Source organism: Brucella sp. MAB-22 (assembly GCF_025908475.1).
Classification (GTDB): Bacteria; Pseudomonadota; Alphaproteobacteria; order Rhizobiales; family Rhizobiaceae; genus Brucella; species Brucella anthropi.
The window spans coordinates 1,373,860-1,430,549 of record NZ_CP109782.1 but is presented as its reverse complement, the minus strand read 5'-3'; the positions used below and the strand labels follow the sequence as shown (position 1 = coordinate 1,430,549).

Below are 56,690 nucleotides of genomic sequence, written 5' to 3'. Positions count from 1 at the left end.
ATGCATGAATGGCAGATAGAAGAACTGGCGTTGTTCGGGCGATAGTTTGCGGTCGAAATCGTGGTCGAGCGCCTGTGCCGCCACATCGCGGGCCAGCCCGTCACTTTCAAAAGAACGCGGTGAACCACGGAACATATTGCGCGGAAACTGGTCGAACAGAATGGTGAGCGCAAGCGCGCTTTCTGGCTGCTGTTTCCAGTCTTCAAGCTTGTCGGCGCGCGCATCTTCGTAAGCCGTCAGAAATTTCTCACGAATTTCCGCGTCGATCTCATCACTTTTGCTGAACCAGTTCTCTCGCATCTTCGGCGAGAACCAGAAATCGAGAACGTCCTTGGGTTCGATAGCCATGACAGGCCTCCTTTCTGGTTTTACTGTGCCTTCTGGTTTGTAGCTTCCGGCTGCGGGCAGGGCGGTTCGCCCTTGAAATTGCGCGACATGCAGGCGAATCGATCAAAACTCTTGCCTGTATCCATGGCCGCCTTACCAGCTCCCCCGCATCCGGCAAGAACGGCCAGAGAAATCAGAATAGCGAAGTTTTTCATGGGGGTCCTTTCAGGGGCCATGTGGTCTGCTTCTATAATAGGGATCGTGATCTTCAGTCGCAACAGCGACTCCGATCAACTAGAGCGGTTCCAGTTAAAACGGGTTCACTGGAACCGCTCGCTCTCTTTGTTTTCTCGCATTATCCTACGCAAAACTGCTTCGCACTTTTGCTGGAAATGCTCTAGCCTCTACCACGATAGTTAGGCACGCCTTGTTCCGGTATCCAGACGTTCTGCGGCGCCGCTCCGGTCTGAAAGAAAACGTCTATGGGAATACCGCCACGTGGATACCAGTAGCCGCCGATCCTGAGCCATTCCGGCTCCAGCAGCTCGACGAGGCGCTTGCCGATGGTTACCGTGCAATCCTCGTGAAATGCACCATGATTGCGGAAGGAAAACAGGAACAGTTTCAGAGATTTGCTTTCCACCAGCCACTGGCCGGGAACATAGTCGATGACCAGATGTGCAAAATCCGGCTGTCCCGTCATTGGGCATAGCGAGGTGAATTCAGGTGCGGTGAAGCGCACACAGTAAGGCGTTCCCGCTTGCGGATTTGCGACCCTTTCAAGGATGGCATCTTCCGGATTTTGTGGGATCGAAGCGTTGGAGCCGAGCTGCTTGAGATCGGAATATATTGTCTTTTCAGACATTTGCGTGCCTTTGTTTCAAGCCACGTCGCAGTCTTGCAGCGCTTGATTGCGCTCATCCTTGTTTTGACCGGGTAGGCTGCGACCGGTGGCAAACTGCCAATGACCGGGAGCTAGCAGACCACAACCGTCTCGTAAAGAGCGCAAACAAAAGCCCGCGCATTGAGCGCGGGCACAAGTATCAGGCTGTTCTTGCTGTTCAGCGGCGATCAGAAATGGCGCACCCGATGGCAACACCGATGAGAATGCCGATAATTCCGGCAGTTCCGAAAAGGGTTGTGGCTGTGCCTGGGTTTTCGCGAACCGTTTCGGCAACGACCTGACCGCGTTCACGCACGGCCTGCGCGGCATGACGGAAACGACCGGACGCATCATCCATGACGTCCTCCGCGCGTTCTCTCAGCTCGCCAGAATGTGACGCCAGCGACTTTGAAAGGCGCTTCAGTTCAGTGCGCATATCGGCAATCTGCTTTTCGAGAGCCTGCTGGATTTCGTTCGTGATCTTTTCGTCGGCCATTTGAAGTCTCCGTTGAATTGATGACGATAAAACGAGTGAAAACGCGTTCGGTTCCATGCTGCGACAATGCGGTTAACAAACATGGTAAACCGCTCGTAAACCATTTTAATTTATCATTTTCGAATACAAGAACGATCTGGAGCGGGGCCAGAATGTATATCGAAAAAGATACGTTTGTCGGTGGCTGCGAGCCGGTAGCTGCGCGCGTTGTCCGAGCTGCTCAGTTGGCCCGGCAATGTATTGACCAGCTTCAGTCTGATCATGCTCGTGCACATGCAGAAGCCGCATTGACGCTTTTGCTTGATGATCCTTCCCCGAAAGTTCGCATGGCTATTGCAGATGTGCTTTCGACCAGCGTGCATTCGCCTTTGCATATCGTAACGGCGCTTGCAGCCGATCAACCGGAGGTGGCGGGATATATCCTTGCACGCTCAAAGCTTCTTAGCGACGCTGATCTGATTGATCGTGTGGCCTATAGCGCTCCATCGATGCAGGTTTTGATTGCCGCGCGCCCGCATGTTTCATTCGCAGTCGCGGCGGCAATCGCCGAAGTCGGGAATAATGAAGCTGTTGCTGAAATGCTCTTCAACCGCTGCGCCCGTATCGCCCCCGTTTCGTTTCGGCGCATCAGCGAGCGCTGCGGACATGATGCTGTCGTACGGGAAGCCTTGCTGGCCCATCCGCATCTTCCGGCTGAATGCCGTCATCTACTCGCAGTGAGAGTCGGAGAGGTTCTCCAATCTCTTCCACTGGTGAAATTGCTTCTGGGTCAACGCCGCGCCGATAAGGTTGTAGGCGATGCGACTGCTCGTGCTTCAATGCAACTGGCGGAAAACTGTTCACAAGAAGAACTCCCGGCGCTGGTCGAACATCTGCGTCTGCGCGGTGAAATCACGACCAGTTTTGTTATCCGTGCCGTTGCCGGAGGCCGTATAGATTTCTTCGCCAGCTTGCTGGGCGCGCTTTCCGATCTCGATGATAGGCGGATTTGTGCGATTATTTCGGGCGGACGTCCTGCTGCCCTTGCTGCGCTTCTTCGCTCTTCCGGATTGAGCGATGCCACGCATGCGCCCTTGATTGTTGCCATCGAGGCCTGGCGGGCGGTTGCTGCCGGGCGAAAGCGTATGGGCGCTGCGGAAATATCAGCACTCATGTGCGAGGCTGTCGGGGGCGGCCGATTTGCTGCTGCCAATGACGATCTGGCCGCATTGCTACGTTCGATCCATCTGGAATTCATGCGTGAAACGGCAGGCGACAGACTGAAGGCTATTCCCGCTGCTTGATCAGCCTTCTTGCCGGAAAGGGCGCATAAGGCTGAGGCCATAGCCAACAGCAATGCCAAATATGGCTCCGGCCGCCTTGAAAACAAAGTCTATGAACTCGCCGTGACGCCCAGGTGCCAAACGTTGCATCAGTTCGAAAAGTGCGGCGCAGCCGACTGTCAGCAGAAGAACACCCATCCAGTGGCGAGGGTAGGCGAGGGCGAACAAGGCTCCGACCAGAAAGAAAGCCGCAAACCGCTCTAGATCGACGGGCTCACCTGTCACTGGGCGGAATTTAATCGGGCTGATCGTAACTGCAAGGATGGCCAGAAGTATCATCCAGGCGCCAATGCGCAAAAATCGCTTCATGAAGAGCGCCTTTATTCATCCGTATGATCGCCGGGTGGTTCATCTTGCTTCGGATCGCCACAACGTTGGTACATTCGGTCGGTTATTGACTTTTTCAATGCGTTACCGAATGGCAACTCATAATGGGAAATGACATCGACGCCCATACACCATTTAACGTCGTGAGGCGACAGCGCATAATTGGTTTCGAGAAAACCAAGCGCGTAATTCATGCCTTCGTCGCATTGCTCTGTCTGACAGAAATTACCGTCTCTGGCGAGCTGACGAATCGAACCTTCTCCGATCTTCACGACAATTGGTTCGACGGCAAATGGGGCTGCGCCTATCACAGCGATGACGACAAGTCCGATCAAGGTAAATTTTATAGAGCGCCGCATGAATCGCCATTTGTAACTGGTTTCCGCAAGTTCATAACGCATGAGCGGCAATATGATGGCAAGTCGCAATCCATGGGAAATCAGCGGAAATTAAGGGGTTTCAGCTGAATATCCTTTGGAAAAGCCTTCACCGTTTCTGGCGGTAGGTGAAATTGATTATTCCGGTTTTCGGCCAAATTGTAGCTAAATGTATTTTAGTTCGCATCGGTTTAATGTTGACTTTTACGTAAATGGGGGAGCACAACTTAGCCTCTGAACTCAATTCGGTTTAGAGGCTGGTCCGCTTGATATAAGGCAGGAATGTTGTGGTGCGCGAATATTATACGATCACAGAGTTGACGCGCGAGTTCGGTATTTCAACCCGTACTTTGCGCTTCTACGAAGATGAAGGCCTGATCGCTCCTGTGAGACGTGGCCGCACACGACTGTTCCGTCCCGCCGACCGTCATCTTCTGAAGCAGATTCTGCGTGGCAAGCGGCTTGGTTTTTCGATCGCCGAAATCCACGAAATCATCCAGATGTATCGTGAGCCGCCCGGCGAGACGGGGCAGCTGAAGCTGCTCATGAAGCGCGTTGAGGAAAAACGCGCCGATCTTCGCCAGAAGCGACGCGACATTGAGGAGACACTCGGCGAACTCGACCAGATCGAGGAATCCTGCATCGAGCGTCTTGCCGAACTGGGCGTCAATACCTGATCTGTTTTACTGGGTATCGGGCACCGGTGAGCACATTTGTGCAATATCCTGGACCGTGCTGTTGTTCTCCTGATCGATCTTGCCGCTGAAGACATCATCGAACAGTTTCGCTTTATCCAGTTCCGTCACGACGCAGCCGCAGAACTGCTGGCATAGCTGTTCGCTTCCGTTTTGCAGGCATGCAGCCACACAGGATTGCGTAAACGCTTCTCGCGGTGTTGGCTGCGCCGGAGGCATCAGTTGCGAGAAGACATAAACTAGTGCGATCAGAACTGGTTGATGAATAAGATAAAAAGCCAGACTATGCCTGCCGATGAATGTCAGCGGCTTTTCAAGAAACTGGGGTTTGATCCCGCCAGCCAAGAGCTGAAGCCATCCAAAACGCTGAAACATGCGCGCCGCCGCCATGCCGATAAGGACAGCTCCGAACCAAGGAAACAGCGGCACATAATCGTTCGAACGCGGCGCGACGGTCGAAAGGCCGACCCAGCTGAGCGCGGGATTATTGAAAATATCGGCGCTTGCGTAAAGCGGGGCGCTGATGACCAACGCTGCAATGATCAATATTGCAAAGGCGGGCAGGCGCAGGAAAAGAAGACCGAGCACACTTGCCAGAGCGATCTGGTGAAGGATGCCGAAGAAGATGAAACTGTCCGGCGACATATACCATGTGACTGCTGAAATCGCGGCCGCAGCGATAACGATCTGTGCCAGACGTTTCGCCATTGATTTCCAGCGAATCCCGTTGCCATGCGCCAGAACGAGGCTGAAGCCGACCAGAAACAGGAAGCTTGAAGCAATACAGCGGGCGAAAAGCTTCCAGCCCCCATGGGCAGTTGTGGCAGGTGCCATATAGCCGAAAAACTCAAGATCCCAGCCAAAGTGGTAGATCGCCATGGCGATCAGCGCGATCCCACGCGCAATATCGATGCGACCGAGACGAATCCGGGACGAAGGTGCAATATCCTGGGGCGTGATGTTAGACATGGTTCCTTCCGGCTGGATAGCGCTATCCGGCGTTTTTCGATTCCCGGCAAATCTCTAACACAGGCTTTTGCAACACTATAGTATGCGGTCGCACACGGATTCGTGCTGGCATGGGCACGGACAGAGGGCTGGATATTGGAGAGCTTGATTGTTTTTTAGTCTGTCGAAGATTTTCTGGCTGTTTTTCCAACCTGTTACGATAATTCTCGTTCTTGTCCTGATTGCTTTTCTGGCCATGTGGCGAGGTTCTCGACGGCTCAGTATGAGTGTGCTGGGGTTGTCTATCGCCATTCTGTTTTTTGCGGCTTTCACCACACTGGGTTCTGTTCTGCTTGCCCCGCTGGAGGATCGTTTCGCGAAGCCGGATGCAATGCCACAACATGTGGATGGGATCGTTGTTCTTGGCGGCTATATGAATGGTGACATCAATGCCGGGCGCAAAGGTTTCGAGTTGAATAGCGCGGCCGACCGCATTTTCGAAGCGATGCGGCTGGCGAGATTATATCCAGACGCCAGGGTTATTGTTTCCGGAGGTGATGGAGCCTTTTTCGAAGAATCCGTCAAAGAGGCAGATAGCACGCGGCAGATGCTGGTAGATCTCGGCTTTTCCGGCGAACGTTACATCTATGAAAACAAGTCTCGGAACACGGTTGAGAATGCAATTTTCTCGAAAGAACTGGCCCAGCCCAAACCCGGCGAAACGTGGCTTCTGGTGACTTCTGCATATCATATGCCGCGATCCGTTGGCTGCTTTCGCAAGGCGGATTTCGATGTTGTCGCCTGGCCGGTAGACTACAAGACGCGCGCCAGCGAGCGTTTTGCCCTTTATCTCGAATCCCCGAATGAAGCGCTTTCGCGGTTCAGCGTGGCCATGCGTGAGTGGGTAGGACTTGCCGCTTACTGGTTGGCGGGTAAGACAGATATGCTTCTACCTCAACCCTGATGCCGCATTTCTGCCGTCACTTTAAAGCTTTTGTTAAGGTTATCTATTGGTAACTGATTGATAAAGAAAGCTTTCATGAGGTGGATGTTCAATCCAGAAAATTTATCGCCACAATTCAGTCGCTTTTCGCCGTTGCGTTCCGTTGTTCACGAAGCTATATGATCGGTAACAGCGTTGTGAAGGACGCTGTGTAAAAGAGTTGCACAACAAGGTTGCCAAAATCTCCATGGACGAAACCGTTCAAAAATCCTGCTGGGGCGTTACGCTCTGGGCAGTCGTTGGTCTCGCTGCTGTCATCCTCATGGCCTATCTGTTCTCCGTCTAGAGCATGTCTCCCGAAAGTGGGAACCGGTTTCGGGATAAAGACATGCGTGAAAACAAACGGATAGAGCATTTCCAATGAATCAAACAAAACAGGAAATGCTCTAGAAGTCAGGCGGCGTTACGTATTCCGGAAATTTGATGCCGCATTTCAGCATTCCGTTTGCGTTGATCCTTTCCTACACTATCTGATAGAGATACGCGGTTTCTGCGTTAGCGACTTTTTGCCGATTTTTGTCTAGAATGGACGATCAGGCAAATCGCGGGCGACGCTGCGATCAGGAATCAATCAGCCTTATGACGGCTGCAGAAGGTGTGGAATGTTTCTGTCGGTTTTCGATCTTTACAAGATTGGCATTGGGCCTTCCAGTTCGCATACGATGGGCCCGATGACGGCTGCGCGCATGTTTCTCAATGAAATTATAGGCGGAAACTGGCCACGGCCTGCGCATTCGAAAATCCACCGGTTGAAAGCGAGCCTGCACGGCTCTCTTGCTTATACCGGCGTCGGGCATGCGACGGATCGTGCCGTCATTCTGGGGCTCTGCGGTCATCTGCCGGATACGATTGATCCCGACATTATGGACGTTGAAGTTGAGAAGGTGTTCGCCGAGAAGAAGGTGAAACCCGATGGGCATCCGGCCTATCATTTCGATCCGAAGGTCGATCTCGTACTGGATCGGAAGACTCCTTTGCCGGGGCACGCCAACGGCATGGCTTTCTCAGCATTCGATGCCGATGACAATCTTCTCTTGCGTCGGGCATACTTTTCCATCGGTGGCGGTTTTGTCGTGACGGAAGAAGAGCTGAGCCGCGTTCAGCGCAGCGGTGCAAAGCAGGACGACAGGGCTGATGTGCCGTTTCCATTCCGTAGTGCCGCTGAGATGCTTGAGATGGCCCATGACAGCGGGCTGTCGATCGCCGAAATGAAGCGGGCTAATGAAGAAAAGCATATGGCACGCGGTGATCTGGATAATGGTCTCGATCGTATTTGGGGGGCCATGCGTGGCTGTATCGAGCGTGGACTGAGCCGGGACGGTGTCATGCCGGGCGGCCTGAATGTCCGTCGTCGTGCGCGACAGCTTCATGATAAGCTTCAGGATGACTGGCGCAACAATCGCAGCAACCCGCTTCTGGCAAATGACTGGCTTTCGGTTTACGCGATGGCGGTCAATGAAGAAAACGCGTCCGGCGGCCGGGTAGTCACCGCACCGACAAATGGTGCTGCAGGCGTTGTACCGGCGGTTCTGCGCTATTACTTGCATTTTCATGATGATGCCGATGAGAAAGGCATTCGCGATTTTCTCCTGACGTCTGCCGCGATCGGCGGTGTCATCAAGCACAACGCATCGATTTCTGGCGCGGAAGTTGGTTGTCAGGGCGAAGTAGGATCAGCATCGGCAATGGCGGCAGCGGGTCTTGCCGCTGTGCTTGGCGGATCGCCTGAGCAAATTGAAAATGCTGCTGAAATTGCGCTCGAGCACCATCTTGGCATGACCTGCGACCCGGTTGCCGGGCTTGTGCAGGTGCCGTGCATTGAACGTAATGCGCTTGGTGCGGTGAAGGCGGTGACCGCAGCGTCACTTGCTGTAAAGGGCGACGGCAAGCATTTTGTACCTCTCGACGCTTGTATCGAGACAATGCGCCAGACCGGTCACGATATGAGCGAGCGTTACAAGGAAACCAGTCAGGGCGGTCTCGCCGTCAACGTGGTCGCCTGTTGATTCGCAATTCTGGGCGGAATGCGATGCTTCAGGCTTGAAGCGCGCATTCGTCTTGGCTAAATCACCCCTATGGCTCTCAATCTCGTCAAACTTTGTGTCGGCTGCGACAGTATCGAAGATCTCGCGGCTTGGATCGATTTCCGTCTCGCTGAACAGCGTGCGGCCGGTTTGGTGCCGGAACAGTTTCACACAACGAGAATGGTTCCGAAACGGATCGATGAGCTGCTGGAAGGTGGCTCGCTCTACTGGGTTATCAAGGGCAACGTCCAATGCCGTCAGCGCCTGCTGGATGTTCGTCCATTTACAGATGAGCAGGGTATCAATCGCTGTCACCTTGTTCTCGAACCCAAGGTCATTCCGACAGAGTGGCAGCCACGCCGCGCTTTTCAGGGTTGGCGCTATCTGGTTGAAAATGAAGTCCCGCATGATGAAGCCGCGGGTAAAGCGGGCAGGGCTGCCTTGCCGGCAGAATTGCGCCAGGAGCTGGCGGCTCTGGGATTGCTTTGAAGATTGATACACTCATGAAAAAGGGCCTGCCGGTTAACCGGCAGGCCCTTTTTCATTTCATCTGGTGTTCATTCAGTTTTCTATCGTCAGGCGCACAGAAACTCGGTCGAAATTCACCGGCAGGGTCATCCGCATGGAAGCCCGTGGTTGAACCAACCGCTTGTTACGTGCTGCATGACAGACGAGCAGCCCGACCAGATCTTTGGTCTGAAAGCCGGTGCCTCGCCTTACATCGGCAATTCGCAGGGCAGCCTGCTTGAGGCCTTGCACCGAGAACAATGCACCGAAGGCTGAAGTCTTGCCTTCATCCTGTGTCCAGTCGGCCGTTTTGAACGGCGGCTGGCCGAAAGTTTCTCTCATATTTGACATCTCGAAACCCTCTACGCACTACAAATTCGGGTTTGAAGCTGGCAACGAGGGGGCAGAACCCCTCGCAATCGATTAGTTCGCGACTGCATAGCAGCCGAAGTTTTTCTTCTTCAGCGAGGCGCAGGCATCCCAAGCAGCCTGCTTGGAGGAGAAGCCAACAAAGCGCGCGCGGTAGAAAGTTGCGCTACCCTTGTTGAAGGTCTCGGTATAGGGCGACGCCGCACGCAGCGTGCCACCTGCTGTGGCAGAAGCCTTGGCAAGCATGTCCCGCGCCTGACCTTCGCTCGGGAGGGAGCCGATCTGGATTGCCCAGCCACCGGCAGCAGGAGCTGAGGCGGTTGTGACCGGATCGACTTCCTGAGCCTGTGCAGACGGGACGGCGGCCTTTGGTGTGGGGCGGATCGCAGCCTGTGCGGCCAGCGCAGCAGGACGCGCGGTCGGTGCTGCAAGTGCCAGAACCTGAGGCTGGTCGCTATCGCCTTCACCGCTTTCGTTGTTGATGATGTCGTCCACGGCTGCAACCTGACGGGTTACAGGAACAGGGGCATTCTTGGCCTTGGGAAGATCGATCGAAGCAACGACCTGCGGTGCATCGTTGCGCATGGCGACGAGCGGTGCAGCGTTACGGCTACGCGTTGCCATAGGAAGATATTTGCGGATGAGCTGAGTCATATGGGCGTCGCGGCTAGCACCGGTATTGCCGCCCATGACCACCGCTACGAGCCTGCGGCCATCCAGGCTGACTGAAGAAGCCAGATTGTAACCGGATGCATTGGTGTAGCCGGTCTTGATGCCGTCCACGCCCTCAACGCGACCGAGCAAACGGTTGTGACCGTTGATGGTCTGTCCGCGGAAAACGAAGCTGCGGCGGGAGAAATAGGAGAATTCGTTCGGGAAATGCTGGCGAAGTGCGATGCTGAGGATCGCCATGTCGCGTGCAGTCGTATGCTGCGCCATGTTCGGCAGACCCGATGCGTTACGGAAGGTCGTGTTACGCATGCCAAGACGACGAGCCTTTGCTGTCATCATCTGCGCAAACCGCTCTTCGGAGCCGCCGATATATTCGCCGACGGCAGTTGCCACGTCGTTGGCTGACTTTGTGATCATGGCCAGCGCTGCATCTTCAGCACGAATGCTTTGCCCCGAACGGAAGCCGATTTTTGTAGGCGGGCGCGCAGCTGCATAGGCGGACACCGGGATACGCGTGTCCTTGTTCATGCGCCCTGCCTGCATTGCCTCGAAAAGCATATACAGAGTCATCATTTTGGTGAGGGAAGCTGGATAGCGCTGTGCATCCGCATTCGAGGCAAACAGCGTTTTGCCGGTGTTCGCATCGATCACGATCGCTGCATATCTATCGCTAGCCGCTATCGCCGGTATCGTTGTCGAAGCTGTCGAACACCCCGTTACAACTGCAAGAAGAAGGGTGGCTTGCGCCGCTCTTTTCAAGGCATATGCGACTTTACTAAATGCGGTACGCACGATGATGACCTACCTGTATCCCGGATTTTTTGAACTGCGACACAAAAGGCACACAGCGTCTAATTCGGTGATCCTACTGCCATCAGCGTTACCAATCCGTTTATGGTAACCGTGTTGTTCATAAATTTCGGAAAAATTTTGAGGAAGCCGTAACGCTGACAGTCCGTTCAGACCCGATGCGTTAAGAACGTTCACGCAGATGTGTCAATGAAATGCGCTGTTCGTATCAGGGGAAGGCAGTGGTGTCACAACACAAAAAAAACCCGCTTGCGCGAGTTTAGTTTTGCTGCTGCCTTGTTTGGGTGGAAGGGGAGAGGCAGCCTCTAGAAATGAGCGGGTTTTAAAAAGTATGTTCTGTTAGTAGCCCTAATGCATTCATTAATGTTTTGATTATGTGAGAAAATTAGTACTTTTTTCGTATTCGTGAAACCGCAATTTGTGTTCCGCTTTTTATAGGGTCGAGTTTATTAGGTTCAATTATTAGTACCTATATTATTTGGCAGCGAAGTGCTCCGGCTATTTTACATAGAGCTGTTTTGTCATGACCTATCGTTCGGACGACGCCATATAACTGTGTCAAGCCTCGTTATTGCAATAAGTCCCGGTTGCAAGTGCCAATGAAGGGCTTAAAATCACCACATGACGACCTACATAATAGGGCAAGTTGGGTCAGGCAGATGGGCATCCGGGTAATAGGTTTCATGAGGCATCTCGATATAGTCATGCAAAGCAAGACTGACGGCGGAAATGGTCCGGAAAACGGCACCGTTGTAGTTACGCGTACACAGCCGAAAACCAAGAAGCCCAGCCTCTATCGTGTCCTGCTCCTCAATGACGACTACACACCCATGGAGTTCGTCGTTCATGTCCTGCAGCGGTTTTTCCAGAAGAACCAGGATGATGCCACGCGCATCATGCTGCATGTTCACAATCACGGGGTCGGCGAGTGCGGCGTATTTACATACGAAGTCGCCGAAACCAAAGTTAGCCAGGTCATGGATTTCGCCCGCCAAAACCAGCATCCGCTGCAATGCGTGATGGAGAAAAAGTGAGGTCATATGCCATCGTTCTCCCCAAGCCTTGAAAGGGCCCTGCATCAAGCCCTCACAATTGCAAACGAGCGGCATCACGAATATGCGACGCTCGAACATCTTTTGCTTGCCTTGATCGACGATCAGGATGCGGGCGCAGTGATGCGTGCCTGCAGCGTCGACCTTGAGCATCTCAAACGTATCGTTACCGACTATATTGATCGCGAACTTGATAATCTCGTCACGGGTTATGACGAAGATTCCAAGCCAACTGCCGCTTTCCAGCGCGTCATTCAGCGCGCGGTCATTCATGTACAGTCCTCGAACCGCGAGGAAGTAACCGGTGCCAACGTGCTGGTTGCCATTTTTGCGGAACGGGAAAGTCATGCTGCCTATTTCCTCCAGGAGCAGCAGATGACACGTTATGATGCCGTGAACTATATTTCGCATGGCATCTCCAAGCGCCCGCAGAACAGCGAAACTCGCCCGCCGCGCGGCGCAGAGAGCGCAAGTGAAGAACGCACTAGCACAGAACAGGAAGAAAGCGCCAAGAAGAAGCAGGACGCCCTGTCTGCCTATTGCGTCAATCTGAATGAGAAGGCCAAGGCCGGGCGTATCGATCCGCTGATCGGTCGTGACAGCGAAATCAGCCGCACCATTCAGGTGCTCTGCCGTCGTTCGAAGAACAACCCGCTTTATGTGGGTGATCCCGGCGTCGGCAAGACTGCGATTGCCGAAGGTCTTGCCAAGCGGATCGTTGAAGGACAGGTGCCTGAAGCGCTTGCCGATGCGACGATATTCTCGCTCGACATGGGCACACTTCTGGCTGGCACCCGCTATCGCGGTGACTTCGAAGAGCGTCTGAAGCAGGTCGTCAAGGAGCTCGAAGAGTATCCGGGTGCGGTTCTGTTCATCGACGAGATTCATACAGTCATCGGGGCTGGCGCCACTTCGGGCGGCGCGATGGATGCATCGAACCTGTTGAAACCGGCGCTTTCATCGGGTGCTATCCGCTGCATCGGATCGACGACCTATAAGGAATATCGTCAGTTCTTCGAGAAAGACCGTGCCTTGGTGCGTCGCTTCCAGAAGATAGATGTCAATGAGCCTTCGATCCCGGATGCGATTGAAATCATGAAGGGGCTGAAGCCCTATTTCGAGGATTTCCATAAGGTCAAGTACACGGTCGATGCCATCAAGACGGCAGTGGAACTTTCTGCGCGTTATATTTCGGATCGCAAATTGCCAGACAAGGCAATTGATGTGATTGACGAAACAGGTGCCAGCCAGATGCTATTGCCTGAGAACAAGCGCAAGAAGACCATCGGCGTGAAGGAAATCGAAGCGACAATCGCAACGATGGCCCGTATTCCGCCGAAGTCGGTATCGAAGGATGATGAGCAGGTTCTCTCGCATCTGGATGCTGAACTGAAGCGTGTCGTTTACGGTCAGGATTTGGCCATCGAAGCGCTGTCAGCGTCGATCAAGCTCGCCCGTGCGGGATTGCGCGAACCGGACAAGCCAATCGGCTCGTACCTGTTCTCCGGCCCGACCGGCGTCGGCAAGACGGAAGTCGCCAAACAGCTGGCAAGTTCGTTGGGCGTGGAACTCCTGCGTTTCGATATGTCGGAATATATGGAGCGTCACACCGTATCGCGGCTCATCGGTGCGCCTCCCGGCTATGTTGGCTTCGATCAGGGCGGACTCCTGACCGATGGCGTCGATCAGCATCCGCATTGCGTGCTGCTGCTTGATGAGATCGAGAAGGCACACCCCGATCTGTTCAACATATTGTTGCAGGTAATGGATCATGGCTCGCTGACCGATCACAACGGCAAGAAGATCGACTTCCGCAATGTGATCCTGATCATGACCACCAATGCCGGTGCGTCGGATATGGCGAAGGCAGCAATCGGCTTCGGTTCCACGCGTCGCGAAGGCGATGACATGGAAGCGATCAACCGCTTGTTCACGCCTGAGTTCCGTAACCGACTGGATGCGATCATTCCGTTCGGTCCGTTGCCGGTTCCCGTCATTCATCAGGTTGTGCAGAAGTTTGTGCTTCAGCTTGAAGCTCAACTTGCTGAGCGCGGCGTGACCTTCGAACTGACCGAAGGCGCAATCGCTTGGCTTGCTGACAAGGGTTACGACGAGCGCATGGGTGCACGTCCGCTTGCCCGGGTTATCCAGGAACACATCAAGAAGCCATTGGCTGATGAAGTGCTCTTCGGGAAACTCAAGCATGGTGGCACGGTCCGGGTGGATGTCGTGACGAAACCGGACGGTAAGACCGATCTTTCGCTGGAAAGCGTGGCTGATAAGCCGGTAAGTCCGAAGAAGGATATTCCGGCTGAGAAGAAGCAGCTGCAACGCAAGAAGGCTGCGCCGAAGAAGGCAGAGAAGGAGAAGGTGCTGGCGGGCAAGGACGAACCGGCGCCGAAATCTTCCTCGAAGTCCTCGGCGGCCAAATCGTCGGTGCCGAAAGTGCCACGTAAGAAGTAACAAGCAAGCGGAACGGCCCTCTCTGAGGGCCGTTTTGTTTTGAGGATGAGGCTGGTGTGAAGGAAAACTGAGGTTTTCCGATCTGAGCGGTAAAAACCAGGTGCAACTTGCTCGGACCTTGCTCTAACGTGACTCTATGCCACCGATTCATTCCGATTATCCTGAGCAAAATTCAGAAGACCATCGTCACCTGCGATGGTTCTTGCGCGGTTGTACACGCATTTGCAGTATTCCTGCTCTATTGTTGATGAGTTCGTTTATCGGTTTTGCGGGACTGGCAATTGAAAGCGGCATCACCGTTGTTCAAGCCGTCTTTATGACGCTGACCATCTGGGCGCTTCCGGCAAAGGTCGTTCTGATCGGAGCGATCAGTGCAGGTGTGGCTTTGCCTACCGCGGCTCTTGCGGTGGGACTTTCGTCCGTGCGTTTGATGCCGATGGTGGTCGCGCTGCTTCCCGAGTTGCAGGGATCGAAAACGCGAAAACTGACGCTCGCTGCTCTGTGTCATTTCGTTGCCGTCACCGCCTGGGTCATGGCCATGGAGGAGCTGCGCAAGATCCCGCGTGATATGCGGACGAGCTATTTTGCGGGGATCGGTATGGTTCTGGTGGGAACCAATGCGATTGTCGTTGCTATCGTCTATTCGTTATCGACGTCTTTTCCGCCAATTGTTTTCGCGGCACTTTTCATGCTGACGCCGATGTATTTTCTGACGTCGCTCTGGCGTTCAGCCAGAGAAAGGGCAGGGCAGGTCGCAATGATTTCCGGGATCGTTCTGTTCCCCATATTTCATCATTTGGCTCCTGGATATGACCTGCTGATCACGGGTGTTCTCGGTGGGCTGATAGCGTTCGGTTTTCACTGGATGCGTCGCGTATCGGTGGGGGCAACTGAATGAACTGGGACAGCTTTTCGACCTGGTGGTGGCCGTTTCTGTTTATCCTGCTGGCTGGAGCGCTTCCAACCTATCTGTTCCGCCTGATGGGAGTGCTGGTTGGTGGGCGCGTGCGGGAGGATTCAGAAGCTCTCGTTTTCGTGCGCTGCGTCGCGACTGCACTGGTTGCAGGCGTTATCGCGCAGCTTATTCTCTATCCTAATGGAGAACTGGCCAATTCGCCGCTCTGGCTCCGCGCTGGTTCCGCCGCGGCAGGATTTGCCGCCTTTCTCATTACCGGTAAGCGATTGCTCGTCGGTGTACTCGTTGCGGAAATCCTGCTGGTAATCGGCCTGCTTACACTTTGAAAGTGTGAGTCTTATCAGAGCGCTGCACGAATCTTTTCAGCGTTTGCGGAAAGAACTGCCGCGTCTTCCATCTGTCCGGTATGGGGCTTGAGCGCCACGCCTTCAAAGCGCGGGATCACATGAAAGTGCAGATGATAGACGGTCTGGCCGGATGCCGGTTCGTTGAACTGCATGACGGTTACGCCATCGGCATTGAATGCCCTCTTCACGGCCTGCGCGATTTTCTGCACCACTTGAACAACATTCGCGAGGGTTTCCGGCTTGGCATCGAGCAGATTGCGGGAAGCAGTCTTTGGCACAACCAGCGTGTGGCCCGTGCCTTGCGGCATCACATCCATGAAAGCAACGACGTCATCGGTTTCGTAAACACGGGTGGACGGGATTTCGCCGCGCAGAATTTTGGCGAAGATATTGTTGTCGTCATAGGTGGCGGACATGCGATTCTCTCCAATGCGAAAATGTTTGACAGGATCAGACCGTATCAAGTCGCGTTAGGCAAGGTGGATAGAGCGAGCGCATCCCGAAAGGTGTGAAGCGGCTTTCGGATGAGATGCGCGTCAAAACAAGCAGTCAGAGCGCATCCCTGAATGGCGAGTGTTCTTCCAGGGCGTCCTGAATCTGTTCGACTTCGCGACGTTCATGATCGAGATAGTCGCGTACGGCTTTCCGAAAGCCTTCATGAACAATGTAATGCGCTGAATGGGTGGTTACCGGCACATAACCGCGGGCAATTTTGTGCTCGCCCTGTGCTCCGGCTTCCACGACGCTCAGCTTTCGATCAATCGCAAAATCGATTGCCTGATGATAGCAAACCTCGAAATGCAGGTATGGGTGATCTTCGATGCAGCCCCAATGACGGCCGAAAAGTGTATCACCACCGATGAAGTTGATCGCACCGGCAATGTAATGTCCGTTGCGTTTGGCCATGACGAGCAGAATGTCTCCCGCCATGGTTTCGCCGATCCGCGAAAAGAACTGCCTGTTCAGATAGGGCCGTCCCCATTTGCGGCTACCGGTATCCGTATAAAACGCGAAGAAGTCGTCCCAGACGGATTCCGTGAGGTCGCTGCCGGTCAACCAGTCGATTTCGATACCATCCGACAAGGCTTCACGTCGTTCTTTCTTTAACGCCTTGCGTTTCCGAGATACCAGCTCATTCAGAAAATCATCGTAGCTTTTAAAGCCATTGTTTTTAAAATGAAACTGTTGATCCGTGCGATGAAGAAATCCTGCGCGCTCGAGCGCGGTGATCTCATCTGGCAGTGCAAATGTGACATGCGCTGATGAGACGCCGGATTGATCAGCCAGTTCCCGCAGTCCGCCAGCCAGCGCCAGTCGAACGGTTTCGCTTTCATAGGCGATGTGATTGAGGAGGCGCGGACCGGTGGCCGGTGTGAAAGGCACTGCGGCCTGAAATTTTGGATAGTATCGACCACCGGTGCGCTCGAAAGCATCAGCCCATCCATGGTCGAAGACATATTCTCCCTGACTATGCCCCTTGAGATAGTTCGGCACGGCTCCGATGAGGTGGCCCTGATCATCTTCAAGACGTAAATGGCGCGGAAGCCAGCCCGTTTTTCGTGAAACCGAGCCTGATTCTTCCAGAGCCAGCAGGAAGTTGCGGGTAATGAAGGGATTGTAATGCGCGTCCTGCCGGGATGCTCCGACAAGACTGTTCCATTCGTCTGCCGTGAACTCGCTGATATTCTCAACGACACGGAGAACGAAGCTTTGCTCATTCTGCGGATCTTCGTCGTTCACCGCTATTCCTTTGCCGTTATCGCACATATTTTGCGGTGTTCGGCGTGTTGTCGTCAAGCTACGAGGGCGCGTGGATCAAAGCCTTCGAACGTGATCTGGTCGACATTGAGATCGCTATGTTTCTGCATTTCCCGATCCCGCACTGTCCAGCTGATCACCGGCATTTGTAACTTCTCGCGAACAAAGGTGACGAACGGGTTGGGCAGGTGATGCACATTATAGGAGACGAAGGAGATGCCATGCGCCAGCATGGAGAAATGTCTTTCGAAGTCCTCCCTGCGTGTACCTTCGGCTGTCAGACCGCCAGGAATTCCCGGTGCATCTGCCGCAAAACGGCGGATCAGGTGGTGATCGAAAGACATGATCGCGGCTTCGCCCTTATAGGATGCCAGTTCTTTGGCAACGGTGGCAACCAGACCGTCATCTTTACCTTCGATACCCTTCAGCTCGATAACGAGGGGAACGCGACCATCGACCAGATCAAGCATTTGACGAAGCGTCGGCACATGATCGGCGGTGCCGCCAATCTTCAGTGCGGTGGCTTCCTTCAGTGTCAGATCGCTGATGTAGCCTTCACGACCGGCGAGACGTTTCAGTTCATCGTCATGAAAGACCACAACGCCGCCGTCAATTGTGAGATGCACATCGCATTCGATAGCGAAACCCGCCTTTACTGCTGCCTCGAACGCTGAAAGAGTGTTTTCCCAGCGCTCTTTATTGAGATCGTGCAATCCGCGATGAGCAACAGGACGCTTCTTGATCCAGTCGATGGAAGTCATGTCAGGCAACCTCGATGATCGCTTCTATTTCAACAGGTGCATTGAGGGGTAGGCTCGCAACACCAACAGCCGAGCGGGCATGTTTGCCAGCGTCGCCGAGAACCGCCACGAGGAGATCGGAGGCGCCATTGGCCACAAGGTGCTGTTCCACGAAATCAGGCGTGGAAGCCACGAAGGCAGTAATCTTCACAATCCGCTTGATGCGGCCAAGGTCACCAAGAGCAGCCTTTGCCTGGGCAAGGATGTTGACAGCACAGGCGCGTGCAGCAGCTTGTCCGTGCGCAACCGTCAGCTCATCACCAATCTGCCCCGTGTGCACAAGCTTGCCGCCTTCCAGCGGAAGCTGGCCAGATGTGAGAAGCAAAGAACCGCTTTGTGCAAAAGGAACGTAGTTTGCGGCGGGTGCTGCGGCCTCTGGGATGGATATACCCAGATTTTTGAGGCGGCTGTCGATCGTGTCGGTCATTGTATTAATCCTTGCTTGCAAAGGTACTTCGCGATCTACCTATAGGCAGAATCGGTGAAGCTTTTGGGAAGGGTGCGTTTTTTGCCTCGCTTCCGCCACGAGTTTTTTTATCATGCTCGTCAACTCATCGGGAGATTGATGTATGCGTTTTTTCAAGAGTGCGGTTGCGGCGAGTGGGACGGCTGCTTGTGTATGGGCCGGATTCGCTGGCGTCGCTCATGCGGCCTCGACGGTAACGTTGGTTCCACATCGCGCAGTCTATGATCTGACCCTGGATCGCGCCGACGAAAAATCGGGGATCAGCGGTTTGACCGGTCGCATGGTCTACGAGTTCAACGGATCTGCGTGTGAAGGCTACACCACCAATTTCCGTTTCGTGACTCGGATCGATATGGAAGAACAGCCGCAGCGTGTGACCGACCAGCAGACGACGACTTTCGAAGGTGCAGACGGAAAGAATTTCCGTTTCGTCAACAAGACCTTCGTGGACAAGGAACTGGTCAAGGAAGTGCGTGGTGACGCGAAACTCGAGGGCGGCAAGACAGTCGTTGAACTGAACAAGCCGAAGGAAAACAAGCTTGACCTCAAGGGAACGCAATTTCCGACCGGACATATGGAAGAGCTGATCGGCAAGGCGGAAGCCGGGCAGAAATTTTACCAGACGTCGCTTTTCGACGCGTCCGAAGATGCCGACCGGGTGGTTGCTACCACCGTTGTCGTCGGCAAGGAGCAGTCTCTGCCGGATGACGAGACCAAGGTCATGGGTAAATTTTCCAAGGATCAGGTCTGGCCGGTGACGATTGCCTATTTCGATGACAAGGAAAAGCAGGACGGCCTGCCGATCTACCGCATTAATTTCAAGCTCTATCGCAATGGCATCACCCGCGACCTCACTATGGACTATGGAGATTTCTCCATGCGCGGGAAGCTTGTGAAGCTTGATGTCTATGACGCGGCAAAACAGACCGCGACCTGCAAATAAGCACGCCGATTGGCGTGTTTGTTCGCCTGTTCAATGCTATATTGTGTAGACGACTTGCAATTTACGGCGTGATCAGTTAACAGCGCGCCTATTCCACACACGGGATTGGGCTTTTGTCGGGAGAAATCCGGCAAAAACCTCCGGTGGCGAGAAATCGCCTCAGCCCGTGGAGGTTAAACCGGAAAAGGAAAATAAAGATGGCATTGCCTGATTTCAGCATGCGCCAGCTTCTGGAAGCTGGTGTTCACTTCGGCCACCAGACCCATCGCTGGAACCCGAAAATGGCACCATACATCTATGGTGACCGTAACAACATCCACATTCTCGATCTGTCCCAGACCGTTCCTCTGCTGCACAATGCGCTGAAGATCGTTTCGGACACGGTTGCTCGCGGCGGTCGCGTTCTGTTCGTCGGCACGAAGCGTCAGGCTTCGGACATCATTGCCGATGCTGCCAACCGTTCGGCACAGTATTACGTCAATGCACGCTGGCTCGGCGGCATGATGACCAACTGGAAGACGATCTCCAACTCGATCCAGCGTCTGCGCAAGCTCGACGAACTTCTGGCTGGCGAAGCTCAGGGCTTCACCAAGAAGGAACGCCTGAACCTTGAGCGTGAGCGTGAAAAGCTCGACCGCGCCCTCGGTGGTATCAAGGACATGGGTTCAGTTCCGGACCTGATGTTCATCATCGACACCAACAAGGAAGCGATTGCTATTCAGGAAGCCAAGCGTCTTGGTATCCCGGTTGTCGCAGTGATCGACTCGAACTGCGATCCAGACCAGATCGACTACCCGATTCCGGGTAACGACGACGCTGCACGCGCTATCGCTCTTTATTGTGATCTGATTGCTCGCGCTGCTCTCGACGGTATTGCCCGTCAGCAGGGCGCAATGGGCATCGACGTCGGTGCGCAGGCTGAAGCTCCGGTTGAGCCAGCCCTCGAAGCTCCGGCTGAAGGCGCTTAATCAGCGTATGATTTCATCCATCCGTCATATCTGCGATAGGGCGGGTGGATAATCTCGTTTCATCCCGGCGCGGGATTGTGATTCCTGAAGTGCAATGCTCAGGGTGATCGCGATCCAGAAACCAAGCGCCGGTTAAAAGTTGGCACACCCATCCGGTGTGCCTTCGCTTTCATGAAAGGCGATATCATGAGCATTTCCGCATCTCTCGTCAAAGAACTCCGCGACCTCACCGGCGCCGGCATGATGGACTGCAAGACAGCACTTGCTGAAACCAATGGCGATATCGAAGCTGCCGTTGACTGGCTGCGTGCCAAGGGTATTGCAAAGGCTGACAAGAAGGCTGGCCGTACGGCGGCCGAAGGTCTGGTTGGCGTTGCAGCTTCCGGCAACAAGGCTGTTGTGGTTGAAGTCAATTCCGAGACCGACTTCGTTGCCCGCAACGATGCTTTCCAGGATCTGGTCCGCAAGATTGCTCAGGCTGCTCTGTCGACCGACGGTTCGACCGAAGCTGTGGCCAACGCCAACGTTGACGGCAAGACCGTTACCGAAACGGCAAAGGACGCTGTTGCCACCATCGGTGAAAACATTGGCTTCCGCCGTTCGGCTGCGCTGACCGTCCCGCAGGGCGTTGTCGCGACCTACATTCACAACGGCGTTGCTGATGGCCTCGGCAAGCTCGGCGTTCTCGTAGCAATCGAAACCGCTGGCGATGCAGAAGCTGCAAACGCATTTGGTCGTCAGGTTGCCATGCACGTTGCTGCAATCAACCCGCTGGCTCTCACTGCCGAGGACGTTGACCCGGCTGCTGCCGAGCGCGAAAAGGCGATTTTCATCGAGCAGGCCCGTGAATCCGGCAAGCCGGACAACATCATCGAAAAGATGATCGAAGGCCGTATGCGCAAGTTCTACGAAGAAGTTGTTCTTCTTTCGCAGGCTTTCGTCATCAATCCTGACCTGACGGTTGCAGCTGCCCTCAAGGAAGCTGAAAAGACCATCGGTGCACCGGCCAAGATCACCGGCTTTGTCCGTGTTGCTCTCGGCGAAGGCATCGAGAAGGAAGAAACCGACTTTGCTGCTGAAGTAGCTGCTGCTGCCAAGGGCTAAGTGGCTCCGTTTTTTCAGCGCATTTTGTTCCGAAAACCGGTTTCCACTTTTCGGAATGCGCTGATTGCCTGAAAAGGCTTTTGATTATGAAGGGCATCGCGTGACAACGCGGTGCCCTTCGTGTATCGGAACCCGAACACAACCACTTGATCACAATCTGCGGAGAGCATCCAATGTCCGGTAAGCCCGCCTACAAACGCGTCCTTTTGAAAGCCTCGGGCGAGGCATTGATGGGCAGTCAGGGCTTTGGCATCGATGTTTCCGTTGCAGACCGTATTGCAAACGACATCAAGCAGGCACGGTCGCTTGGTGTTGAAGTTGGCGTCGTGATCGGCGGTGGCAATATTTTTCGCGGTGTCGCTGTGGCCTCCAAGGGCGGAGACCGCGTCACAGGCGATCACATGGGTATGTTGGCCACGGTCATCAATTCGCTGGCGCTGCGTACTTCCCTGCACAAGATTGGCGTCGATTCTGTCGTGCTCTCGGCCATAGCCATGCCTGAAATCTGTGAGAGCTTCTCGCAGAGACAGGCTACGGCTTACATGGATGAGGGCAAGGTCGTGATCTTTGCTGGTGGCACCGGAAATCCTTTCTTCACGACGGATTCGGCAGCAGCTCTTCGTGCTGCGGAAATTGAAGCGGATGCGCTTTTGAAGGGCACGCAGGTTGACGGAATCTATTCTGCCGACCCGAAGAAGGATCCGAACGCGACGCGTTTTGACAGTTTGACCCACAAAGAAGTTCTCGATCGCGGGCTTGCAGTCATGGATACAGCTGCTGTTGCCCTTGCGCGTGAGAACAACATTCCGATAATAGTCTATTCCATCCATGAAAACGGCGGCTTGGCCGAAATTCTGCAAGGCAAGGGACGCTGCACGATCGTTTCCGATAATTGATCGACCTTTGCTGCGTATCGAAGGAGAAAATGCATGAGTGATGCTTTCGACATCAACGACCTGAAACGCCGCATGGAAGGCGCTATCAATTCTTTGAAGCACGACCTTAACGGTCTGCGCACGGGCCGCGCTTCAGCAAGCTTGCTGGAGCCGATCGTGATCGAGGCCTATGGCTCGACCATGCCGATCAATCAGGTTGCCAATATCACTGTTCCCGAATCGCGTATGCTTTCGGTTTCCGTCTGGGACAAGAGCATGGTGGGCGCTGTGGAACGCGCAATTCGCGATTCCGGCCTCGGTCTCAATCCCATCACCGATGGCACGACGCTGCGCATTCCGCTGCCGGAATTGAACGAACAGCGCCGCAAGGAACTGGTCAAGATCGCGCACCAGTATGCTGAGCAGGGTCGTATCGCTGCCCGTCATGTTCGTCGTGACGGTATGGACACGCTGAAAAAGCTGGAGAAGGACAGCCTCATCAGTCAGGATGATGGCCGCGTTCTGTCTGAAAAAGTGCAGAAGCTGACGGACGAAACCATCGCTGAGATGGATAAGGTCGTTGCAGTGAAAGAAGGGGAGATCATGCAGGTCTAGTACCTGCATGGTTTTCATTGAGGGAGAGCTTCGCCATGTCCGATCCGCGCCACATCGCCATTATCATGGATGGCAATGGCCGTTGGGCGAAGGCGCGCAATTTGCCGCGCAGCGCCGGGCACCGGGCAGGCGTGGAAGCTCTTCGTGAGATTGTGCGGGCGGCCGGGGATCGTGGTCTCGGCTACCTTACATTGTTTGCGTTCTCTTCAGAGAACTGGTCCCGCCCCAGCGGCGAGGTGAACGATCTTCTGGGGTTGCTGAAGATTTTCATCCGACGCGATCTTGCTGAGCTGCACCGCAATAATGTGCGTGTCAGTATTATCGGCGAGCGCGAGGAACTTGCCGCCGATATACGTGCGCTATTAGTCGAAGCGGAAACGCTTACGCGTCGCAATACAGGCCTCAACCTGATCATAGCTTTCAATTACGGTTCCCGCGACGAGATCGTCCGTGCCGTTCGAAGTCTGGCGCGTGATGTCGCTGCCGGACTGCTTGATCCTGCTTCCATTTCCAGTGAACTGGTTTCCGCAAATCTCGATACAGCCGGGATACCCGATCCCGATCTTATCATCCGTACGAGCGGGGAAATGCGCCTGTCGAATTTCCTGCTCTGGCAAGCGGCGTATTCCGAGTTTCTATTCCTGCCCATTCATTGGCCTGATTTCCGCGCGTCTGATCTTGATGCAGCCTATGAGGCTTTTCGCCAGCGCGAGCGTCGGTTTGGCGGCGTTGAAGTGCGCGCCGGACTGGAAGACCGTGAAGAAGAAATCGCATGCCCTTCGACCAAGGGGGCGGCAGTCTAAGGTGGTTCCCGAGAGTTGGGACGACTGAAAATGCTCTAATATGGCGTAAGCCAGTCTGTCGAAAGGTCTCAATGTCCAATCTGCAAACCCGCATCATTACTGCCATTGTCCTCGGTGCAGCCGCCTTGTGGCTGACGTGGGTCGGCGGTTTGGGTTTCACACTGTTTTCGATTGCAATCGGATTGGCCATGTTCCACGAGTGGACGAGCCTGACCGCACCGAAGCAGACAGTGTTCTCACGTGTGTTCGGCTGGGCATGGCTGGTGCTCACAAGCGTTCTGCTTGTTATGGACCGGAGCGCTTTGCTGACGATTGGCGTTCTGTTGGTGGGCACCCTCATTCTTCTGGCCACGCAATGGCGGACAGGGCGCGGCTGGCCAGCGGCGGGGCTTTTCTATGCAGGTTTCTCCGCCGTTTCGCTTTCACTCCTGCGCGGCGATGAGCCCTTTGGCTTTACTGCGATTGTTTTCCTTTTCGCAGTTGTCTGGTCCACGGATATCGCGGCCTACTTCAATGGCCGGGCACTGGGCGGGCCGAAACTGGCACCGCGCTTTTCACCGAACAAGACATGGTCAGGCGCCATCGGTGGCGCCGCGGCTGCGGTAGCCGGTGGCATTCTGGTTGCCTCACTGGTGGCTGCTCCCGGAAGCTGGCTGGTACCGCTACTCGCATTGCTGCTGTCTGTCGTTTCGCAGATTGGCGACCTTGCAGAATCATGGGTGAAGCGCCAGTTCGGCGCAAAGGACTCTGGCCGTCTTTTGCCGGGGCATGGCGGTGTTCTGGATCGCGTGGACGGGCTTGTCGCTGCTGCCGCACTTTTGTACCTGTTTGGTGCAATTTTTGCAGAACCAGACGTGCCGTCCGCTATATTCTTCAGTTTCTAAGGGTGCGACGGATGAGTTTGTGGGATTGCTCAAAACGCATTCGGTTCTTCGGAAGCCCACTAGCGTTGTGTAAGGAGTAGTGATTTGCAGGAGGCGTTGGCCTTTTTTCTGGGTGGCGAAAGTCTGCTTGTCGGGACCATCATTCCATTCCTCTTTGTTTTGACCGTTGTGGTCTTTGTCCATGAAATGGGCCACTATCTGGTTGCGCGCTGGTGCGGCATTGGCTCACAGGCATTTTCTATCGGCTTCGGACCTGAGCTGATCGGTTTCACGGACAAGCACGGCACGCGGTGGAAGATTTCTGCCATTCCGCTTGGTGGCTATGTCAAATTCATCGGTGACGAGAGCGCCACAAGCTCTCCAGTTGACGTCGATAATGCAAGCCTGAGCGCAGATGAGCAGCGAAGGGCATTCCATACCCAGCCTGTGTGGAAGCGGGCGGCGACCGTCTTTGCCGGTCCTGCTTTCAATATCATTCTGACGATCGTTATCTTCAGTGTCTTCTTCGCGCTCTATGGGCGTCAGATTTCCGATCCGCTCATAGCTGGCGTCCAGCCTGGCAGTCCTGCTGCTGAAGCAGGGTTTGAAGCCGGGGATCGCTTTATCAGCGTTGAGGGCGAAAAGATCACAACTTTTTCCGATGTGCAGCGCATCGTATCCGGACGGGCCGGGGACAAGCTGAACTTCACTGTCGAGCGTGATGGCAAGATGGTGGATTTGCAGGCCGTTCCGGCAATCGTCGAGCGTACGGATCCGCTTGGAAACAAGATCAAGCTTGGCGCCATCGGCGTGGAAACCACTGAAGCTGTCGGTAATTTCCGCCGGATTGAATATGGCCCCCTCGAATCAGTGGGACAAGCTGTCATGGAAACGGGCTACATTATCAGCCGGACAGGAGAGTTCTTTCAGCGTTTTGCGGTTGGGCGTGAGGACAAATGTCAGCTCGGTGGTCCGGTGAAAATCGCCAATATGGCTGGTAAGGCTGCGAGTCAGGGTTTTGACTGGCTCATCCAGCTAATGGCAATGTTGTCGGTTGGTATCGGGCTTTTGAACCTGTTTCCATTGCCTCCATTGGATGGCGGCCATCTGGTTTTCTATGCGGTGGAGGCCATAAAGGGTAGCCCGGTATCTGTTGCGGCGCAGGAAATTTTCTATCGTGTTGGGTTCCTACTTGTTATGGGATTCATGGGGTTCGTACTTTTCAACGACCTGTTTGCCTGCTAGATGACTCTCCGGCTGGCTCAGGTGGTGATCTTGGGGATCGGTGCAGGCTGGAGGGTTCCAGTCAGCTAACCGCTATGATGCGCATCTTCTCTGGCGAGGATCGGGGAAGGTGTTAAACAGAAGTGAAAATTGGGAGTGACTGCTCGAAAAGCTAAGCGATTTGTTTACCATAACGCTCAAATCGCGTGGCGCGGATGCCACGCTGGTTGCTTAAGTAAACAGAATTTAACCGTGACGCTTGCTTGTATGGAAAAACCGGGTATGACGGTTGTATCTGTACGTGCTTTTCTGGGTTAATCGCCCCGGGGACAGAAAGAAACGAAGGTTCGGAAAGCCTATGACGGCAAGTTCTAAATTCTTTGGCGCCGCTTCTGCGCTCGCCATGTCAGTGGCTCTTGTGGCTTCGGGTACTGCTGCACTCTCGCTGGCTTCGGTCAATGTTGCCGAGGCTGCTGTCGTTAGCCGTATCGAGGTACGCGGTAATACACGCGTCGACGCACAGTCCATCCGTGACAATATCGACATTCGTCCGGGCAAGGCCTTCACCAGCGCTGATATTGATGCTGCGGTGAAGCGTCTGTTTGCGATGGGTCTGTTCTCGGATGTTCGTATCAATCAGTCCGGCAGCACGCTCGTCGTGAATGTTTCTGAGCGTTCCGTCGTCAACAACGTCCTTTTCCAGGGCAACAAGAAGATCAAGGATCCTGATCTTACTCGTGCTGTTCAGCTCAAGCCACGTTCGCCTTATGACGCTGCGACGATGGAAGCTGACGTTGAAGCGATCAAGGGAGCCTATGCGCATATCGGGCGCAGCGATGCGACCGTGAATGCACGTACTGTTGATCTTGGTCAGGGGCGTGTGAACGTCGTTTATGAAATCAACGAAGGTTCGCGCACGAAAATCGCAAATGTCGATTTCGTTGGCAATCAGGCATTCGGCTCTCGTCGTTTGCGCGACGTGATTTCGACCAAACGTTCGAATCCGCTTTCGTGGCTGACGCGTAATGACGTATATGACGAAGGGCGTCTTCAGGCTGACGAGGAAACGCTCCGTCGTTTCTATTACAATCGCGGCTATGCGGATTTCCGCGTTATTTCATCGAATGCAGTTCTCGATCCGTCGACAAACGAATACACGATCACCATCACGGTTGATGAAGGTCAGCGCTATACATTCGGCAATGTAAGCGTCGAGAGCAACGTTGATGGCGTTGACGGGCAGGCCCTGGATCATCTGGTCAAGACTCGTTCGGGTAAGCCTTACAGCGCCAAGGAAATCGAAGATTCGGTTCTCGCAGTTACCGAAAATGTTGCCGGTAGTGGTTATGCTTTCGCCAAGGTTGAACCGCGTGGCGATCGTGATTTCGAGAACCATACGATTTCGGTCGTCTATAGCGTTGACGAAGGTCCGCGCGCTTACATTCAGCGCATTGAAATTCGCGGTAACGACAAGACGCGTGACTTCGTGATTCGTCGCGAATTCGACATGAACGAAGGCGATGCCTTCAATCAGGTCATGGTACAGCGCGCGAAGCGTCGTCTTGAAGCGCTGGACTTCTTCCAGACAGTCAATATCTCGACGGCGCCTGGCTCTGAGCCGGATCAGGTTATTCTTGTCGTTGATGTCGTTGAAAAATCGACCGGCGAATTCTCGATCGGTGGCGGTTATACGACAGGCGGCGAATCGCCGGGTGCACAGGTCGAAGCTGCTATTACCGAGCGTAACTTCCTCGGACGCGGCCAGTACATCCGTATCAGCGCCGGTGCCGGTCAGGATGATATGCGCAATTATGGCCTGTCGTTTACGGAGCCATATTTCCTCGGATACCGTCTCTCGGCTGGTTTCGATGTATTCCGTCGTACGTATCGCGTAAACGATGATTACGATGTCGAGCAGACCGGTGGTACGATCCGCTTCGGTCTTCCGATCACGGACAATTTCTCGGCAGGTCTCGCGTATAACCTCGTTCAGGAAAAGTATGACCTGTTCCGTGCGGATGCTGACAACTATTATGCGCCTGCCTTGCTAGAGGCTGCTGAGCATAGTCCGTGGCTGCGTTCGTCGATCAGCTATTCGCTGACCTACAACTCCATCGACGACATGAAGAATCCGCATGACGGTCTTTATGGCAAGTTCACACAGGAGTTCGCAGGTCTTGGCGGCGATGCCAAGTACATCAAGACCACGTTCAAGGGTAACTACTACAAGACGCTTTCTCAGGAAGCCGATATCGTCGGCATGCTGGGCATTGGCGGTGGTTATATCCATGAATTCGGTGATGATGGCGTCCGCATCTTTGATCTGTTCAAGAACAATTCGGACATCATCCGCGGCTTCAAGTTCAATGGTATCGGTCCATATCAGGATGCCGCGAACGGCAAACGCTACTGGATGGGCGGAACGACCTATATCAACGGTACGGCTGAAGTTCAGTTCCCGATGCCGCTCGTTCCTGAAAGCTTGGGTATCCGTGGCGCCTTGTTTGCTGATGCCGCAACACTTTATGGTAATGACTCTTCGCAGGGCGGTTCGCCAATCTATGGCGACGACAAGAAGCTTCGCGCTTCGGCAGGTATAAGCTTGATGTGGGCTTCGCCGTTCGGTCCTCTGCGTTTTGACTATGCGTTCCCGATCGCGAAGGCTGATACCGACAAGGTTCAGAACTTCAACTTCGGTGTTTCGACCAAGTTCTAATAGATTTGCCTTTTCCCGGGGTATAACAACCCCGGGGAAGAAAGTGTTTTGATGGCAGATCCTGTTTTTTTCGCGCCTTCGCGTGAACTCACGATTGGCGATATCGCAGATTTTACCGGTGCAAGACTTCGTGACCAGAAGCTTGCACCGCGTTCTGTTGCGCGTCTTTCTTCGCTTAAAGATGCTGTTGAGGGTTCTCTTGTCTTCGTCGAAGGCAAGAAGAATGCCGACGGTCTCTCCTCGATCAATGCTGCTGGTGTTCTCTGTAGCGAAGCTGTGGTGGACAGTGTGCCGTCGCACATAGCTGCACTCATAACCCGCAATCCACAACGCGACTTTGCTTCTGTTGGTCGAATGCTGTTTCCGGCATCCGTTAGACCGGTCAGCTGGTTTGGAGAAACTGGTGTTTCTTCAGCTGCAATTATTCATCCCACAGCACATATCGAGGCCGGTGCTACGATCGAGGCCGGTGCAGTTATCGGCAAGGGTGTAAGTGTCGGCAGCGGTACGCTGATCTCTTCAACAGCGGTGATCGGTGAAGGCAGCCAGATAGGTCGCAACAGCTATATTGCTCCCGGTGTAACCGTTCAGTGTGCTTTCATCGGCAATCAAGTGTCTCTTCATCCAGGTGTTCGGATTGGGCAGGACGGTTTCGGCTGCGTCCCAGGTCCCGCCGGCTTGGAAAAGGTTCCCCAGCTTGGCAGAGTCATCATTCAGGACAATGTCGAGATTGGCGCCAATACGACGATTGACCGTGGTTCATTGAACGACACCGTCATTGGCGAAGGTACAAAGATCGATAACCTCGTACAGATCGCCCATAATGTTCGGATCGGCCGTTTTTGTATTGTTGCGGCTCATTGCGGCATTTCCGGCAGCTGTGTCATCGGTGACCAGACGATGCTGGGTGGTCGTGTGGGACTTGCCGACCATTTGATTATCGGTTCGCGCGTGCAGATTGCCGCAGCGAGCGGCGTTATGAATGACATACCCGATGGCGAGCGCTGGGGCGGTATTCCCGCTCGGCCTATCAAGCAGTGGTTCCGAGATATCGCGAACATACGTAGCATCGGGCAATCGAGAAAGGAGCAATCCTCTGATGAGTGATGCAAATCAGACCAAGCTGGAAGCAGCAGATATCCAGGATCTTCTGGCAGTGCTGCCGCATCGCTATCCATTTTTGCTGATCGACCGGATTGTTGACATTGACGGCGACGTCTCCGCAACCGGCATCAAGAATGTGACGATCAACGAGCCGCATTTCACCGGACATTTCCCTGAAAAGCCGATTATGCCGGGCGTATTGATTGTCGAAGCCATGGCACAGACGGCGGGCGCTATTTCTCTGCTTCAGCGCAAAACCGGGCGCCCTGGCGTGGTCTATTTCATGACTATAGATAATGCCAAATTCCGTCGCCCGGTCATACCGGGAGATCGACTTTTGCTTCACGTAAAGAAGATCAAGCAACGCGCAAATATCTCGAAATACGAATGCATTGCCGAAGTCGATGGTGTAAAGGTTGCGGAAGCTGAAGTCGCTGCCATGATCAGTACAGCTGAAGAAAGCCAGTGAGCATATCAATGAAAGAAACATTTATTCACCCCACCGCTCTTGTTGAGCAGGGTGTGGAACTGGGGCAGGGTGTGTCTGTCGGCCCCTTCTGTCACATTCAGTCTGGCGCCGTCATAGGCGACAATTCGGAATTGATGAGTCATGTAGTGGTGACTGGTGCAACGACAATTGGCACAGGTGGAAAGGTTTATCCGCATGCTGTTCTGGGTTGCGACCCGCAGAACAACAAGCATAAGGGCGGCCCAACGAAGCTGAACATTGGCGCAAATTGCCTGATCCGCGAAGGCGTGACCATGCACAAGGGGTCAGACAGCGCACGTGGTTACACTTCGGTTGGCGACAACTGTTCGTTCCTGGCTTACGCGCATGTGGCACATGATTGTGACATTGGCGACTACGTCACCTTCTCCAACAATGTGATGATTGGTGGCCACACGACAATCGGACATCACGCTATTCTGGGTGGTGGTGCCGCTATTCATCAGTTTGTGCGCGTTGGGCATCACGCTTTCGTTGGCGGCATGGCTGCGGTTGTAAGCGATCTTATCCCGTACGGCATGGCGATTGGCGTGCACGCTCATCTCGGTGGATTGAATATCGTCGGCATGAAGCGTTCCGGTATGGAACGCAAAGAGATTCATAATCTCCGTCATGCAGTTCGGATGCTGTTCGATCGCACAAAGCCCATTCGGGACCGTGCAAAGGACGTCCTGACTGCGATACCGGATTCTCCGGCTGTCATCGATATGATCGACTTCATCAATGTCGATACCAAACGTGCCTACTGTACACCTCCGCTCGATGCGGTCCATGGTGGGGCCGGGCATGACAGCGGCGAAGATTGAGCAAATACCGCGTCTTGCAGATGATGCGGGACGCGTTGCAATTATCGCCGGTAATGGCCTGCTGCCGATCAGTGTGGCGGAGGCCCTTGAGGCTGCGGAGAAGAAGCCATTCCTCGTACCGTTGCGAGGGGAGGCTGATCCGGTACTCTACAAGTACGAGCATCAGGAAATCTCCATCGTAGAGTTTGCAAAGCTCGTGCGGTCCATGAAGGCTGCCGGTGTGGATCGCGTTGTCCTCGCTGGTGGCGTGACAAGCAGGCCCCATGTCAGTGATCTGAAGTTTGACTGGCCTACTCTGCGCGCAGTGCCTTACGTTTTACGTGCGCTGGGACAAGGCGATGATGCTCTTTTACGTGCATTTATCGGTCTGCTGGAGTCCTTCGGTTTCAAAGTTGTCGGGGCTCACGATGTTGTTCCGAATTTACTTTCCCCATCGCCAGCTCAAATTTTGACGCGAAATGCACCGGACGCGCGAGAACGTCATAATCTTGAACTTGCAATGGAATCTGCGCTTCGTCTGGGGGATCTGGATGTCGGGCAGGGTGCTGTTGCGGTTGGCGGACGTGTCGTTGCGCTCGAAGGGGCGGAAGGCACAGATCAAATGATAGAGCGTGTGCGCGAGTTACGTGCAGCTGGCCGCATACCTCGGCGTGGCGGTGTTCTCGTCAAGATGGCGAAGCCGCGACAGGACGAAAGAGCAGACCTTCCGACTATCGGAATTTCTACGATTGATAATGCCGTAAAAGCGGGATTATCAGGAATAGCTGTTGAGGCAGGCAGGACATTCATTCTAGGCTTCGGTGAAACCATCGCGGCGGCCAATGCAGAAGGCCTTTTCATAGAGACGGTCAGTCGCGAGAAAAAGGATATCAAGAAGTGAACACCACCAGCCGGCCATTGAAAATAGCAATAGTGGCCGGTGAAGAATCCGGTGATCTTCTAGGTGCCGACCTTATTGATGCGTTGCGGAGCCAGACAGACCAGTTGGTTGATATCATCGGTGTCGGTGGTGATCACCTTGCAGCCCGGGGAATGAAGTCTTTTTTTGATCCGCACGAGATTGCGCTTATGGGGCTGGGCGCAATTCTGAAGAACTTACCGGGTCTAATGCGGCGTATTGGCCAGACCGCTAGAAGCATCATCGCTGAGAAACCGGATTGCGTACTTCTGATTGACAGTCCGGAGTTTACACATCGCGTTGCCAAGAAGATCAGGGCTGCAAATCCATCGATTCCCATCGTGAAGTATATCGCACCAAGCGTGTGGGCCTGGCGGCCGCAACGCGCACGGGCGATGAAAGCCTATTTCGACCATGTGTTGACTATTCTTCCATTTGAGGTGGAGGTCATGCAGCGGTTAAGCGGGCCGAGTGCCACTTATGTCGGACATCGCCTTTCTAGTTATGAACCGATACTGCGGGCACGGGCTGAACAAAAAACTCTGGAAGCGCGACGGACTGTTGAGTCCCGAAAAACATTGCTCGTTCTGCCGGGGTCTCGTCGGACTGAAATCCAGATGCTCATGGAACCGTTCGGGCAGGCTGTTGGTGAATTAGCTGCCCGGGTCGACAAGCTTGACGTCGTTCTGCCGACACTGCCACGCATTGAGGAAATGGTTCGCGATCTTTCAAAGGACTGGGCTGTCAAACCGCTTATTGTGCTGGGTGATGAGGAAAAGTGGAAAGCTTTTTCTAAAGCCGATGCGGCGCTTGCCGCTTCAGGGACGGTTTCGCTGGAGCTGGCTCTATCGCGCATTCCAAGCGTGCTTTCCTATAAGGCGGACTGGTTCGCACGCAAGTTTCTGATGCCCAAGATCACGATCTGGAGCGCTGCCTTGCCAAATATCATCGCCGACGAGCCGGTCGTTCCTGAGTATTTTAATGAGTTTGTCCGTCCGGGAATGCTTGCACGCAACCTTGAACGGTTGATGCGGCCTGGATCGGCACGTCAGGCGCAGCTGGACGGATTTGATAAAGTTGCGTTGATCATGGCGACGGAGCAACCCTCCGGCGAGATCGGGGCGCGCGTCATTCTGGAACTGGCAGGCAATTCCAAGAGCTGATTTTGACTGTAGATTGAATACGAAAAACCCCGGTTGTTTTGGCAACCGGGGTTTTTATTATAGTCTGATACTTACTTACGCTTTGCGAGCGGCACGTAATCCCGCTCGGGAGCGCCGGTATAGAGCTGGCGCGGACGGCCGATCTTCTGCTGCGGATCTTCGATCATTTCCTTCCACTGTGCGACCCAGCCGACGGTGCGGGCGAGAGCAAAGAGAACCGTGAACATTTCGGTCGGGAAGCCGAGAGCCTTCAGCGTGATGCCGGAGTAGAAGTCGATGTTTGGATAAAGCTTCTTCTCAATGAAGTATTCGTCCGTCAGGGCGATCTTTTCCAGTTCCATTGCAACGTCGAGCAACGGATCGTCCTTGATACCCAATTCGCCCAGAACTTCATGGCAGGTCTTCTGCATGATCTTGGCGCGTGGATCGTAGTTCTTGTAGACGCGGTGACCGAAGCCCATCAGACGGAACGGATCGTTCTTGTCCTTTGCACGGGCGATGAATTCTGGAATGCGGTCCACAGAACCGATTTCAGCCAGCATGTTGAGCGCAGCTTCATTTGCGCCGCCGTGGGCAGGGCCCCAGAGGCAGGCAACGCCGGCAGCGATACATGCAAACGGATTGGCTCCAGAAGAACCGGCAAGGCGCACGGTCGAGGTCGAGGCATTCTGCTCATGATCTGCGTGGAGAATGAAGATGCGGTCCATTGCACGAGCCAGAACCGGATTGACCTTGTAATCCTCGCATGGAACGCCAAAGCACATGTGCAGGAAGTTCGACGCAAAATCGAGGTCGTTCTTCGGGTACATGAACGGCTGGCCGATATGGTACTTGTAGGCCATGGCGGCAAGCGTTGGAACCTTGGCGATCAGACGGATCGACGCGACCATACGCTGATGCGGGTCGGTGATGTCGGTCGAGTCATGATAGAAAGCCGACATTGCACCAACGCAGCCAACCATGACTGCCATGGGATGAGCGTCACGACGGAAGCCCGTAAAGAACTTCGTCATCTGTTCGTGAATCATCGTGTGGCGTGTCACACGGTAGTCGAAGTCAGACTTCTGCGTCGCGGTAGGCAATTCGCCGTAGAGAAGCAGATAGCAGGTTTCCAGAAAATCACCGTGTTCGGCAAGCTGATCGATCGGGTAACCACGATAGAGCAAGGTGCCTTCATCGCCATCGATGTAAGTGATCTTGGATTCGCACGATGCCGTGGACGTGAAACCGGGATCGTACGTGAACATCTGCGAGTTTTTGTAAAGTGGACCGATATCGACGACGTCTGGTCCGACAGTGCCTTGTCGTACAGGCAGGTCGAATGTTTTGCCTTCTAGTGTAAAGCTGGCTGTCCTATCTGACATCGTGTTTCCTTTCATGTCCACTTTGCCGCCCGCACGACGGCAGAATTGTAATCGTCGTTATAATTTGTCTTTTATCTCTTGGCATGGTCCCAGCCCCTATGGGGACCATCAGCGTTTAGCGCATTATCCTAACGATTTTGCCCGTCAAACTATCCCAAACGGTTCGCGATGCAATGCGTAATTTGAACTATTTACGCCGGTTTTGTCACGTCAGCGTGAATGTTCCCACCTTAACCGATTTGATCGCGAATACGTCCGAGAGACTCTTCACGTCCAAGGACGAAAAGCACGTCGAACACACCCGGAGAGGTAGCGCGACCGGTTAGAGATGCACGTAAGGGCTGTGCAATCTTGCCCAGTTTCAGACCGGTTTTTTCTGCGTGAGTCCTTACGACGCCGTCAAGAGATTCAACGGTCCATTCGCCAGCTGCTTCCAGATCCGGGAGTACGGATTTGAGCACGGCCCGGCCTTCGTCGTTCAGGAGAGAAGCTGCCTTTTCGTCAAGATCAAGCGGGCGGGCAGCAAAGATGAATTTCGAACTATCAGCCAGTTCCACCAAAGTTTTGGCGCGGTCCTTCAGGCCCGGCATAGCTGCAAGCAATTGTGCGCTTCGCTTGTCGTCGAGAGCGTCGGCAATTTCCTTGCCACCCTCGATCTCCGGCAGAACAGCGATAAGCGCATCATAAAGCGCCTTGTCGTCACTGGCGCGCATATAGACGCCATTGATTGCCTCAAGCTTCTGAAAATCGAAGCGAGCTGCCCCCTTGTTGATATCCTTCACATCGAACCATTCGATCATCTGTTCGGTCGACATGATTTCGTCGTCGCCATGGCTCCAGCCGAGGCGTACAAGATAGTTGCGCAGAGCAGCAGGCAGATAACCCATCGCACGGTAGGCATCCACACCCAAAGCGCCATGACGCTTGGAGAGTTTTGCACCGTCCGCACCATGAATGAGCGGGATATGCGACATTTGCGGCACGTCCCAACCCATTGCAACGTAGATAACGGTCTGTCGCGCAGCATTGGTCAGATGATCGTCGCCGCGTATGATATGGGTCACGCCCATATCGTGATCATCGACAACGACTGCATGCATGTAAGTCGGCGTACCATCGGAACGCAGAATGATGAAATCGTCCAGGTCTTTGTTGGGGAATCGCACATCGCCCTGCACAGCGTCCTGCACGAGGGTTTCGCCTTCCTGCGGTGCCTTGATCCGGATGACCGGCTTTACGCCTGCAGGCGCTTCTGACGGATCGCGGTCACGCCAGCGGCCGTCATAGCGCGGCGGACGGCCTTCTTCGCGTGCTTTCTCGCGCATTTCGGCCAGTTCTTCTGGTGTTGCATAGCAATAATATGCCTTGCCGAGAGCGACGAGCTCTTCTGCGACTTCGCGATGGCGAGGCGCGCGCTCGAACTGAGAGATGGCATCGCCGTCCCAGTCCAGACCAAGCCAGGTCAGGCCATCAAGGATGGCAGCCGTCGCGGCGTCGGTGGAACGTTCCCGGTCGGTGTCTTCGATGCGCAGCAGCATCTTGCCACCGCTGTGCTTGGCATAAAGCCAGTTGAACAAGGCAGTGCGCGCACCACCAATGTGCAGATACCCCGTGGGCGAGGGGGCAAAACGGGTAACGACCGGTTTCGACATGATAGCTCCACTATGTCGTGCGCCTTTTTAGAGCAGCGGCAAATGCCGGAGACACAGGCGCGAACTTGAATTCCAATGCCTGAGCGAGAATGCCCGGCAGGTAATCGGGGTTCGTTATGCGAACCCACTCGATTTCGGCTGCGGTTCATGTAGCATAGGCAGCAATGTGCGCAAGGGCCTCGCATCCCTTTCGCGCGAATGTGCCGTCGTTCTTTCGGGATATTCCGGCGGTTGGGCCAACTTTTGCGGTCAGGCGGGGGCATGACAGGCATCAGGGAAGCGAGCGATGCAAACGAACGGGCGCTTGTGAAAAGCTTGCCCGACGGTTTGGTGCGCGCTTTGTTGCCAGAGGTCTGGCCTCCAAATGATGTCGAGATTCCGGTAAATCCACTGCCGGTCAAGCCTCCTGCGCCGAGCTTGCGTGAACGACTTTTGTCTATACCGTCGGTCACAGGTCGACAGTTCAAGGCTGCGGCCGAAACTGAAGCGGGACGCGGTGTATTTTTTCTTCTGCTGCCGGTTTTTGCCGGTGTTGGCGCAATCATCTATTTCACGCTCTCATTCGAACCGGCATGGATACCGCTTTTGTCCATGCTCGGTATGGCCACTATCTTGCGAATTGCGACGCGCAAGCAATTCGCCGCTGCCCAAGGCGTGACATTGGCAATCGCTCTGCTGGCGGGGTTTGTGGTCGGCAAATGGGAAACGGAACGTCGTGCCACGCCGATGCTGGGCTCTGACGTGGCAACACGTGTAACGGGTCGGGTTGTCTCTCTTGAATATCAGGACAATGGCAGCTGGCGGATAACACTTGATGTGCTCCAGACAGAGCGTCCAAAACTCCGTTTTCCACCGAAACGCATTCGTGTCAATGCGCGGGACATACCGGCGTCAACGGCCATTGGCAGCGGACTGGCAGGTTTCGTGCGATTGCGTATTCCGTCGGGTCCGGTTCGCCCGGGTAACTACGATTTCTCGTTTCATGCCTATTTCAATGGTATTGGTGCCAATGGTTTCTTTCTCGGAACACCCAAAGTGGCGACGGTTTCTCAGCCAGACGAACTGACTGCGGAAATTTCCCAATGGATCGCCATGTTGCGCGTGCGGGTGTCTGAACGAATCGAGGAAGTGATCGGTGGCGAGGACGGCAGTGTTGCTTCGGCGCTTGTGGCAGGCACGCGTGCGGGGATCAGCGAGCGGACAAATGAAGACCTGCGCAAGGCGGGGCTCGCACATATTCTGTCGATCTCGGGCTTGCATATGGCGCTTGCCGCTGGCGTTGTCATGCTGACGTTGCGATCCGTCTTCGCGCTATTTCCGGCTTTCAGTGTGCGGCATCCGGTGAAGAAATATGCGGCCTTTCTCTCCCTGTTGAGCTGTACCTTCTATCTTGCCATGTCAGGTGCGGATGTCGCTGCACAACGAAGCTACGTGATGATTGCAGTCATGCTCGGAGCTTTGCTGGTAGACCGAGCGGCCATCAGCATGCGTAATCTGGCGATTGCGGCCATCGCTATGATTGCAATTTCGCCGCATGAGATACTGGGACCGAGTTTTCAAATGTCTTTTTCGGCTACGGCTGCGTTGATTGCCGGTTATGCCTGGTGGAGCGAGCGCTACGCGATCAGGCAGGTTGGCACGGAAGGACGTGGGAAGACCGCCTATAGCTTCGCTGGAAAAATCCTGAAGCCGATCACAGCGGCGGCGGCTACTTCGCTCATTGCCGGACTGGCGAGCGGGATTTTTGCAGCTTATCACTTCAACAATACAGCGCCGCTCGGCTTGGTAGGAAATGTCCTCGCTGAGCCTGTAATAGCTCTTCTCGTGATGCCGTTTGCCGTCTTTGGTCTTGTGCTGATGCCATTGCAACTGGACTGGGTGCCTTTGCAGATAATGGGCTGGGGCATTTTCGCAGTCAGGCACATTGCTGCTTTTGTTGCAAAGTGGTCACCAGACGGTAATCCTGGGGCCATGCCCGCACTCACTATCGTTCTCTGGACCATTGCGCTCGTTCTGGTTGTTGTTCTGTCGACCAGATTGAAAGTGTTGGCGCTGCCGTTCATCGTTCTAGGGTTTGCTGCTTTCGTCAGGGAGCCCTTTCCTGACATCGTGATCTCGGAAGACGCCAAACTGGTGGGGGTTCGGCTCGCAGACGGAAAGTTCGCAGTCAATCGAAGCCGACCGTCACAGTTCACAATCGACAATTGGAAAACCGCTTATCTGGTGGAAGAGTTCATCGCGCCACCATCGGGCAAAAACAGGAAACAAACTGATGGGGACGGGTTCGAATGCGAAGATGGACTTTGTACGATCAGTTTGCGTGATGGTCGTACACTAGCCTACACCGCAGATGTCGCGATGCTGGAAATAGCCTGCAATATCGGCGATGTGGTTATTCTCGCCGTTTCCGGCAAAAATCTGGCGTGCGAACGTTCCACTATCCTGAGCATCAGCAAGCAGGAACTGGCACTAAAGGGAGCTGTCGAGATCAGGCTCGGAGAAAGGCCAGATCAAAATCGATCTTCCAAAACTGTATCGGGCGACATCTACGACGTCGCAAAGCCCGGGATGAACCAGCAAACATCTGAATGGCAGCCGGAGGACCGAATTACCTATGCAATTGATGCGCCAAGTCGTCCTTGGCATTTGCACCGCATCCATTCGCGTCCAGCACGTGGCTTGTCCGAGCGCGAGTACAAACCAAAATCCCACTCCGCTCAAAATGCCGGAGTTTGTTCATCAGGTGTTAGCGATGAACCAACGCGCTGCAACTAAATAAAGAATGGTTCCACGTTTCTGTTCTTAACTGGAACCGCTCCATTGTTTGAACTCGGAGCTTATCTCCAAAACCGGCTACACTACGATCTAGTAGCGGCGGATCAGGCCCACAAGCTTGCCCTGCACACGAACGCGATCCGGGCCAAATATTCTGGTTTCGTATGCCGGGTTTGCGGCTTCCAAAGCGATGGATGCACCCTTGCGGCGAAAACGCTTCAAAGTCGCTTCCTCGTCATCGACAAGTGCCACCACGATTTCGCCGGGGTTTGCGGAATCACCGCGTTTAATGATGACCGTGTCACCATCGAAAATTCCGGCATCGATCATTGAATCACCTCTGACCTCAAGCGCGTAATGCTCGCCCGTACCGATCATTTCGGGCGGAAGGCTGAGGGAGTGTGTCTGATTCTGGATTGCCGAAATCGGTACACCCGCAGCAATTCGCCCCATGACCGGTACGGACACAGTTCCAGACGTGTCGTCATTGGTAGCCACGGGAGCGGGGCGTGCCGGTGGCGGAGGCGTTTTGCCCAGGCTGCCTTCGATAACGCTGGGAGCGAACTTCTTTTGTGCATTGAGGCCCGGAGCGATGGAATCCGGCAGACGTAACACCTCAAGCGCACGCGCCCTGTTCGGCAGACGGCGAATAAATCCACGCTCCTCAAGGGCGGTGATCAGACGATGGATACCCGATTTTGAAGCCAGATCGAGCGCTTCCTTCATTTCATCGAAAGACGGGGGAATGCCCGTTTCTTTTAGACGTTCATGAATGAACAGCAGAAGCTCGTGCTGTTTACGGGTTAACATGCGCGACACCCTCCCGGCCAAGAATCGAGAAAAACAAAACCAGAACGAACACTATATGTTCCAGTCTTGTTCTGCAATGGTTTTAAAACCATTAACGCTCAGGGTGAGATTGAACGGAATATTTCAGGGCAAGACCATCACGGGCACGGCATGTCAGATGCTGCTTCGAATAACATATATTTTATTAGGACTTAGGTCTGTTTTCTCAAGCTTTAGTGAGGGCGAGAATTGCGCTCGATCTATAGCATGAGAACGCGACAATCATCGCCAACAGTGGCAGCAGGAGCGTTTTCATCCCTGATGAGAAGCGCTTTTGAACCGACGAGAGCTGAAAGCATGGACGAATCTTGGACCGGAAACGGCTTTGCGGTCAGCGTTCCGTCAGGGTTTGATTCGATTGTGGCCCGGATATAATCGCGGCGGTGGTCATTCGCAGGCAGGTCAGTGCCCAGCTTTGCAGGTCGGATATCGGCATCGAGGTTCGTTCCGGCAAGCTTGGCGACGAGCGGACGGAGAAAAACGAGGCTGCATACCAAGCTCGAAACGGGATTGCCCGGTAGGCCGATGACATGCACGATCTTGCCGTTCACTTCGATGCGCCCATACATCAGGGGCTTGCCGGGCCGCATGGCGATCTTCCAGAAGTCGAGATTGACGCCCTGTTTCTGCAGTGCTCCATGCACAAAATCCCGGTCACCGACGGAAGCGCCACCAATCGTTACCAGAATGTCGATGCCGCTTTGCAGGCTGTCTGCTATTGCCCGTTCGATTTTGGCAGGATCATCCGGAATGATCCCTTTATCATTTGGCGCTCCGCCGGCTCGCCTTACTATCTCGGCGATTCCAACGCTGTTCGATGCAACAATCTGGTCTTTTCCAGGTGTTTCCCCCGGCGGAACCAGTTCATCGCCGGTCGCAATGATTGCTATTTTGGGCTTTTGAAACACGTCGATTCTCGCATTGCCACTGGCCGCTGCCAGCGACAGAGCCGCAGCATCCAGCGCCCGCCCGCTCGGAATGACGATGTTATCGGGTGAAAAATCGAGGCCTGCGCGGCGTATATGTCGTCCCGGTTCTATGCCTTCGTGAACGGTTAGCCGGTTATCCGAGCGCTCAGTGTGTTCCTGAATAACGATCGTATCCGTGCCTTTGGGCAGTGGCGCGCCGGTGAAAATCCGGACCGCCTGACCAATTCCCGGTTCACCTTCGAAGCGATTGCCCGCTGCCGATTCGCCGATAATGTCGAACTCGACGGGATAAGAGATGTTGTCTGGCGCGATCAGGGCGTAACCGTCCATGGCCGATCCGTCGAACGGTGGCTGCAGAAAACGTGCCAAAACAGGTGTTGCAACCACGCGCCCACCTGCATCTGACAAAGCGACCTGCTCTTTACCGTGCGGTTCTGCGGATTTCAGGATGCGGGCCAGTGCTTCATCGACCGGGAGAAGGGACATGGCGTTTCCTCTCGAACTGAATTGTTGACCCGTCTAGACCACAGAATCTGTCCAGATGAGTTGATCCAGAGCAAAGTCTAGCGGTTTATGCTTTCCAGTCACCTGATTTGCCGCCGCCCTTTTCGGTAACGCGGATACCGCCGATCTCCATATGTTTGTCGACGGCTTTGGCCATGTCATAGATCGTAAGACATGTAACAGAAACGGCGGTGAGGGCTTCCATTTCCACGCCGGTGCGCCCCTTGAGCTTGGCCAGCGCACGAACGCGCAAACCGGGCAATGTCTGATCCGGCTCGATTTCGACGGCTACTTTGGTCAACATCAGTGGATGGCAGAGGGGAATCAGATCGGCGGTCTTTTTAGCCGCCATGATGCCAGCCAGACGCGCAGCGCCAATGACGTCACCCTTAGCGGCGTTGCCTTCCAGAATGAGCGCCAGCGTTTCCAGATTCATTCTGACCGCCCCTTCGGCCACAGCCTGTCGTTCAGTCTCGTCCTTGGCACCAACATCCACCATATTGGCAGCGCCGGTCTGGTCGATATGGGTGAGTTTGGACATCATCAGTCAGGCCTTGCCAGTCAGCAGTTCACGGGTAGCCGCTGCAACATCGGCCTGCCGCATGAGGCTCTCTCCGATGAGGAATGTCCCGATTCCAGACTTTTTCAGACGCAGGCAATCTTCGTGTGTGAATATGCCGCTTTCACCGACCAGAACGCGATCGGCTGGCGCCATCTTCGACAGCCGTTCCGAAACGGCCAGATCGACCTCAAATGTACGCAAATTGCGATTGTTGACGCCGAGCAGACGCGACGAAAGCTTTAGTGCGCGTTCCATCTCGGCTTCGTCATGCACCTCGATGAGTGCATCCATGCCAAGCTCGAACGCGGTTTCTTCCAACGCCTTTGCAAGATCATCGTCGACGCTTGCAAGAATGATCAGAATGCAATCTGCGCCCCAGCTGCGGGCTTCGTGTACCTGATAGGTATCGAACAGAAAATCCTTGCGCAGAGCCGGGAGACTGCAAGCGTTGCGAGCTGCCGTCAGAAATTCCGGTGCCCCCTGAAAGGAAGGCGTATCAGTCAGCACGGAAAGACATGCAGCGCCACCAGCTTCATAGGCTTTTGCAAGTGCAGGCGGATCGAAATCAGGGCGAATCAAGCCCTTCGATGGGCTTGCCTTCTTGATTTCAGCAATCAGCGCGAATTCGTCGGCGACGCGTTTTGCCTCCAGCGCTTTGAGAAAACCACGCGGGGCTTCCTGATCTTCTGCGCGTGCCTGCAAATCAGCGACGGTGCGCTCGGCTTTTGCAGCAGCGATTTCTTCGCGCTTGTAAGCCTCGATCTTGCGCAGAATGTCGGTGGACATGACTTGCTCCTTTCCGTCAGGCGGCCTTGTCGTTGGAAACAGCAATCACCTTCTGCAAAACATCAAGTGCTGCGCCGCTGTCGATGGATTGCGTCGCGAGTGCGATGCCTTCTTTGAGATCTTTCGCCTTGCCAGCTATCACAAGTGCCGCGCCTGAATTGAGCAGGACGATGTCTCGATAGGCGTTTTTCTCGCCTTCAAGCACGCCCAGCAGAGCTTTGGCGTTTACCGAAGCCTCGCCACCTTTCAGTTCGGCCGGATCGCAACGACGCAATCCAACTTCTTCCGGCGTAATTTCAAAGGTACGAATCTGACCGTTTTCGAGGGCGGCAACTTGTGTCGTTCCCGCGGTAGTCATCTCGTCGAGGCCATCGCCATAGACAACCCAGGCCGCTTCGGAACCCAGTTCCTTGAGCACTTCAGCCAGCGGCACAAGCCATTGTGGTGCGAATACCCCCACAAGCTGACGCTTGACACTGGCCGGATTGGAGAGGGGGCCAAGCAGATTGAAGATGGTGCGGGTGCCGAGTTCTACGCGCGAGGGGCCGACATGGCGCATGGCGGAATGGTGCATCGGTGCAAACATGAAGCCGAGGCCAGCTTCTGTGATGCTGCGACCGATGATGCTCGCGTCGGCCTCGATATTGATGCCGAGCGCCGCGAGTGCATCGGCTGCACCAGAGCGGGAGGAGAGGGCGCGGTTGCCATGTTTTGCTACAGGAACGCCAGCTCCAGCAACAACAAACGCCGAGCAGCTGGAGACATTGTATGAACCCGACTGATCGCCACCAGTGCCAACAATATCAATGGCATTGTTGGGAGCGGAAACTCCCAGCATACGCGAGCGCATGGAGGCAACGGCACCGGCGATTTCCGGTACTGTTTCACCGCGTACGCGCAACGCCATCAACAGTCCGCCGATCTGCGACGGCGTTGCCTGTCCTGACATCATGATATCGAAGGCGGCTCGGGAATCCTCAAGCGAAAGCGGTTCGCCTGATGCAGCTTTCGCGATATAGGGTTTTAGATCAGCCATTTTGGATGCCCACCGTCCTTAAAACGCCAGAGCGTTGTTGATGACGGTCTGGTTTATCTTAACAGGATACTGCTTCTGCAATTCGCCGACGAGCTGTTCGAGAACATCATCCGAGAGCGATGTCGCCAGATATTTCTGCTGCTGTTCCGGAATAGCTTCCGGGCCAGCTCCGGCAGGTTCGGTCACTTCAACAACCTTGAACAGAATCTGGGCATCGTCCGAAGGTGCAGCAGCGCTACCGGTGAAACCATTCGCTCCCCGGAAGATCTGCGCCGCCGCTGCGGTTCCGATATCGGCATCGTTGGTCGTGCGGACAATACCACGCTTTGTCTGCTTTTCGACGCCCAGCTCTGTAGCGATTGCGTCGAGTGTCGCGCCGCCGTCGAGGCGTTTCTGCAACTCGTCTACGCGCTGGTTGAGGCGCTTGACTGCTTCTTCGCCCTTCCATGCCGCTGCAACCTTGTCCTTGACTTCGTCGAGCGTACGGTCGCGTGCCGGAGTTACACCGTCAACCTGATACCAGAGATAGCCGACATTGCCCATGGTCAGGGCGTCGTTGTCAAAACCCTGGTCGGCCTGGAAGGCAGCGGAAAGCAGCGCTTCGGAGTTTGGCAGCTGCACAGGATTACCAGAAGGATCGTTGCCCTCGGCGTCGACGGCTTCCACTGTGACGGACTTGAGGCTTAGCTTCTTTGCCACATCAGCCATGGATGCGCCGTCGGAACGGTCCTGCTCATAAGAGTCATGAATGCCGCTGATGCTGCTTGCTGCGATATTGTTGGCAAGCGTGGTGCGAATTTCGCCTTCAACTTCGGCTTGTGGTTTCACATGAGCCGGTTCGATCTGCGTCACGCGCAGGATAACCGGACCAAAGCCACCCTTCACCACCGGGCTCACGCCATTCTCTGCCAGTGCAAAAGCTGCGTCGGCAACGGCCTGATCAGGAATGGCGGATTTCTCAAACGTGCCAAGCTTCAGGTCGTCTTCTGTTTTGCCCTGTTCCTTGCCGATATCGATGAAGCTTGTTCCAGCGGCAATTTTCTGCTGGGCAGCTTCAGCTGCGGCATCATCGGCAAAGCTCAACTGCTCGATAGTACGCTTTTCGATCGTGCTGAAGCGGTCCTTGTTCTTTTCATAGTATTCGTTGATTTCGTCCTGCGTGACGGCAGACGGATCTGCAATATCAGCCGGCTCCAGCTTCACATAGGTTATTTTCCGGTACTCCGGTGCCTTATACTCGTCCTTGTGTGCGTCAAAATAGGTCTTGAGCGCATCTTCGGACGGGGCAGGGACAGCATCGGCCTTTTCAGCCTGAATGGTCACATAGTCAACGCTGCGGGTTTCACCTTGATATAGAGCCAGCGCCTTCAACGCTGTATTCGGAAGTTTGATGCCGTCCGTTGCAGCTTCCACGATCTGCTGGCGGCGAGCCACTTTCGCGCGGTTGTCGAGATAATCCTGTGCACGAATGCCAGATTGACGAAGCACTGCATCGAACTGCGCGCGATTGAAGTTGCCGCTTGCGTCATGGAAAGCCGGATCTTCACCGGTCAGTCGAGCAATTCCGTCCTTGGAAAGGCCGAGCTGCATGTTGCGCGCACCTTCATCCAGAACCACACCGGCTGCGAGCTGGGCGAGTACCTGATTTTCGACACCGAGCGTTTTTGCCTGTTCGCGCGTCAGACGCTGGCGAAACTGTTGAGACAAACGCATCATCTGCTGTTCATAGGCGAAACGATAATCAGTGGCGCTCACTTCGGAACCGCCAGCCGTCAAAGCGGCATTGCCTGACAGGCCGCCGCGAAAGACATCGGAGATGCCCCAGATCGCAAAGCTCAGTACAAGCAGGCCAAGCAGAAGTTTGGCGACCCAGGATTGAGCGGCAGAACGCAGGCTGTCGAGCATTGGAAACCCTTCAAGTATAAATCTAAGCTCGGCTTTCATAGATAGAGCCAGTCAGGGGATAACCTCAAGCCAGCCCTATATGCAAGGTCTCATTGCATGTAGGCACTCAAGAACATTTGCATTGCGGCACGAATACGCTTAGTCAGTGGCAAATTTTGGCGCTGGTCCGCTTTCAAGAGGTGACCGCGTCTACTGTTTTGAACAGGCGAGGAGAATGAAATGACTCCGGGAATCCGTCCGCTGGTTGCTGGCAACTGGAAGATGAATGGCACGGGAGAGTCCCTGACCGAATTGCGTGCGATTGCTGCCGGCCTGAGCTCCGATCTCGGCCGCAAGCTTGACGCCGTCATTTGTGTACCTGCGACGCTTCTTTCCCGCGCGGCGGAAACGCTTGAAGGCGAGACTGTTGGTCTCGGCGGTCAGGATGCTCACCATAAAGTGTCTGGCGCGCATACAGGCGATGTCTCTGCAGAAATGCTTAAGGAAGCGGGCGCTACGCATGTCATAATCGGTCATTCCGAACGCCGGACCGACCATCATGAAAGCAATGACACTGTTCGCGCCAAGACCGAGGCCGCATGGGCTGCCGGATTGATTGCAATCGTTTGCGTCGGCGAAACTGCCGATGAGCGCAAGGCGGAGCGTACTCTGGATGTAATCGGCAAGCAGCTTGCTGGCTCTTTGCCGGATGGCGTCAATGCCGCGAATACGATCATTGCTTACGAACCGGTTTGGGCAATCGGTACAGGGTTGACGCCAACAGTGCAGGACGTGCGTGCCGCTCATGCTTTCATGCGTGAGCAGCTAATTGAACGTTTCGGCACGAAAGGCGCACATCTTCGGCTGCTCTATGGCGGTTCGGTCAAGCCTTCAAACGCATTGGAATTGCTCGGCGTCGCGGATGTTGATGGTGCGCTTGTTGGTGGTGCGAGCTTGAAGGCGAACGATTTTCTCGCCATATGCGAAACCTATCGTAATTTGTAACCGGCACATCACGTCTGTCTATCTTGGTCTCGGGGCTTGGATTATCGGACAATAGCGTGTAAAGAGCCGCTCTAGTTTTAGGGATATAAAGACCGTAACCCATGCAGACCGTAATCATTGTCATTCATTTGTTGATCGTGCTGGCGCTTGTCGGCGTTGTGCTTATCCAGCGTTCTGAAGGCGGTGGCCTTGGCATTGGCGGTGGTTCGGGGTTCATGACGGCTCGCGGCGCAGCCAACGCACTGACCCGCACGACAGCCATTCTCGCGATCGGTTTCTTCGCGACCTCGCTTATTCTCGGCATCATGGCACGCTACGGCGAAAAGCCGACCGACATTCTCAACCGTATCCCGGCGGCAACCGGCAGTCAGTCAGCTCCGGCAGGCGGCAATGGCGGCGGTATCCTCAATCAGCTGGGTGGCGAGTCTTCGCGTCCTGACGCCAATCAGACTGCACCTGCAGCTCCAGGTGCTACAGCGCCGGCAACACAGCCCGACGCTACCCAGCCGCAGGCTCCGGTTGTTCCGGAAACCCCGGCCAACCCGGTTCCTAGCTCGCAGTAAAAAGGCCGAGCAAAGTGAACAGAATGCGAAACCGGCCCTTGTGGCCGGTTTTCTTTTTGTTAATCATGAGACTGCAAAGTGTTGCAGCTAGGCAATACGCTGCCGCGAATCGCATTGCAGAACGATGGCAGCGAATTGAGAACCGGATCGCTTTGCAGTAAGGAAAGCGAAAGTCTGGTCGCAATTAATGCGGCAGACATTTTTCCCTTGTGCTTGAATTTTCGGGAACCGAACATGTTTTCACGCCGTATTTTGATGGCAGGTATTGCAACTCTCTGCATCGGAGCGACCGCTCCTGCATTTGCAACTTCGCCGGTAAGCGCTGAAGCGCAGCTCAATGAAGCTGCTGCGTCTGTTCAGCAAGTTGCTCTCTCAAGCGATGCCAAGGCCAATCCTGAAAAGCCGAAGAAGAAAAAGGCTTCCAAGAGCGGCAATGCAGTTAAGGCCAATAAGTACAACATCGATCCGAAGTTCCGGGCGCAGGAAGTGGCTTTTACCGGCTATAAGCCTGGCACCATCGTGATCGACCCGAAGCAGCGTTTCCTTTACCTTGTTGAAACGTCGACGACTGCTCGCCGTTATGGCATCGCTGTCGGCAAGCAGGGATTGGAATTCAAGGGCACTGGAACAATCAACGCGAAGCGGGAGTGGCCGCGCTGGATTCCGACCAAGGAAATGATCGAGCGTGATCCGGCTCACTATGGTCGCTTCAAGAACGGTATGGATGGTGGTCCAGGCAACCCACTTGGTTCGCGCGCTCTGTACTTGTTTCAGGGCAACAAGGACACCTACATCCGCATTCATGGCACGGTACAGCCATGGACTATCGGTAGCTCGGCTTCCAACGGCTGCTTCCGCATGATCAATGAGGATGTGATGGATCTTTATGAGCGCGTCGGTCTGGGTACCGAAGTGGTTGTTCTCTGATCTGTAAATGACTATGTGAATGTGGCCGGGCTTATGGGCTCGGCCTTTTCTTTTGTGCCAATGGCTATTCTGACAGGTGGAAGCTGTGGATTTCGAGCTTCGACATGGCTTTATGTGAATAGGGGCGCTAGAGAGTACAGACGTATTCGCTCCGGGGTTTCTGGCTCCGGTTTTTCTTTGTGCAACGACGATTACCGCCTTGCTTCGGTGAAAAAACACTGCCGGGGTGCATTTTTTGGTGGCGGAATCAATCAAGAAAGTCTAACGAGATAAGCCCATGGCGCGATATGTATTCATCACTGGCGGCGTGGTTTCTTCCCTTGGAAAAGGCATAGCTGCCGCAGCACTGGCTGCACTCCTTCAGGCACGTGGTTACCGCGTGCGTATCCGTAAACTCGACCCTTATCTGAATGTCGATCCCGGCACGATGTCGCCTTACCAGCATGGTGAGGTGTTCGTCACTGACGATGGTGCCGAAACCGACCTTGATCTGGGCCATTACGAGCGGTTCACCGGTCGTCCTGCCAACCAGCAGGACAACATCACCACCGGCCGCATTTATCGGAATATCATCGAAAAGGAACGCCGCGGCGATTATCTCGGTGCGACGGTTCAGGTCATTCCGCATGTGACCGACGAGATCAAGAACTTCGTCCTTGAAGGCAACGAAGACTATGATTTCGTTCTTTGCGAAATCGGCGGCACGGTTGGCGACATCGAAGCCATGCCGTTCCTCGAAGCGATCCGTCAGCTTGGCAATGAACTGCCGCGCGGAACGGCAGTTTATATCCATCTGACCTTGATGCCGTATATTCCGGCAGCTGGTGAACTGAAGACCAAGCCGACCCAGCATTCGGTCAAGGAGCTGCGCTCTATCGGTATTGCTCCAGATATCCTTCTGGTCCGCGCCGATCGCGAGATTCCGGAATCAGAACGTCGCAAGCTGTCGTTGTTCTGTAATGTCCGCGAAAGCGCGGTCATTCAGGCGCTCGACGTAGCAACGATCTACGATGTGCCGATTGCCTACCATAAGGAAGGCCTTGATTCGGAAGTTCTGTCGGCATTCGGTATCGATCCGGCTCCGAAGCCCCGTATGGACCGCTGGGAAGAGGTCTCCAACCGCCTCCACAATCCAGAAGGCGAAGTGACCATCGCCATCGTCGGCAAATATACTGGCCTTAAAGATGCCTATAAGTCGCTGATCGAAGCGCTCTATCATGGTGGTCTTGCCAACAAGGTAAAAGTCAATCTCGACTGGATCGAGGCTGAAGTCTTCGAAAGCGAAGATCCGGCCCCATATCTGGAAAAGGTTCATGGCATTCTGGTGCCGGGCGGTTTCGGCGAACGTGGCGCGGAAGGCAAGATTCTTGCAGCGAAGTTCGCTCGTGAACGCAAGGTTCCTTACTTCGGTATCTGCTTTGGCATGCAAATGGCTTGCATTGAAGCAGCACGTAATCTCGTTGGTATCGAAAACGCATCTTCGACCGAGTTCGGTCCGACCAAGGAGCCGGTTGTTGGTCTCATGACCGAGTGGCTGAAGGGCAATATGCTCGAGAAGCGCGCTTCGGCTGGTGATCTTGGCGGTACAATGCGCCTTGGTGCATATGAAGCGGCGTTGAAGTCGGGCTCGAAGATTGCGGAAATCTACGGATCGACCGATATTTCCGAGCGCCATCGTCATCGCTATGAAGTCAATATCGACTACAAGGAACGTCTGGAATCTGCCGGACTGAACTTCGCAGGCATGTCACCGGATGGTGTTCTGCCGGAAACAGTCGAATATCCTGACCACCCTTGGTTCATCGGCGTTCAGTACCATCCTGAACTGAAGTCTCGACCGTTCGAACCGCATCCGCTGTTTGCTTCCTTCATTGAAGCGGCAATCGAGCAGAGCCGTCTGGTCTGAAAATCTAACGCGCCTTTCGGGGCGCGTTTTCATTTCTGCTTTCAGGCCGTGGTCTTGTTTTCGACCCACCTTTACGCCAGATAAGGTGCCTGCAAGGCACTCAATATCGAGGTTCACGTCATGGCGACTGCCAATTCATCCGTAAAAATCGGAAACGTTACTTTTTCAAACAGTGCGCCGTTTGCCCTGATAGCGGGCCCGTGCCAGATGGAAACGCGTGAACACGCCTTCGATATGGCGGGCCGTCTCAAGGAGATGACCGATAAGCTCGGCATCGGTCTTGTCTACAAGTCCAGCTTCGACAAGGCCAATCGCACATCCTTGAAGGCTGAGCGTGGTATAGGCCTCGAAAAGGCAATGGAAGTTTTTGCGGATCTCAAGAAGGAGTTCGGCTTTCCGGTGCTGACGGACATCCACACTGAAGAGCAGTGCGCCGCAGTTGCTCCTGTGGTCGATGTCCTGCAAATCCCGGCATTTCTCTGCCGCCAGACCGATCTGCTGATTGCTGCCGCCAAGACGGGACGTGTCGTGAATGTCAAGAAGGGTCAGTTTCTGGCGCCGTGGGACATGAAAAATGTTCTTTCCAAGATTACGGAAAGTGGCAATCCGAATGTGCTGGCGACCGAACGCGGTGTTTCGTTTGGCTATAATACGCTCGTTTCCGATATGCGTTCCTTGCCGATCATGGCAGGCCTTGGTTCACCGGTTGTGTTCGATGCGACTCATTCCGTACAGCAACCGGGCGGGCAAGGTGGTTCGTCGGGTGGTCAGCGCGAATTCGTTGAGACACTGGCACGCGCAGCTGTAGCCGTTGGCGTTGCCGGGCTCTTCATCGAAACGCATCAGGATCCGGACAATGCCCCATCCGATGGTCCGAATATGGTGCCGGTGGATAAAATGCCCGCGCTCCTCGAAAAGCTGATGGCTTTCGATCGTATCGCGAAAGGGCTTTAAACAGTTCTCGGAGAATTTAAAAAGGCGGGGGATTTTCCTCCGCCTTTTGTTTCGCTAAGCCATTCTCGCCGCTTTTTTGCGGTTAGGGCTTAAAAATTGGCCTGGTGCATAATCTTTTCTGAAATGTCTGCAAAGTTTCAGGATTATGCGCTAAGAAATGGCCGCATCGGATTTGTTAAGCGCCTCGCACATCTGGCGGGGCAATCTATAGGGAAGGACTGGTTCCTATGACTGCAATCATCGACATCGTCGGCCGCGAAATCCTCGACAGCCGCGGCAACCCGACCGTCGAAGTGGACGTTGTGCTTGAAGACGGCTCTTTCGGACGTGCTGCGGTTCCGTCTGGCGCATCGACTGGCGCGCATGAAGCTGTAGAATTGCGTGACGGTGGCAGCCGCTATCTCGGCAAGGGTGTGGAAAAGGCCGTCGAAGCTGTCAATGGCAAGATTTTTGACGCTATTGCGGGCATGGATGCGGAAAGCCAGCTGCTTATCGACCAGACGATGATCGAGCTTGACGGCTCGGCCAACAAGGGCAACATCGGTGCCAACGCAATTCTGGGTGTTTCGCTTGCAGTTGCCAAGGCTGCGGCTCAGGCAACCGGTCTCCCACTTTACCGCTACGTTGGTGGCGCAAATGCCCATGTTCTGCCGGTCCCCATGATGAATATCATCAATGGCGGTGCACATGCTGACAATCCGATTGATTTCCAGGAATTCATGATTCTGCCGGTGGGGGCTTCGTCCGTTCGTGAAGCTGTTCGTTATGGCTCGGAAGTTTTCCATACCCTCAAAAAGCGTCTGAAGGATGCCGGTCACAACACCAATGTTGGCGATGAAGGCGGCTTTGCTCCTAATCTGAAGAATGCCCAGGCTGCGCTCGACTTCATTATGGAATCGATCGAAAAGGCCGGTTTCAAGCCGGGTGAAGATATTGCTCTTGGCCTCGACTGCGCTGCGACCGAATTCTTCAAGGACGGTAATTACGTTTATGAAGGCGAGCGCAAGACGCGCGATCCAAAGGCTCAGGCCAAGTATCTCGCCAAGCTCGCCAGCGACTATCCTATCGTCACTATCGAAGATGGTATGGCTGAAGACGACTGGGAAGGTTGGAAGTACCTCACCGATCTTATTGGCGACAAGTGCCAACTCGTTGGTGACGACCTGTTCGTCACCAATTCCGCTCGTCTCCGTGACGGTATTCGTATGGGCGTTGCCAACTCGATTCTCGTCAAGGTCAACCAGATCGGATCGCTGTCTGAAACGCTCGACGCGGTCGAAACGGCTCACAAGGCTGGCTATACTGCCGTCATGTCGCATCGTTCAGGTGAAACCGAGGATTCGACGATTGCGGATCTCGCGGTTGCTACCAACTGTGGTCAGATCAAGACTGGCTCGCTGGCCCGTTCGGACCGTACGGCCAAGTACAATCAGCTTATCCGTATCGAGGAAGAACTTGGCAAGCAGGCCCGCTATGCAGGCCGCAACGCACTGAAGTTCCTCTGATTTTTCTCTGAGACTGATAAAGGCGGGCTTCGGTCCGCCTTTTTTCGTTTTCGCCCTATATGACTTCCAATGCTCGGCATTTGACCCAATGCAATTATATTGATATCAATGTTATTGCATTGGTGTTTGAGCTGATGAGGCAGCGGCTTGGAATTCAGATGATGAAGCCGTGGGGGAGTTAACAACGGGAGAGAGAAAATGGCTTATATCGAAGGATTTGTTGTCGCCGTCCCCAAGGCGAACAAGGAACTCTATCGCAAGCATGCCGCCGAAGCTGCTGTATTATTCAAGGAGTTTGGCGTGACGCGTATGGTCGAAGCATGGGGGGATGATGTGCCGGATGGCAAGGTCACCGATTTTCGACGTGCGGTTAAGGCTGAGGCCGACGAGGAGGTTGTTTTCTCCTGGTTCGAATATCCCGACAAGGCAACGCGCGACGCTGCAAATAGCAAAATGATGAGTGATCCGCGTATGAAGGCGATGGGTGACCAGATGCCATTCGACGGCAAGCGCATGATCATGGGCGGGTTTTCCACAATTGTAGACGTTTGATCCTGTCAAACATTTTATCAATCTGAATGAGCGGCTCGTCTTTATGGTGAGCCGTTCTCGATTCCTGACGGGTTTGAATGGTTTGCGCGAGGTTCACTTCTTCCAGCTGTTGCGAAAACTAGTCCCGACTGTTCCTGACATCGGTTCTTGGTAAATCTCTGTTAAGCAAAATAATGCTTGATGGTGGAATTCGGATTGATGCCCTTCGCAGGATTCGTAGTGGCACCGAATATCCGGGAAGGAAGCCGAAATGTGGACCAAGCAGAAGCGTAAATCGATCCGTGGGCGTTTTGTGTTGCCCATTCTGACGGCTGCATTTCTGAGTTACTTCGGCTTTCACGCCTATCACGGCGAATATGGTCTCTACTCCCGTATCCAGCTGGAAGAGCAGAAAAGTCTTCTGGCCAAGCAGCTCGAACAAGTGACGGCAGATCGGAACGCGCTCGAAAAACGAGTCACGCTTTTGCGCGACGGTTCCATCGAGAAGGATATGCTTGACGAGCAGGCACGCAGAGCGCTTAATCTCTCCCATCCCGATGAAGTGACAATTATCACCTCCAGGGAAGACCGTTCAAATTAACTGAAATCCGGTTAATTGTCTTTTTGTGATATGTTTTTAAGGGCTTGGCGACATAGCAGCTATGCTCTGGGCGCATATTGTATCTTGTGATATGCCCGTATAACGTCACAATAGAACGACAATTTAGGGAGCGAGATATGGCACCGAGGGCTAAAAAGTCGCCTGCTAGCAAAACGCAGGCGTCTTCTGTGACTGCACCCAAGGCACCTGCACCTGTGAACTTCGACAAGAAGCAGGAGCTGGACGCTTATCGCGAAATGCTGTTGATCCGGCGTTTCGAAGAAAAAGCCGGCCAGCTTTATGGCATGGGCTTCATTGGAGGCTTCTGCCACCTTTATATCGGCCAGGAGGCCGTGGTGGTCGGCATGCAGATGGCGCTGAAAGAAGGTGATCAGGTTATCACCGCCTATCGCGATCATGGTCATATGCTTGCAGCGGGCATGAGCGCGCGCGGCGTGATGGCTGAACTGACCGGACGTCGCAGTGGCCTTTCCAAGGGCAAGGGCGGCTCCATGCATATGTTCTCCAAAGAGAAGAACTTCTACGGCGGTCATGGTATCGTCGGTGCGCAGGTTTCGCTCGGCACAGGCCTTGCATTCGCGAATCGCTATCGCGACAACGACAATGTAACGCTGACCTATTTCGGCGATGGCGCTTCCAATCAGGGTCAGGTCTACGAAAGCTTCAACATGGCATCGCTGTGGAAGCTGCCTGTAGTCTACATCATCGAGAACAACCGCTACGCCATGGGCACATCGGTTTCGCGCTCGTCCGCAGAAACGGACTTCTCGAAGCGCGGTCTCTCTTTCAATATTCCGGGTATCCAAGTGGATGGCATGGACGTTCGTGCGGTCAAGGCTGCTGCCGATCTGGCCGTGGAATGGACGCGTTCCGGCAAGGGGCCGATCATTCTCGACATGCAGACCTACCGTTACCGCGGTCACTCCATGTCGGACCCGGCAAAGTATCGCTCGAAGGAAGAAGTGCAGAAGATGCGCTCCGAGCATGATCCGATCGAGCAGGTCAAGCAGCGTCTGATCGACAAGGGTTGGGCAACCGAGGAAGAGCTGAAGGAAATCGACAAGGATGTCCGCGACATTGTCGCTGATTCTGCTGATTTCGCTCAAAACGATCCGGAGCCGGATGCATCCGAGCTCTACACGGATATTCTGCTCTAATTCCAGGAAGGTGTTGTCATGCCCGTAGAAATTCTCATGCCCGCACTTTCCCCAACCATGGAAGAGGGCAAGCTCTCCAAATGGCTGAAGAAAGAAGGCGACAAGGTTACGTCCGGCGATGTGATCGCCGAAATTGAAACCGACAAGGCGACGATGGAAGTCGAAGCTGTCGATGAAGGCACGATCGGCAAAATTCTTGTCGATGAAGGCACCGAAGGCGTGAAGGTCAATACGCCGATTGCCGTGCTTCTCGGTGACGGTGAAAGCGCTTCCGATATCGGTTCTGCTCCGGCGGCCAAAGCCGAGGCACCATCGAGCGAAGCCAAGGAAGAGCCAAAAGCCGAAGAGAAGAAGGCTGATTCTGTTCCGGCTGCTCCAAAGGCTCCAGCACTCGAAGTCGCGTCCGACCCGGACATTCCGGCTGGCACCGAAATGGTTTCTACGACCGTTCGTGAAGCGCTTCGTGATGCGATGGCCGAAGAAATGCGCCGCGACCCGAGCGTTTTCGTTATGGGTGAAGAAGTTGCCGAATATCAAGGCGCTTACAAGGTAACGCAGGGACTTCTCGACGAATTCGGTTCCAAGCGCGTTGTCGATACCCCGATCACCGAACATGGTTTCGCCGGTGTAGGTGTAGGGGCTGCTTTTGCAGGTCTGCGTCCGATCGTTGAATTCATGACCTTCAACTTTGCCATGCAGGCAATCGACCAGATCGTGAACTCTGCTGCCAAGACGCTTTATATGTCCGGCGGACAGATGGGCGCTCCGATGGTCTTCCGTGGTCCGTCCGGTGCGGCTGCGCGTGTTGCTGCCCAGCACTCGCAATGCTATGCGGCCTGGTACAGCCACATTCCGGGTCTCAAGGTCGTCATGCCGTACACGGCAGCCGACGCCAAAGGCTTGCTGAAGGCTGCCATTCGCGATCCGAATCCAGTGATCTTCCTCGAAAACGAAATCCTGTACGGTCATCATTTCGATGTACCAAAACTTGACGATTTCGTGCTGCCGATTGGCAAGGCTCGCATTCACAAGCAGGGCAAGGACGCCACCATTGTTTCGTTCGGTATCGGCATGACCTACGCCGTCAAGGCGGCTGAAGAGCTGGCCCAGCAGGGTATCGATGTTGAAATCATCGATCTGCGCACGATCCGCCCGATGGATATTCCAACTGTAGTCGAATCGGTCAAGAAGACTGGCCGACTTGTGACTGTGGAAGAAGGTTTCCCGCAGTCGTCCGTTGGTACGGAAATCGCCACCCGCGTCATGCAGCAGGCTTTCGATTATCTCGATGCGCCGATCCTGACCATCGCTGGTAAGGATGTTCCGATGCCTTATGCGGCAAATCTGGAAAAGCTGGCGCTGCCGACTGTCGCCGAAGTGGTCGAAGCGGTGAAAGCCGTTACCTATACCGCGTAACGAAAGGGTCTGGACATGCCGATCAATATCACCATGCCAGCGCTTTCTCCGACGATGGAAGAAGGCAACCTGTCGAAATGGCTGGTCAAGGAAGGCGACAAGATCGCTCCTGGCGATGTTATTGCTGAAATCGAGACCGACAAGGCCACGATGGAAGTGGAAGCTGTAGACGAAGGCACGATTGCCAAGCTCGTGGTTCCCGCTGGCTCCGAAGGCGTCAAGGTCAATGCGCTGATCGCTATCCTCGCCGAAGAAGGCGAGGACGTGGCGGCTGCAGCAAAGGGCGCGGCTTCTGCTCCGAAGACAGAAGCAAAGGTCGAGGCTCCCAAGGAAGAGCCGAAGCCAGCTGCAGCTCCTGCAGCGGTGCCTGCACCAGCCAAGGCAGAGCAGCCCGCTGCTGCGAATAAGGGTGACCGCGTGTTTGCGTCGCCGCTTGCACGCCGTATCGCCAAGGAATCCGGTGTCGATATCGCCGCTGTGAAGGGTACCGGTCCGCACGGCCGTGTCGTTCAGCGCGATGTGGAAGCTGCTCTGGCTTCCGGTGGTGCCAAGGCTGCTGCGCCGAAGGCGGAAGCTGCCTCTGCTGCCGCACCGAAGCCGATGTCGGATGA

56 protein-coding genes (2 of these 56 only partly in view) are annotated in these 56,690 nt (G+C 54.5%); 35 read left to right on the top strand and 21 right to left on the bottom strand.

Annotation, left to right across the window (positions count from 1 at the left end):
- The 4 genes from OHI65_RS16430 to OHI65_RS16415 form a co-directional block, all read right to left on the bottom strand.
- Positions 1–348, bottom strand: partial view of a DUF924 family protein gene (locus tag OHI65_RS16430; protein ID WP_125300193.1) — the 5' portion only. It extends 195 nt beyond the left edge of the window; 348 of the gene's 543 nt are visible here — the first part of the coding sequence; the start codon lies at positions 346–348; its stop codon lies off the left edge, out of view.
- Between the two features lie 20 nt (positions 349–368).
- A complete protein-coding gene (locus OHI65_RS16425) occupies positions 369–542 on the bottom strand; it encodes a hypothetical protein (protein WP_010659953.1) in 174 nt (57 codons plus the stop codon).
- Between the two features lie 182 nt (positions 543–724).
- Positions 725–1,192: a preQ(1) synthase gene (gene queF / locus OHI65_RS16420; RefSeq protein ID WP_012091934.1), complete on the bottom strand. Its 468-nt coding sequence runs from the start codon at positions 1,190–1,192 to the stop codon at positions 725–727.
- A gap of 196 nt (positions 1,193–1,388) precedes the next feature.
- Complete coding sequence (locus tag OHI65_RS16415) at positions 1,389–1,706, bottom strand: DUF883 family protein (RefSeq protein WP_012091935.1); 318 nt, start codon at positions 1,704–1,706, stop codon at positions 1,389–1,391.
- Positions 1,707–1,858: 152 nt separating this feature from the next.
- On the opposite strand from OHI65_RS16415, the gene OHI65_RS16410 reads away from it, so the two are divergent.
- Positions 1,859–2,989, top strand: coding sequence for a DUF2336 domain-containing protein (locus tag OHI65_RS16410; protein ID WP_125300194.1), 1,131 nt, complete (start codon positions 1,859–1,861; stop codon positions 2,987–2,989).
- On the opposite strand, the gene OHI65_RS16405 is transcribed toward OHI65_RS16410, so the two are convergent.
- A complete protein-coding gene (locus OHI65_RS16405) occupies positions 2,990–3,337 on the bottom strand; it encodes a VanZ family protein (RefSeq protein WP_010659958.1) in 348 nt (115 codons plus the stop codon).
- Between the two features lie 11 nt (positions 3,338–3,348).
- Positions 3,349–3,714, bottom strand: coding sequence for a hypothetical protein (locus tag OHI65_RS16400; RefSeq protein ID WP_029924641.1), 366 nt, complete (start codon positions 3,712–3,714; stop codon positions 3,349–3,351).
- 308 nt (positions 3,715–4,022) lie between these two features.
- On the opposite strand from OHI65_RS16400, the gene OHI65_RS16395 reads away from it, so the two are divergent.
- On the top strand, positions 4,023–4,409 hold the full coding sequence (locus tag OHI65_RS16395) for a MerR family transcriptional regulator (RefSeq protein ID WP_010659960.1): 387 nt from the start codon (positions 4,023–4,025) through the stop codon (positions 4,407–4,409).
- Between the two features lie 6 nt (positions 4,410–4,415).
- Here OHI65_RS16395 and OHI65_RS16390 read toward each other — a convergent pair whose 3' ends face one another.
- A complete protein-coding gene (locus tag OHI65_RS16390) occupies positions 4,416–5,396 on the bottom strand; it encodes a heparan-alpha-glucosaminide N-acetyltransferase (RefSeq protein ID WP_125300195.1) in 981 nt (326 codons plus the stop codon).
- Positions 5,397–5,544: 148 nt separating this feature from the next.
- On the opposite strand from OHI65_RS16390, the gene OHI65_RS16385 reads away from it, so the two are divergent.
- From OHI65_RS16385 to OHI65_RS16375, 3 genes are all read left to right on the top strand, one after another.
- The gene (locus OHI65_RS16385; protein WP_125300196.1) at positions 5,545–6,339 is read left to right on the top strand and encodes a YdcF family protein; all 795 of its coding nucleotides are present in this window, start codon (positions 5,545–5,547) and stop codon (positions 6,337–6,339) included.
- A gap of 641 nt (positions 6,340–6,980) precedes the next feature.
- Positions 6,981–8,384, top strand: a complete 1,404-nt coding sequence (locus OHI65_RS16380) for an L-serine ammonia-lyase (protein WP_012091942.1) — start codon at positions 6,981–6,983, stop codon at positions 8,382–8,384.
- A 69-nt stretch (positions 8,385–8,453) separates the two neighbouring features.
- On the top strand, positions 8,454–8,891 hold the full coding sequence (locus OHI65_RS16375; RefSeq protein WP_125300197.1) for a DUF1489 family protein: 438 nt from the start codon (positions 8,454–8,456) through the stop codon (positions 8,889–8,891).
- Between the two features lie 72 nt (positions 8,892–8,963).
- Here the strand turns inward: OHI65_RS16375 and OHI65_RS16370 are convergent, their stop codons facing one another.
- Both OHI65_RS16370 and OHI65_RS16365 read right to left on the bottom strand, forming a co-directional pair.
- Entirely contained in the window at positions 8,964–9,260 is a 297-nt protein-coding gene (locus OHI65_RS16370) for a hypothetical protein (protein WP_012091944.1), read from the bottom strand.
- Positions 9,261–9,332: 72 nt separating this feature from the next.
- Entirely contained in the window at positions 9,333–10,742 is a 1,410-nt protein-coding gene (locus OHI65_RS16365) for a D-alanyl-D-alanine carboxypeptidase family protein (RefSeq protein WP_012091945.1), read from the bottom strand.
- 722 nt (positions 10,743–11,464) lie between these two features.
- Here OHI65_RS16365 and clpS point away from each other — a divergent pair.
- The 4 genes from clpS (at position 11,465) to OHI65_RS16345 (ending at position 15,517) form a co-directional block, all read left to right on the top strand.
- The gene (gene clpS / locus OHI65_RS16360; RefSeq protein WP_061346484.1) at positions 11,465–11,794 is read left to right on the top strand and encodes an ATP-dependent Clp protease adapter ClpS; all 330 of its coding nucleotides are present in this window, start codon (positions 11,465–11,467) and stop codon (positions 11,792–11,794) included.
- Positions 11,795–11,800: 6 nt separating this feature from the next.
- Positions 11,801–14,275 (top strand): ATP-dependent Clp protease ATP-binding subunit ClpA, encoded by a 2,475-nt coding sequence (gene clpA, locus OHI65_RS16355; RefSeq protein WP_010659969.1) that lies wholly within the window; start codon positions 11,801–11,803, stop codon positions 14,273–14,275.
- A gap of 136 nt (positions 14,276–14,411) precedes the next feature.
- Complete coding sequence (locus tag OHI65_RS16350; protein ID WP_125300198.1) at positions 14,412–15,173, top strand: AzlC family ABC transporter permease; 762 nt, start codon at positions 14,412–14,414, stop codon at positions 15,171–15,173.
- The gene (locus OHI65_RS16345) at positions 15,170–15,517 is read left to right on the top strand and encodes an AzlD domain-containing protein (protein WP_012091949.1); all 348 of its coding nucleotides are present in this window, start codon (positions 15,170–15,172) and stop codon (positions 15,515–15,517) included. Before OHI65_RS16350 ends, OHI65_RS16345 begins: the two co-directional genes overlap by 4 nt.
- Before the next feature lie 14 nt (positions 15,518–15,531).
- Here the strand turns inward: OHI65_RS16345 and OHI65_RS16340 are convergent, their stop codons facing one another.
- The 4 genes from OHI65_RS16340 to OHI65_RS16325 all read right to left on the bottom strand — a co-directional run bounded on the left by OHI65_RS16340 (position 15,532) and on the right by OHI65_RS16325 (position 18,523).
- Positions 15,532–15,954 carry an HIT family protein gene (locus OHI65_RS16340; protein ID WP_012091950.1) on the bottom strand — a complete coding sequence of 141 codons (423 nt, stop codon included), beginning with the start codon at positions 15,952–15,954 and terminating at the stop codon, positions 15,532–15,534.
- Positions 15,955–16,087: 133 nt separating this feature from the next.
- A complete protein-coding gene (locus tag OHI65_RS16335; protein ID WP_040130120.1) occupies positions 16,088–17,278 on the bottom strand; it encodes a GNAT family N-acetyltransferase in 1,191 nt (396 codons plus the stop codon).
- Between the two features lie 53 nt (positions 17,279–17,331).
- The gene (locus tag OHI65_RS16330) at positions 17,332–18,057 is read right to left on the bottom strand and encodes a glycerophosphodiester phosphodiesterase (RefSeq protein WP_012091952.1); all 726 of its coding nucleotides are present in this window, start codon (positions 18,055–18,057) and stop codon (positions 17,332–17,334) included.
- A 1-nt stretch (position 18,058) separates the two neighbouring features.
- A complete protein-coding gene (locus OHI65_RS16325; protein ID WP_006471616.1) occupies positions 18,059–18,523 on the bottom strand; it encodes a RidA family protein in 465 nt (154 codons plus the stop codon).
- Positions 18,524–18,665: 142 nt separating this feature from the next.
- On the opposite strand from OHI65_RS16325, the gene eipB reads away from it, so the two are divergent.
- From eipB to lpxB, 14 genes are all read left to right on the top strand, one after another.
- Entirely contained in the window at positions 18,666–19,505 is an 840-nt protein-coding gene (eipB, locus tag OHI65_RS16320) for a cell envelope integrity protein EipB (protein ID WP_010659975.1), read from the top strand.
- 197 nt (positions 19,506–19,702) lie between these two features.
- The gene (gene rpsB / locus OHI65_RS16315; RefSeq protein ID WP_010659976.1) at positions 19,703–20,473 is read left to right on the top strand and encodes a 30S ribosomal protein S2; all 771 of its coding nucleotides are present in this window, start codon (positions 19,703–19,705) and stop codon (positions 20,471–20,473) included.
- Positions 20,474–20,659: 186 nt separating this feature from the next.
- Entirely contained in the window at positions 20,660–21,577 is a 918-nt protein-coding gene (gene tsf, locus OHI65_RS16310; RefSeq protein WP_036578226.1) for a translation elongation factor Ts, read from the top strand.
- A gap of 173 nt (positions 21,578–21,750) precedes the next feature.
- On the top strand, positions 21,751–22,473 hold the full coding sequence (pyrH, locus tag OHI65_RS16305) for a UMP kinase (RefSeq protein WP_010659978.1): 723 nt from the start codon (positions 21,751–21,753) through the stop codon (positions 22,471–22,473).
- A 33-nt stretch (positions 22,474–22,506) separates the two neighbouring features.
- On the top strand, positions 22,507–23,067 hold the full coding sequence (gene frr / locus OHI65_RS16300; protein ID WP_010659979.1) for a ribosome recycling factor: 561 nt from the start codon (positions 22,507–22,509) through the stop codon (positions 23,065–23,067).
- A 35-nt stretch (positions 23,068–23,102) separates the two neighbouring features.
- A complete protein-coding gene (locus OHI65_RS16295; RefSeq protein ID WP_010659980.1) occupies positions 23,103–23,870 on the top strand; it encodes an isoprenyl transferase in 768 nt (255 codons plus the stop codon).
- 71 nt (positions 23,871–23,941) lie between these two features.
- Positions 23,942–24,754: a phosphatidate cytidylyltransferase gene (locus OHI65_RS16290; protein ID WP_010659981.1), complete on the top strand. Its 813-nt coding sequence runs from the start codon at positions 23,942–23,944 to the stop codon at positions 24,752–24,754.
- A gap of 84 nt (positions 24,755–24,838) precedes the next feature.
- On the top strand, positions 24,839–25,978 hold the full coding sequence (gene rseP, locus OHI65_RS16285; RefSeq protein WP_012091955.1) for an RIP metalloprotease RseP: 1,140 nt from the start codon (positions 24,839–24,841) through the stop codon (positions 25,976–25,978).
- A 337-nt stretch (positions 25,979–26,315) separates the two neighbouring features.
- Positions 26,316–28,673, top strand: a complete 2,358-nt coding sequence (gene bamA / locus OHI65_RS16280; RefSeq protein ID WP_010659983.1) for an outer membrane protein assembly factor BamA — start codon at positions 26,316–26,318, stop codon at positions 28,671–28,673.
- 51 nt (positions 28,674–28,724) lie between these two features.
- The gene (gene lpxD / locus OHI65_RS16275; RefSeq protein WP_264358751.1) at positions 28,725–29,780 is read left to right on the top strand and encodes a UDP-3-O-(3-hydroxymyristoyl)glucosamine N-acyltransferase; all 1,056 of its coding nucleotides are present in this window, start codon (positions 28,725–28,727) and stop codon (positions 29,778–29,780) included.
- A complete protein-coding gene (gene fabZ, locus OHI65_RS16270) occupies positions 29,773–30,246 on the top strand; it encodes a 3-hydroxyacyl-ACP dehydratase FabZ (protein ID WP_010659985.1) in 474 nt (157 codons plus the stop codon). Before lpxD ends, fabZ begins: the two co-directional genes overlap by 8 nt.
- 8 nt (positions 30,247–30,254) lie before the next feature.
- Entirely contained in the window at positions 30,255–31,091 is an 837-nt protein-coding gene (gene lpxA, locus OHI65_RS16265) for an acyl-ACP--UDP-N-acetylglucosamine O-acyltransferase (protein WP_125300200.1), read from the top strand.
- Positions 31,072–31,971 carry an LpxI family protein gene (locus OHI65_RS16260; RefSeq protein ID WP_012091958.1) on the top strand — a complete coding sequence of 300 codons (900 nt, stop codon included), beginning with the start codon at positions 31,072–31,074 and terminating at the stop codon, positions 31,969–31,971. Before lpxA ends, OHI65_RS16260 begins: the two co-directional genes overlap by 20 nt.
- Positions 31,968–33,152 carry a lipid-A-disaccharide synthase gene (gene lpxB, locus OHI65_RS16255; RefSeq protein ID WP_125300201.1) on the top strand — a complete coding sequence of 395 codons (1,185 nt, stop codon included), beginning with the start codon at positions 31,968–31,970 and terminating at the stop codon, positions 33,150–33,152. Before OHI65_RS16260 ends, lpxB begins: the two co-directional genes overlap by 4 nt.
- 71 nt (positions 33,153–33,223) lie before the next feature.
- Here lpxB and gltA read toward each other — a convergent pair whose 3' ends face one another.
- Positions 33,224–34,516, bottom strand: a complete 1,293-nt coding sequence (gene gltA, locus OHI65_RS16250; RefSeq protein ID WP_010659989.1) for a citrate synthase — start codon at positions 34,514–34,516, stop codon at positions 33,224–33,226.
- Positions 34,517–34,746: 230 nt separating this feature from the next.
- Entirely contained in the window at positions 34,747–36,168 is a 1,422-nt protein-coding gene (gltX, locus tag OHI65_RS16245; protein WP_125300202.1) for a glutamate--tRNA ligase, read from the bottom strand.
- Positions 36,169–36,429: 261 nt separating this feature from the next.
- Here gltX and OHI65_RS16240 point away from each other — a divergent pair, with 261 nt between their 5' ends.
- On the top strand, positions 36,430–38,943 hold the full coding sequence (locus tag OHI65_RS16240; protein ID WP_125300203.1) for a ComEC/Rec2 family competence protein: 2,514 nt from the start codon (positions 36,430–36,432) through the stop codon (positions 38,941–38,943).
- A gap of 90 nt (positions 38,944–39,033) precedes the next feature.
- Here OHI65_RS16240 and lexA read toward each other — a convergent pair whose 3' ends face one another.
- The 6 genes from lexA to OHI65_RS16210 form a co-directional block, all read right to left on the bottom strand.
- Positions 39,034–39,753 (bottom strand): transcriptional repressor LexA, encoded by a 720-nt coding sequence (gene lexA / locus OHI65_RS16235; RefSeq protein ID WP_125300204.1) that lies wholly within the window; start codon positions 39,751–39,753, stop codon positions 39,034–39,036.
- Between the two features lie 239 nt (positions 39,754–39,992).
- Entirely contained in the window at positions 39,993–41,207 is a 1,215-nt protein-coding gene (gene glp, locus OHI65_RS16230) for a gephyrin-like molybdotransferase Glp (protein WP_125300205.1), read from the bottom strand.
- Between the two features lie 85 nt (positions 41,208–41,292).
- Entirely contained in the window at positions 41,293–41,769 is a 477-nt protein-coding gene (moaC, locus tag OHI65_RS16225; protein ID WP_125300206.1) for a cyclic pyranopterin monophosphate synthase MoaC, read from the bottom strand.
- A gap of 3 nt (positions 41,770–41,772) precedes the next feature.
- On the bottom strand, positions 41,773–42,573 hold the full coding sequence (trpC, locus tag OHI65_RS16220; RefSeq protein WP_125300207.1) for an indole-3-glycerol phosphate synthase TrpC: 801 nt from the start codon (positions 42,571–42,573) through the stop codon (positions 41,773–41,775).
- Positions 42,574–42,589: 16 nt separating this feature from the next.
- Entirely contained in the window at positions 42,590–43,609 is a 1,020-nt protein-coding gene (trpD, locus tag OHI65_RS16215; RefSeq protein ID WP_125300208.1) for an anthranilate phosphoribosyltransferase, read from the bottom strand.
- Positions 43,610–43,627: 18 nt separating this feature from the next.
- Positions 43,628–45,514, bottom strand: a complete 1,887-nt coding sequence (locus OHI65_RS16210) for a peptidyl-prolyl cis-trans isomerase (RefSeq protein WP_125300209.1) — start codon at positions 45,512–45,514, stop codon at positions 43,628–43,630.
- A gap of 219 nt (positions 45,515–45,733) precedes the next feature.
- Between OHI65_RS16210 and tpiA the strand changes: the two genes are divergently transcribed.
- From tpiA to OHI65_RS16155, 11 genes are all read left to right on the top strand, one after another.
- Positions 45,734–46,498 (top strand): triose-phosphate isomerase, encoded by a 765-nt coding sequence (gene tpiA, locus OHI65_RS16205; protein ID WP_012091967.1) that lies wholly within the window; start codon positions 45,734–45,736, stop codon positions 46,496–46,498.
- A gap of 101 nt (positions 46,499–46,599) precedes the next feature.
- Positions 46,600–47,061 carry a preprotein translocase subunit SecG gene (gene secG / locus OHI65_RS16200; RefSeq protein ID WP_010659999.1) on the top strand — a complete coding sequence of 154 codons (462 nt, stop codon included), beginning with the start codon at positions 46,600–46,602 and terminating at the stop codon, positions 47,059–47,061.
- A 234-nt stretch (positions 47,062–47,295) separates the two neighbouring features.
- Positions 47,296–47,988 (top strand): L,D-transpeptidase, encoded by a 693-nt coding sequence (locus OHI65_RS16195; protein ID WP_010660000.1) that lies wholly within the window; start codon positions 47,296–47,298, stop codon positions 47,986–47,988.
- A gap of 277 nt (positions 47,989–48,265) precedes the next feature.
- Complete coding sequence (locus OHI65_RS16190) at positions 48,266–49,894, top strand: CTP synthase (RefSeq protein WP_010660001.1); 1,629 nt, start codon at positions 48,266–48,268, stop codon at positions 49,892–49,894.
- 120 nt (positions 49,895–50,014) lie between these two features.
- Positions 50,015–50,848: a 3-deoxy-8-phosphooctulonate synthase gene (gene kdsA / locus OHI65_RS16185; protein WP_010660002.1), complete on the top strand. Its 834-nt coding sequence runs from the start codon at positions 50,015–50,017 to the stop codon at positions 50,846–50,848.
- Between the two features lie 227 nt (positions 50,849–51,075).
- Positions 51,076–52,353 (top strand): phosphopyruvate hydratase, encoded by a 1,278-nt coding sequence (eno, locus tag OHI65_RS16180; RefSeq protein ID WP_012091969.1) that lies wholly within the window; start codon positions 51,076–51,078, stop codon positions 52,351–52,353.
- Between the two features lie 198 nt (positions 52,354–52,551).
- Entirely contained in the window at positions 52,552–52,905 is a 354-nt protein-coding gene (locus OHI65_RS16175) for a DUF1428 domain-containing protein (protein ID WP_010660004.1), read from the top strand.
- Positions 52,906–53,155: 250 nt separating this feature from the next.
- Entirely contained in the window at positions 53,156–53,485 is a 330-nt protein-coding gene (locus OHI65_RS16170; protein ID WP_010660005.1) for an FtsB family cell division protein, read from the top strand.
- Positions 53,486–53,622: 137 nt separating this feature from the next.
- A complete protein-coding gene (gene pdhA / locus OHI65_RS16165; protein WP_012091970.1) occupies positions 53,623–54,663 on the top strand; it encodes a pyruvate dehydrogenase (acetyl-transferring) E1 component subunit alpha in 1,041 nt (346 codons plus the stop codon).
- Positions 54,664–54,681: 18 nt separating this feature from the next.
- On the top strand, positions 54,682–56,079 hold the full coding sequence (locus tag OHI65_RS16160; protein ID WP_125300210.1) for a pyruvate dehydrogenase complex E1 component subunit beta: 1,398 nt from the start codon (positions 54,682–54,684) through the stop codon (positions 56,077–56,079).
- A 15-nt stretch (positions 56,080–56,094) separates the two neighbouring features.
- Positions 56,095–56,690, top strand: partial view of a pyruvate dehydrogenase complex dihydrolipoamide acetyltransferase gene (locus tag OHI65_RS16155; protein WP_125300211.1) — the 5' end (the start) only. Its footprint extends 739 nt past the window's final position; the window shows 596 of its 1,335 coding nt (coding positions 1–596); the start codon lies at positions 56,095–56,097; its stop codon lies beyond the right edge, outside the window.

Coding starts and splice junctions, on each gene's coding strand:
- OHI65_RS16375 (WP_125300197.1), top strand. CDS start 8,454: ATGGCTCTCAATCTCGTCAAACTTTGTGTCGGCTGCGACAGTATCGAA.
- OHI65_RS16160 (WP_125300210.1), top strand. CDS start 54,682: ATGCCCGTAGAAATTCTCATGCCCGCACTTTCCCCAACCATGGAAGAG.
- gltX (WP_125300202.1), bottom strand. CDS start 36,168: ATGTCGAAACCGGTCGTTACCCGTTTTGCCCCCTCGCCCACGGGGTAT.
- OHI65_RS16190 (WP_010660001.1), top strand. CDS start 48,266: ATGGCGCGATATGTATTCATCACTGGCGGCGTGGTTTCTTCCCTTGGA.
- OHI65_RS16425 (WP_010659953.1), bottom strand. CDS start 542: ATGAAAAACTTCGCTATTCTGATTTCTCTGGCCGTTCTTGCCGGATGC.
- secG (WP_010659999.1), top strand. CDS start 46,600: ATGCAGACCGTAATCATTGTCATTCATTTGTTGATCGTGCTGGCGCTT.
- OHI65_RS16380 (WP_012091942.1), top strand. CDS start 6,981: ATGTTTCTGTCGGTTTTCGATCTTTACAAGATTGGCATTGGGCCTTCC.
- lexA (WP_125300204.1), bottom strand. CDS start 39,753: ATGTTAACCCGTAAACAGCACGAGCTTCTGCTGTTCATTCATGAACGT.
- OHI65_RS16390 (WP_125300195.1), bottom strand. CDS start 5,396: ATGTCTAACATCACGCCCCAGGATATTGCACCTTCGTCCCGGATTCGT.
- OHI65_RS16330 (WP_012091952.1), bottom strand. CDS start 18,057: ATGACTTCCATCGACTGGATCAAGAAGCGTCCTGTTGCTCATCGCGGA.
- OHI65_RS16405 (WP_010659958.1), bottom strand. CDS start 3,337: ATGAAGCGATTTTTGCGCATTGGCGCCTGGATGATACTTCTGGCCATC.
- OHI65_RS16295 (WP_010659980.1), top strand. CDS start 23,103: ATGTCCGATCCGCGCCACATCGCCATTATCATGGATGGCAATGGCCGT.
- trpC (WP_125300207.1), bottom strand. CDS start 42,573: ATGTCCACCGACATTCTGCGCAAGATCGAGGCTTACAAGCGCGAAGAA.
- gltA (WP_010659989.1), bottom strand. CDS start 34,516: ATGTCAGATAGGACAGCCAGCTTTACACTAGAAGGCAAAACATTCGAC.
- moaC (WP_125300206.1), bottom strand. CDS start 41,769: ATGATGTCCAAACTCACCCATATCGACCAGACCGGCGCTGCCAATATG.
- OHI65_RS16400 (WP_029924641.1), bottom strand. CDS start 3,714: ATGCGGCGCTCTATAAAATTTACCTTGATCGGACTTGTCGTCATCGCT.
- OHI65_RS16195 (WP_010660000.1), top strand. CDS start 47,296: ATGTTTTCACGCCGTATTTTGATGGCAGGTATTGCAACTCTCTGCATC.
- OHI65_RS16170 (WP_010660005.1), top strand. CDS start 53,156: ATGTGGACCAAGCAGAAGCGTAAATCGATCCGTGGGCGTTTTGTGTTG.
- fabZ (WP_010659985.1), top strand. CDS start 29,773: ATGAGTGATGCAAATCAGACCAAGCTGGAAGCAGCAGATATCCAGGAT.
- OHI65_RS16345 (WP_012091949.1), top strand. CDS start 15,170: ATGAACTGGGACAGCTTTTCGACCTGGTGGTGGCCGTTTCTGTTTATC.
- pyrH (WP_010659978.1), top strand. CDS start 21,751: ATGTCCGGTAAGCCCGCCTACAAACGCGTCCTTTTGAAAGCCTCGGGC.
- tpiA (WP_012091967.1), top strand. CDS start 45,734: ATGACTCCGGGAATCCGTCCGCTGGTTGCTGGCAACTGGAAGATGAAT.
- OHI65_RS16290 (WP_010659981.1), top strand. CDS start 23,942: ATGTCCAATCTGCAAACCCGCATCATTACTGCCATTGTCCTCGGTGCA.
- eipB (WP_010659975.1), top strand. CDS start 18,666: ATGCGTTTTTTCAAGAGTGCGGTTGCGGCGAGTGGGACGGCTGCTTGT.
- OHI65_RS16240 (WP_125300203.1), top strand. CDS start 36,430: ATGACAGGCATCAGGGAAGCGAGCGATGCAAACGAACGGGCGCTTGTG.
- clpA (WP_010659969.1), top strand. CDS start 11,801: ATGCCATCGTTCTCCCCAAGCCTTGAAAGGGCCCTGCATCAAGCCCTC.
- OHI65_RS16175 (WP_010660004.1), top strand. CDS start 52,552: ATGGCTTATATCGAAGGATTTGTTGTCGCCGTCCCCAAGGCGAACAAG.
- OHI65_RS16350 (WP_125300198.1), top strand. CDS start 14,412: ATGCCACCGATTCATTCCGATTATCCTGAGCAAAATTCAGAAGACCAT.
- queF (WP_012091934.1), bottom strand. CDS start 1,192: ATGTCTGAAAAGACAATATATTCCGATCTCAAGCAGCTCGGCTCCAAC.
- lpxD (WP_264358751.1), top strand. CDS start 28,725: ATGGCAGATCCTGTTTTTTTCGCGCCTTCGCGTGAACTCACGATTGGC.
- frr (WP_010659979.1), top strand. CDS start 22,507: ATGAGTGATGCTTTCGACATCAACGACCTGAAACGCCGCATGGAAGGC.
- OHI65_RS16210 (WP_125300209.1), bottom strand. CDS start 45,514: ATGCTCGACAGCCTGCGTTCTGCCGCTCAATCCTGGGTCGCCAAACTT.
- trpD (WP_125300208.1), bottom strand. CDS start 43,609: ATGGCTGATCTAAAACCCTATATCGCGAAAGCTGCATCAGGCGAACCG.
- rpsB (WP_010659976.1), top strand. CDS start 19,703: ATGGCATTGCCTGATTTCAGCATGCGCCAGCTTCTGGAAGCTGGTGTT.
- OHI65_RS16340 (WP_012091950.1), bottom strand. CDS start 15,954: ATGTCCGCCACCTATGACGACAACAATATCTTCGCCAAAATTCTGCGC.
- kdsA (WP_010660002.1), top strand. CDS start 50,015: ATGGCGACTGCCAATTCATCCGTAAAAATCGGAAACGTTACTTTTTCA.
- OHI65_RS16325 (WP_006471616.1), bottom strand. CDS start 18,523: ATGACCGACACGATCGACAGCCGCCTCAAAAATCTGGGTATATCCATC.
- OHI65_RS16370 (WP_012091944.1), bottom strand. CDS start 9,260: ATGTCAAATATGAGAGAAACTTTCGGCCAGCCGCCGTTCAAAACGGCC.
- eno (WP_012091969.1), top strand. CDS start 51,076: ATGACTGCAATCATCGACATCGTCGGCCGCGAAATCCTCGACAGCCGC.
- OHI65_RS16410 (WP_125300194.1), top strand. CDS start 1,859: ATGTATATCGAAAAAGATACGTTTGTCGGTGGCTGCGAGCCGGTAGCT.
- OHI65_RS16260 (WP_012091958.1), top strand. CDS start 31,072: ATGACAGCGGCGAAGATTGAGCAAATACCGCGTCTTGCAGATGATGCG.
- pdhA (WP_012091970.1), top strand. CDS start 53,623: ATGGCACCGAGGGCTAAAAAGTCGCCTGCTAGCAAAACGCAGGCGTCT.
- clpS (WP_061346484.1), top strand. CDS start 11,465: ATGCAAAGCAAGACTGACGGCGGAAATGGTCCGGAAAACGGCACCGTT.
- tsf (WP_036578226.1), top strand. CDS start 20,660: ATGAGCATTTCCGCATCTCTCGTCAAAGAACTCCGCGACCTCACCGGC.
- lpxA (WP_125300200.1), top strand. CDS start 30,255: ATGAAAGAAACATTTATTCACCCCACCGCTCTTGTTGAGCAGGGTGTG.
- bamA (WP_010659983.1), top strand. CDS start 26,316: ATGACGGCAAGTTCTAAATTCTTTGGCGCCGCTTCTGCGCTCGCCATG.
- OHI65_RS16415 (WP_012091935.1), bottom strand. CDS start 1,706: ATGGCCGACGAAAAGATCACGAACGAAATCCAGCAGGCTCTCGAAAAG.
- glp (WP_125300205.1), bottom strand. CDS start 41,207: ATGTCCCTTCTCCCGGTCGATGAAGCACTGGCCCGCATCCTGAAATCC.